This is a genomic window from Umezakia ovalisporum Ak1311 (assembly GCF_029891685.1).
Classification (GTDB): Bacteria; Cyanobacteriota; Cyanobacteriia; order Cyanobacteriales; family Nostocaceae; genus Umezakia; species Umezakia ovalisporum.
Window position 1 is genome coordinate 1 of record NZ_JANQDJ010000014.1, and the last position, 49,234, is coordinate 49,234.

Sequence of the window (49,234 nt, forward strand, 5' to 3'; positions counted from 1 at the left end):
GCTACCTTCAAGCTTGTATGTGTCAACAAATCAGTTATGTTCATTGGATGGAAGATATTATGAGATGTTGACATTTTCACCTTTGATAGGACTACTATATCTAACTATGTAAAGTTTTGTAACGACATTCAACATTTCTGCTGCAAATGCAATTGTTGATGATTTATTTAAGTATCTGATAAATCAACCATGAAATTTGTGAGAAAATATTTAATTATGACAGTTAATCATAAAATATTTGATGATTTCTTAAAATACTTAGTGAGGTAAATTTGAATATGTCAATTAACAAACCTCAAAATAATTGCCGTTTTTGTTCAGAAATTTCTCAAGCTAACGGTGAAGACCCAATTGGAACAGCCATCGCTGTGGAACAATATTTAATTATTGAAGCTGCACAACCCTGGCCTGTGAAAATTTGGATCGAACCTGATCCTATGTCACAAGGAGTAATAGACGCTTTAAACTTTGTTTGGGAAGGTGGGGGGACAATTCGACAGCTGGCGATCGCACCAGATAAAGACTATTCTATTCCTGGTCATAAACACGTATTTTACTATCACCGCCCAGTTGGGTTATTTGCTGAGTATCAAAAACAACAATTTATCGTACCTAATGCGGAAATTGGCGATTTAGCACTTGCTTTAGTCATGCAACCAGAAAAACTGCAAAATTTTGCACAATATCGCCAACATAGTCATCATATTAGAGAATTACTTGTCTGCACACATGGTAATGTTGATGCCGCCTGTAGCAGATTTGGTTATCCCATCTACAAAAAATTGCGTGTTGAATATGCGACAACTCACCCAAATCTACGTGTTTGGCGATGCAGTCATTTTGGTGGACATCAGTTTGCACCTACCCTAGTTGATTTACCACTAGGACAATACTGGGGTCATTTAAAGCCGGAAATTTTAGATGTATTGGTATGGCGTAAAGGTTCTGTGAAAGGACTGTATCCTTACTATCGGGGTTGGGGTGGTTTATCTAAGTTTGAGCAAATTGTGGAACGAGAAATATTGATGCAAGAGGGTTGGAATTGGCTGCAATATCAAAAATCAGGGCAAATCTTAGCTGAAGATAAAATTAATCAAGAATGGGCTGATGTTCAGATTAATTTTACTGGGATTGATGGTAAAAAAAGTGGTACTTATAAAGCTAAAGTAGAAGCAAGGGGTCATCTGATGACTGCTTTTTCTTCAAGAGAAAATGAACCCTTGGAAAAAATTAAACAGTATAAAGTTAGGCATCTAGTGACAATGTGATATTCTGTAGGCTACAGAAATATAGATACAACAGGCAATTTTGCCATATTTACCCTGTTAAATTTCAGATCTTTTCATGAAACTGGAACATAACACGTTAACGAGCATTGCAGCTAATAACAAGGTATTGGTTAACAAAAACAGTGGGTAACTATTCACAGTTGATAGTATCTGCTAAAACAGCTGCTCGTTGTCTCATAAGTGGCGTATCGTCTTTAGCAATAATCTTTTTGGCAATCTCGGTTTGAGTTCCCATCGCATCAATGGTAATGAACTCAAATACCCTTGTGAATGTGTCATCGGAGGGAATTCCATTTGGTAATTCCAAAAACTCTTCTAACCACTGTTCCTTGCTGATACCGTAGTTTTCCATGTCTTCCCACCCTTGCGCTCTGGCTATGACTGCTAGAATTACAATCACTAAGACATCTGTAAGTTGATATTTCTTTGTTCGCTCTACTCTTGGGTCTTTGATGTCTCCAAAATTCTCGACTAAACTTTGTTGAATTGCTTCTGTGGATGCCAGCTGTACTGGCTTTGACTGACGACGATTTCTCTTGTTGGAATCACTTGATTTAGTTTCAAATCCTGCCGACATAAAGTTTTTTTTCCCAGTGTTTTCAGAGCGATTGCATTGCTTTCATCCCATTTCTTTTGCTCTGCTGTCAGGTATATTTTTTATCCCTTTCCTTATGCTTATCTTAGCTATTTTGTCAAGTTGATACCATACCAAATTAGATGAGCTTACCCTGGGTTTTAACGTATCGGCTTGTATCACTTTGTACTTATTCCACCCCTTGAAAACAAAAACTCTCCTTCAAACCATTCATCCAAGAGCGATCTATTAGATGATCATGTTGCAAGCGACCTACCACAATCCCGGAATGAATACCAATACGCGCTGCAAAATCAACAACATCAGCTTTAGATTTAAGTTGCGCTAATTCTCTTTCATACTCAGAAGGTATCAAAAGTTCCCGCGACCATTGATCAGCTTCCCGTTCTTGTTCAGATTCCAAAGTTTCCCCACTATCCCATTCATCAAGAAAAATATTTTCCTTATTATGTAATAGGATATGTGCTGCTTCATGGAAGAAATTAAACCAGAAACGATCATTGGTTTTACCGTAAAGTGAAAGTTGAATCAGTGCCTTATGGGAGTTTAACCATCGCGCTACACCACTGACGTGCGCTCCTTTAATTGCAGGTACTAAAACCAGCACCACCCCAGATTCTCGGCATAATTGTTGCATCTTTGGTTCAAATTCCTCTGGTGGTAACACCGTCAAAGAGCGAATTTCCCGCACTGCTTTTTGAAACTTGGGTTTACTGTACTTAGGACAATCTAATTTTTCTGCTTCTATTTCACCGATTTTTTTGGGGTTTTATGAAGACTTTATCCCCTCGTTAACATCTATCTTTCATTTAGCTTTGGCTGATTACACCCAAGCTATTAAACTTAATCCTAAGAGGATGTTTTAAAAGTTTCTCATGATGTATCAAATGTTTTCATATCCCCCTAAATCACCCTTTTGTTAAAAATTTAGCCTTCCTTTTTAAGGGGGTTTGGGAGGATCAATCAGTGTCATTAGTAGTAAACTATCATGAACGAGCCACAACCAATTGAGTATGCAACTGCTTATCAAGCACAAAAATCACTAACATCATGGGAGTTAGAATATACCCTCACCGAAGATTCAGGGTCGGTTAGTTCAGTAGCCTTCAGCCCAAATGGTTGCACTTTAGCTTCTGGGAGTGAGGATAGAACCATCAAACTGTGGGATGTCGCCACCCAAGAGGAAATCGCTACACTCAAAGGACATTCAGCGTGGGTTTATTCAGTAGCCTTCAGCCCGGATGGTCGCACCTTAGCCTCTGGGAGTTGGGACACCATCAAGATTTGGCAAAGGCATTTATCTGACAACAATGATGGTGATGAAGAGGATGATGAAAAACCACCAGTTTTGTCACCTGAAGAAAGAAGAAGGATTAAAGAAGAAAATATTAACGATCTGCATATAACAGTAGATCAAAATCCTGAATTATCTAAGCTAAAAAATGCATCAGATGATGATGCTTGGGAATCTTTAACAGAATGGATTGCTGAATCTACTTGTGATATTAATTTCCACGCAGCTAGTAAATCTGTCAAAAGATTAACCAAAAGAGTCCGACATAAAACTCCCCATGAAATAGCACACAAACTAATTATTGATAAATCCTTACAGGCAGCAGGATTAGAATTAATTGGAGATATGGTAGCAACGGTTAATAATATTTTAGAGGGATTAGGAGCAAAGGGGATTGATCTGCCAGAAATAGCCAAATTAGGGGCAGAGATGATTTATCAAATCGCAGAGATTTATGGATTTGATATAGATGCTCCTGAAAGAAAACAAGAAGCTTTATTTATATTTTGCTTTATTTTCTCAGGAGAAAAAGTAATAGATATAGGAATAGATTGGTTAAAGTTAGGTTACCTTGAGAATAAACTCCTAAAAGTCGGCACTAAAGCCTTAATGATTTATGGTACAGGTCATGCGGCTTGTTTCTATTATGAATATAAAGATAAATTTGAATTTAGTCTCATTCCTCCAGATGATTTACTCAATAAATTGAGTCAAGAAAGAGATAATTACTTCCCAGATGATGTATCAGAAGCAACTGTCAAACAAAAATTAATAGTAGAAATTTCCATTGATTCGTATAACGATCCTGACCCCAAGGTTAGGATAAATGCCATATCCCAAGCCCTGAACTATGGGGACGATGGGGTTAACTTACTTCTCCAAGCTTTAACCACAGATGAATCAACTGATGTCAAGGATGCGGCTTATAATCTCCTGTACTCTAAGTATGGCAAGTTAATTGAGTCTGTAATTGCTTATCAAGCAGAAAAATCACTAACATGATGGGAGTTAGAATATACCCTCACCGGACATTCAGGGTCGGTTTGGTCACTAGCTTTCAGCCCGGATGGTAAAACCTTAGCTTCGAGTTCCTGTATTCTGGTGGTTTACTCAGCTATTTACAGCAACCGCCAAGGTAATTTAACCATAAACTATAAGTAATCCCTTTTCATGTGAAGCCATCGCTTGTTACAGGTATATGCCCAAGCCGTACAGTTACGACCTTCGTCAAAAGGTCATCCAAGGGATGGAACTCCATGGCTTGAAGAAAACTGAAGCCAGTCAAATGTTTAATATTAGTCGCAACACCATCACCCTATGGTTGAAGGGAAAAACCGAAACGGGGGACTTCCAAGCCTTGCCTAGTCAGCGTCCTGGGAATGGTCACAAAATTACCGAGGCCTGAAGAAATTAGCGATCGCACAATCTCAAGAGCTTTAAAAAAAAATTGGTTTTACGGGAAAAAAAAGACCTATGGCTACCGTGAGGGCCATGAGGTCAAAGGACAGGCTTTCGTAACACAGTTGTCTAAGTTACCTGTGGAGAAGATTGTATACCTCCGTGAGTCAGGAATGGACAACCGACACCAGTATGATTACGGTTGGAACTCAAAAGGACAGCCCTTCCATGCACTTAAATCAGGTCATCGTGAAGGTCAGGTGAACATAATTGCCGCCCTGTGTAATCATCAGCTGATAGCTCCTTTCACTGTTGAGGGTGCGTGTAATCCAATAGTATTTGAGGCTTGGCTTGAAGCTTGTTTGCTTCCCAATTCTCCACACCTGAATCAGATTGAAAAATGTTGGTCTTGGTTAAAAAGTCGAATCCGCAAAAAACTTGACCAGTTCGATTTTTTATGAGAGCCATTGAGGATGTCTTGCTTTTTGCCTCCTAACCTCCTTGGCGGTTGCTATAATTTCTTCTGTCTGTGTAACTATAGGATGAGAAAAAACTAACTGAAGCCTACCATTGGAGTTTTTAAGTTGGACAGCACCTTTGGAAGCTTTACCTTGGGAGTTTTGAGAATACATAGTTGCTTCTTGGGATAAACACCTTTACCTTTACCCCAATAGTTATCCCAAACTAGCCAAAAATACCCCAAACTCACTCCAAAAAATCAGGGAGTAGTGCAATGCTCGTCCCTTTATTGTTTGCCAAAAGGCTTGAATTGCTTGGTTTTAGTTTTTTTTTTTCCAAAGGCGACACCCGGATTTGAACCGGGGGATAAAGGTTTTGCAGACCTCTGCCTTACCACTTGGCTATGTCGCCCCACGCTCGCTCATTTAGAATAGCATATCTGAGGAGGATGTGTACCCTACTCATGAGGAAATTTTGCCGTACTTCGGGAGATTATGGGGTTAACGGAATTTTAACATTTCCAGGGATGGTAACGCTACATAAAGATTTTTAGGTATGGTGTGAGGACTTGATGAATTTTTGGCAAAGATGCGTGACGTAAAATACAAAAAAAAATACAATTTCACTCTTAAGATGGATGGAAATTCAGATTTTTAAGAAAATTAGATGTTTATTGATGGTTTTTAGCTTTATCATCACCAATAGTTAACTAATGGTATAATCTCCCAGATTTATCCGTTGAACCAATCCATAGTTGTTTGAGCTTGGTCGGCTAGCTTCCACAACAAGAATCACATGTTAAGTTGCACACATAGCAATCATTTAAAATGGATCAAGTCTCTCCCTTGTCAATTGCTCAGGTAACAGATACACATCTGTTTGCTTCGGAAAATGAAAAAATGCTGGGAATGACTACTATAGAGTCGTTTCAGGCAGTTGTAGAACGATTAAAGCAGCTAAAGAGTGAACTTGACTTAATACTGCTAACGGGAGATTTGTCTGGGGATGGTAAGCCAGAATCTTATGATATTCTCCAAAGTATCTTGAATTCACTACAAATACCTGTTTATTGGTTACCAGGAAATCATGACTGTGCCATCGCTATGTCTGATACCTTAAATGTGGGGATGGTTTCCCGACGCAAGTCTTTCAAACGTGGTGGCTGGAACTTTATCTTACTTAATTCTTGTGTAGCTGGTTGTTTGCATGGTTACCTGTCAGGGAAAACTCTGGATTGGCTAAACTCTGAATTAAAAACTCTGGGTGATGCTCCCACTTTAGTGGCGTTACATCATCCCCCTTTTGCTGTGAATTCTGCATGGTTGGATAGTACGATCCTGAAAAATCCACGGGAATTTTTTGCTGTTCTCGACCACTATCCCCAAGTTAAGTTAGTTTTGTTTGGTCACATCCATCAAGAATTTCAACACCGGCGCTATGAAGTTAGTTATCTCGGTACTCCGTCAACTGGGCTTCAGTTTCGCTCTCAAACTCCAACTTTGACTATTGACAAACAAGATCCCGGATTTCGGTTGTTGAAACTATACCCCAGTGGGATGTGGGAAACTGTGGTCGAACGAGTTCCTTATGTCAATCCATATGTCAATCCATTGGGGTTAGCAGCTAAAGCTGGGGAATTAGCTATACTTCCCTAAATGGGATTACTTCATCAGCAAAACTGTTTCGACGCAGAAAGTGAAATGGTCCAGCGACAGACCCCCAAATATGTTCATTGGTTTCTAAATCACGTCCTCGGTCAAGGCTGATAAATTTTTCTGCGTTAATTTCAAATTCACTGTCTAAATAAGTTTTTTGCCCTTTACGAAAGACAATACAACCTTTACCGGGTTCTACCTGACCTTTGAAGCTGTTACCACACCACTTTACATTCATGTTACATCCTGGTAATTCTTCTAAATAATCCTTTGTTAAAGTTGTGAGGCGTTGGAACTCACGGGATGCGCCATAAAAATTTTCTTCTTGTTTGACAGTGTAGTTGATAATTTGGATTTGATTGCCTGCATTGACTAATTTCAAAACCCGCACGCGATAAGGGTCATTGAGCATATAATCATAAGCCTGTTCCACAAACAAACTGATTCCTGATAACAACTCTAGAGGTAGAGGACGCATACACACCCGAATATGAGCAAAAAAAGGTGGGTTTTCAAAAGCTTGTGCTTGATTACTAAAATCAGCTGCCATCCAGCGAGCTAAGGTTGTAATATCCATAGTAATGAGTTTTAAAGCTGGTAATGGGAAATGAGAAATGGGGACAAATATTGACCTTCACCAGGTCAACCAACTTGGCAGTTAAAATCTTTGGGTGTGATGTTCACCTGCGGTCTTTATTGGTATTAACTTGCCAGATTCCTCCCATTTTAAGAGATCCCAGCGACAAACTCCCAATATCTCACAAGTCTCAGTGGTTGTTAATAACTTGTCTTGCAGCATCGGGAGAAAGTAAACTAAACCAGTATTCGTATTTGTTAAACGCCAATTTTAACACAAATGTTTCAATTTAAAAAAACTTTATCCAATTTTCTATAATTTAAAGGAACTGCTCGTAACTCTACCCTTTATCCTCATTTCAGGTAAACTATCTATGCCTAGGTCCTTATCTATTGCTATTAGTGTTGCTATTGTTTGTCAGCTTAACAGTTCGTTAACCCTAGCAGAGAGTAAAAAACCGAAACAGCTGGATAAATTTCCACCTAACCCCTTAGAAATTACCACACCTGATCCTCTGCTACCGCCTTTGACTGATAAACAGCAGTTAACTCTGTTGGAATTGCAAAGCCTAGAAAAAGCTTTGGATGAGTTGAATCAGGAAGCTCAAGCAAAATTCCAAGGGGGAGATCAGCAAGGAGCATTTGCTCTTTGGAACCGGGAAGCACGTTTGCGGCGCTATTTGGGTTCATTGGCAGAATTGGAAGCATTATCCCGCTTTGCTGAAGTTGCCTTTCGTCAAAATGCTATGGAACAGGTAAGATATATTACACAGCGATTGCAAACTATTCAGAAACAAGCACAAAAGCAAAAGAATTTGGATTTAAAATTAATGCAATCCCTTGGTGAGGCATACCAAAAAGTGCGATCGCCTCAACTAGCGTTAGAAGTTTATAATCAAGTTTTGACAGTTGTGCAACAGCGAGAAGATGCGGTAGCCATTTTAAAAACCCTGACAATAATTGGCGAACTGCATTTGAGTTGGTTTGATTATCCTCAAGCAGCCGCCACCTATGAGAGATTATTGAATTTAACTGCTACCCAAAGCAATCCCACTAATCAGTTAGCATACTTGCAACAACTCGGTTATATATACCAACAAGCAAAACAACCCCAGCCAGCAATAGATGTTCTCAAGAGGACAGTGGAAATTTACCAACAGGAAAATAATTTAACTCAAATACCAGGATTAAAACTAGCCATTGGCTCAAATTATGAATTTTTGGCACAGAAAAATCCTGGTTTACTCAGAGAAGCATTTAACCACTATGAAGAAGCTTATGTCATGGCTATGCGATCGCGCCAGTATGTTCGTGCTGGTGAGGCTTTGCAAAAGTTAATTACTCTATATCGTACCCAAGGACAAATAGATGAAGCTTTACAAACAAGCCAAGTTATGATAGAGACACAAGAGCAAGCTGTGAATTATTATGGCATGATGGAAGCCTATGACCAAATGGGGCAATTGTATTTAGAGCGTCAAGAATATCCGCAAGCGCTCACAGCCTTTCAAAAAGGATTAGAACTTGCTCAACAACTTAAACATCAAGAAAAATACTTTACTGAGCAGATTGAGAAAGCATCAAAGTAATTCGTAATTATACTGAGTAGGGCTTTTGGACTCTTAATTAAGGCTTGCTTAAAAAGTTATTTGTGAGGATAGGGAACAGGGTTTTGAGGATTTATCTTGGTAAAAATATCTGCCCATATCATTAATCAGTGCATAAGTTTTCATCTTCACCAGTCTTATTCCCTGCACCTTTTTTTACAGGACTTGCAGCGGCGTAACAGACGGTGAAGATGCTTCTTACCGTTGGCGCAGGTAAATTCATTGGAATCCTTTTGAAGTAAGAATCCCCCGGCTTCTAGCTGTGGGGAGTGTCAAGACTTAGTAATTCATAAAGCTTGGCTTCAAATTTTTCTGTGCACGCTGACCAATCATATTTGAGTATGGAAGGACGAGCTTGTTCAGCCATTGCTGCTTTCAGTTGAGGATTTTCGAGAATAGTCACTACCTTTTGTGCAAAATCTTTGGGGTTATTAGGTTCAGCTAAAAACCCATTGTAACCAGGAAAAACTTGCTCAGAAGTTGAAGGTGCAACTACCGCTACTACAGGAGTACCAGAAGCCAGGGCTTCGTTATTGGTAGTGCAGAAGTTTTCAGTTTCAGAGGGGTTAACAAATACATCTGCACGAGCAAACCAACCTAAAAGTTCTGTACCGTGAGATTCACCCCAGATAGTAATACCTGATGGAAACTTTTGGGAGCGCCGATACACTTCTTGGTCCAGTGGACCGCTACCAATGATTACCAGATGAACATCAGGAATTTTGGCAGCGATAAAGGGAAATATATCTATGAGTTGGATGACATTTTTTTCGGCTGTAATGCGTCCCACAAACAAAATTGTTGGTCTATTGTCATTAGGAATTGGGTTGTAGATGATATTACGGGGATGAAATTTTTGACAATCAATTCCTTGATAAGGAACATATTCAGCGCTTTGACAATTCAGCTTTTTGTACTTTAAAAGTTGTTCTTGAGAGGGAAATAAATTCACATCATATACTTTAGTAAACTGCTTGATTAAAAAGGGAATAATCGGACGAATTAAATTCAAAACATGAGCACCCAGGTAGTATTCTATGTAGGCAATAATATCAGTATGAAAAATAGTAATAATTGGAGTCTTTGTTTTTTTACAGTATTCAACTCCAATGGGACGACCATAACCTTGCAAGAGCAGAGAATAAAAGCCTCGCATTTGCGGCGCTTCTTCCACTACCACAATATCGGGTTGGAACTTTTCTAATAATTTAGTATCACTCCAATGTCGATAGTGCAATGGTTGTGGTAGAGACTTATAAAAAATTAGTGGCTTCGTGGGGAAAGCATAAGCAGAGAAGTTAGGAAAATATTTTAATTCCTCTAGTCCTGGCATGGGACGTTTACCAACATTTTCTGGATACTGGTGGTTGATTTCTGGGTGGATGAGAAATACTTCATGCCCCTGTTCTAGTAACCACTGCACCCGTTGGTGTACTGCAATTGAAACTCCAGTTAAAAAAGGAGCATATAATCCTGTAAACAGCGCAATGCGAAGCGGTTGCTTGTTCATGATTTTAATGAATTGATGTATTTTGTTGCAATTTGCTGATGGGCAAATTAGAGGGTTAATGCACAGAAATGTTTTTTGAAGCTGATGTATCTGAGGATTGATAAGGACGATATTCAACTAAGCGAATATTCCAGGGACCTTTGAACTGATAGGTGATACCCCGCCATGTAACTTTTGACATCCAAAGAGAAGAGAGGAATGCTGACCCGTACACCGATTGTGTTAAGGGAATTGCCATTAACATTTTGAAAATTGTGGCGATAGATAGTTGGGTGCTGGGTTGATGATGAGAACGAATGAGTTGTACTGCTTGCTCTAAAAAAAGTACGATGAACATTAATGCCACCACATAGCTGCCATAGCAACTAAAAGATAAGATAGCAGCATACCATTGTCCCGTGAGCAAAGCTGCCAAAAACAATACAGTTAAAAGGGTAGGAAATAGTATTGTTAAAATTGCGTTACCTACTACGGCTAACCAATGGGGGTGATAAAGTCGGCAAAACAGTATTTGACGCTGTATCCAGGATTTTAGTTCAGATAAATTGCATTCTTCTTGGTTGAGCATGATCAAAGAAGGCACAAATTTGACTTGCATGTGATGTTTAGCCAAGATGTCACTGATCATGGTGTCTTCACAGAAAGCTTTTCCCCACCTATCTAGCAATTTTGTTTGATGAAGAACTTCTGTTTTCACTGCCAAAGTCCCACCCCAAGGAATATTATATAAATACATCTGCACCACCGCAGATACATTCCACATATACCTGACTATAGATCCCCAATGGCTACCTGTGGGCACATACCAACGGTTTCCGGTGGTGGCGCCCACCTGGGGATGAGCTAAAGGAGTGACTAATTCGCGTAGCCAATGAGTGTGAACAATTGTATCAGCATCTACTAAAGCGATCGCTTGGTAGGAATCGTCCAAGTCTGTAATAGCTTGGATAATAGAACTACATTTGAGACTGCAATTTTCGCGTATAGTCCTTAAAGGGCTTATTTCTACATTAGTTGCTTGATGTTTTTGCACAGTATCAGTAGCAATTGCCCATGCTGGATCTTCCATGCGATCAATGACTAGTTTTAAGTCATATTGTGAGTAGTTCTGATTTAGAAGTGCTTGCAAACAATTACGCAAAAACGGATCAGCACCACGTAAGCAAAGAATCACTGCCGTTTTAGGTAATTTTTCATCTGGTAAGAGATTTTTTTTGTATGAGCATATACGCCATAAAAACACCAAGGTAAAACATACTTGAACAACCAAGGCAACAGTTAAACATCTACATAGAAATATTACCAAGTCGTTCATTTTTAATTCCTGCTGTGTGATTGACCTTGAGAGATGAATTATGGCAAGTCACTTGGATTTTTTTCTCACCGAGAAAGGGAGCACTTTGTACTTAGCTCAGAGAGAAATTTTACTATCAATAGGTTGATCCAAAAAATCATAGGGATGGTATTCGAGTAAACGGATATTCCACGGATTTTGCACACGATAAACAATACCGCGCCATTGAACCGTTGATATCCAGAGGGAAGCTATAAAAGCTAACCCATATACCCATTGTGTGAGGGGAATAGCAATTAAAATTTTGCCTATGATATCCATTGATAACTTTGGAATTAGCTGACCATGGGAGCGAATCACTTGACTAACTCCTAACTCTAAAATTAGTGTTAATAAGAGTAATCCTACAGTATAGATACAATAGGTAGCAAACAATAAAATTGTTAAATCCCATTGTGCATCTAATAACGACAACAAAAACAAAACTATTGCCACACAAGGAAAGAGAATACTAGAAATTGCATCACCAACTATGGCTAACCAATTGGGATGGTAAAATCGAGAATACAATAAGAGTCTCTTGAGAGATTCTATTAAGCCTAGTAAATCGCACTCTTCGCGATTGAGCATAATCAAAGAAGGTACAAACTTAACCCGCATTCCATGTTTTTTGATAATCTTGTGGATCATAAAATCTTCGCCAAGGGCTTGTCCCCACTTGTCCAGTAGACCTGTGTGACGCAGCAGGTCTGTTTTAATAGCCAAGGTCCCGCCCCAAGGAACTTGGAAGAGGTACATTTGGACGACAGTAGACATATTACCTATGTACCGTACCAAAGAACCCCAATATTTATCTCTAGGTGCAAACCAACGGTTACCTGTTACCACCCCTACTTGGGGATGAGCTAGAGGACTAACTAGTTCACGTAACCAATTAGCATGAACGATTGTATCACTATCAACTAAAGCGATGGCCTTATAGGAATCATCCAAGTCGGAAACAGCTTGCAACAGCGAGCTGCATTTAAGACTACAGTTGTGTCGTATAGCCCGCAAAGGGCTGACTTGGACATTGTTGGCTTTTTGTTCCTTGATGGTGTCATGGACAATTTGCCAAGCTGGATCTTCTTGACTATCAACAATCAGCTTTAAATCGTACTCTGGATAATTCTGATTGAACAAGGCTTCCAGACAGTTAGGCAAATACGGATCGGCTCCACGTAAGCAAAGAATCACCGCCGTTTTAGGTAGTTGGTCATCGGCTAATAAATTTTGTTGACGCGATGACCGCACATAGAATAGAAAAACCAGCGCTAAACACATTTGAATAGTCAGCCAACCCAGCAGAGACTGAGTTATGAATATCGTTAACTCTTTCATGTATAGTCTCCGGCTAGTTTTTGCCTTGTGTAATGGCCAGTCCCGAGCAATCCCCAATCCCTAATTTCTAATCCCTAGGTTTAGGAATCAAGGGAGTATTTCATCAAAATATTGATTTTGGTATTTTGATTAGATAACAATAAAAAACTAGCATCATGAAACTTTGGTGTACCAGTTGCTATGGAGACAGTGGGATTTTTGGAGATACCGAAACCTTCTTTGGGTATACCGAGAAAGTTTTTATTGAGTGTGCGATCGCCATTTTGATCATCTACTACCGCCACTGCATAGTTTCCCGACTTCAAACCGGAAAAAGTATGAGTTAAAGTACTACCTGTAGGCTTAACACAAGCGCTGGTGATGACATTATTAGTATTCATAGGAAATCCCTGAGCACGAGAGTAAACTCCCATGCAAATCAGTCCTTTTTGGTTAGTGATGCCATTAATTACAACCGTAAGTGTTGCAGTTTGCTCGGCTTTCACCGTTCTGGCAAAGCTAATGCTCAATAAACTAGCCAGCAGTACAGGAATAAAATGAGAAATTTTGAACATATTTTGGTAAATTGAAAAAGTGATTTTACGTGAAAAGTATCTACCACAGCAATTCCTTTAAGGGATGATTTGCTGTTTTTTATTACGGGAAGGTTGCCAACGTTGCCAGATAGTTTGAGCAGACTTGAGTAAATCTTGAAGCAACAAATATTCTGTTCCTCGCAGATGGAGATAAATACTGATGTGACAACGTAGACGCTGATACAAAGTCAGTTTAAACAGCCAGATAGAAACCATATATTCCCAAAGTATTCTCCAATGTGGGAATAATAGTTTTCCTGTTTTAGCTGAGTCAAACCAAACTGTATAAGCATAAAAATCAGGTAAAACTATCGTAGTATTTTGACCTTGGTTATTCGCCCACAAATGATAATTCGGAAAGAACATAGTCAATGATTGTTGGGAATGGCTTCTAGCAAAGAATAGGTATTCAGGAATTTCATAAAATTCACCAAGTAAACCAATTCTTAACAATAAGATGGCATCGGCACTACCATAACTACCCATAGGTGGTATTTTTTTCAGAACCCTGGCACGAATTACTCCATACATTTGATAGCAGAGGTGTTTGGACATCAACTCGTGAAACCGCTTGTAGGGTTCTTCTGCATCTGTGTTGAGTTTAATATTGTAGTTGTGGAGAAAATCACCGTTTTCATCAATGTAATATACATGAGAATGGCACAACACTACTGTGGGATTATTGTCAAGTACCGTAACACATTTGATGAGAAAATCTGAAGCGTGTAAATCATCATAAGCTGCCCATTTAAAGTATTCGCCCACAGATAATTCAAAGACACGATTGAAGTTACGTGAGCAACCGAGATTAGTATCATTGCGGTAGTAACGAATACGTTGGTCTTGAGCAGCGTATTCTCGACAAATTGCTTCAGTATTATCTGTGGAAGCATTATCTGAGATGATTAACTCGAAATCTGTAAAGGTCTGAGCTAGAAGTGAATCAAGGGCTAACTTGATAAATTTTTCACCATTGTATACAGGTAATCCAATACTCAACTTAGGAGGATTTTTGTGCATATAATACAATGTCATGTAAAAGTGAAAACTAGCTTTTAAATATCATTGTTTTGCAGCCATTCTTGGGTGATTCGTAAACCATGTTCTAAGTCAATTTTTGGTTTATAATCTAACAAGTTTTGTGCTTTAACAATGGAATAAGCATGAGGACGACTCATGAAATCTACAGACTCTGGGAGGATATCAGCTTTTTTGCGAAAAAGTTTTTGTCCCTGGGCGCGAAGTTTGAGAAATAACTTCATTTCATCTTTGGGTAAAGACATGGGCGCAGCTAAACCTGCCATTGCTGCCAAACGGATAAAATACTCTTTCCAAGAGGTTTTTTCACCGTCAGTAATGTTAAAAATTTCGCCGTATCTTTCTTTTTCTATGGCGAGAAAAACAGCATCAATCAAGTTATCGACATACACATGATTCATGACTCCTTGACCATCATTAGCATAAGCAAATAATTTTTGGCGCATCATCAAAATAGGTCTTACCACCCAAGGAATACTTCCCGGCCCATAAACATCTCCAGCACGAATAATGATGACACCAAAATCTGGGGGGGAATTTAAGGGTAAAAGTTCAGTTTCGGCTTCTATTTTTGTCTGACAGTAAGGGTTATTCTCACCAGAGAGAGTTCCAGCCTCTGTAATACCATCTGCATAATTAAAGCCGTAAACCAAGACACTAGAAAGATGAACAAAAGTTTTTACACCAGCATTTTTAGCAGCTTTAGCCATATTGACAGTACCGCCAACATTTACGGTATGAAACTCTTTAATTGTGCCAGTTTCTTGAGCAATTTGGGCTGTATGTAAAACAACATTTACACCCTGACAAGCTTTTTGGGCAATGTTAGCATCAATAATGTTACCAACAATTATTTCAATGCCCAAATTTTGTGCTGTTTTATTCACTTCAGTAGAAGTTTGTAGTCCCCGAACCTTCATTCCTTGGGCCACAGCTAATTCAGCTGCACGCAAACCGATAAATTCATCAATACCAGTGATTAAGAGAGTTTTGTCTTGCAGGTTCATGGAGGTATAGGTGATGTACAAATTAGGTGATTTGACTTGAATAACTAGTCTTAGGTGACAATGCTGTGATTTAGAGAAGGCAAAACTGGCCGATAAGTTAAATAACTAGAAAATATCAGCCGGGTCTGCGGAACGAAGTTTATTAATAGCCAATGACCCGGAAGTGATGCACATCAAAACTGCTGAAACTAAAACAATGATGGCATTATTACTAGTCATCATGATGGGTAACTTAGTGGCCTCCATGGCAAAACTATATAAGCCTATGGAAAAGATAAATCCGGGGATATAACCTAACAAAGCTAGGATTAATGCTTGTTGAAAAACTACATTTAATAGATATCCATTGGCATATCCGATAGCTTTTAAAGTTGCGTAGGCAATTAATTGATTAGCAATATTGCTGTAAAGAATTTGATAAACAATTACTACACCAACCACAGAAGCCATTGTCAGCATCAGGTTAAGTATAAAACCAATGGGTGTTCTCACTGACCAATAGCGTTTCTCAAAATCAATAAAGCCTTGACGGGTAAAAATTTGCACATCATTAGGTAAAGTAGCCGTCAATTTTTGTAAAACTTGTTCTGGGTTGGCATCAGGATTGATAGTGATAACACCGATATCAATCATGTCTGCCGGACGAGTGTTGGGATTGATTCTGAGAAAAGTTGAATCACTGACAATTAAATTACCATCTACACCAAAAGAAGGGCCTAAGGTGAATAAGCCACCTACTCTGACTCTATAACCAATGGGAGCATCAAAGGCAAATATTTCAATTGTTTGCTCAATATTTCCAGCATCAAAATTTTTAGCGATGGGGCCGAACTCCGGGCGGGAAATTCTATCAAAAAGGACAATATCAGGAATTTTGAGTTTGTCTAAGTTTTCGGCAACTTCTGGTATATTAAGTACGGATTTCCCTGGGTCGAAACCAATCACATAGATGGAATATTTTTCGCCAGTGGCGGGATTTTTTAATTTGGCAAATTGCAAATATATGGGGCTAACTGACTGTACACCATCAAAACCTAAGGTTTGGTATAAACGACTGCGGGAAAAACTTTGAGTTGCAGTCAAAGATTTATATTGTGAACTAACTAAGAATAAATCGCCTCGGAGATTTTGATGCAGTGCAGTAGCACTAGAATAAAGTGCATCTTGAAACCCAAGTTGGATAAATGTCAATAGCACAATAAAAGTAATGCCAGCTACAGCCACGAGAAACCGAACTTTTTGCTGGGCTAGCTGTAGCCATGCTAAAGGAATTTTAAAATTCATGGTTGAATACCATTTTGGATGTTGTTTTCAAGAATTCCAGAGTCCTTGGGATTGCTGGGTTCTACTTGTAATGACCTATTATGGGTAATTTCCGGGATTTGATATAAAATCAAAACTAAGCCCAAAAGATACAGAGGAATCTTGTTAGATGTGAATGGCAACATCTACTTGTAAGTTAGTTAAACGCGCTACTCGTTGGCTATCTGCATGGTCATTAATGCTAATTTTTACCTCAACTATTCTGCGGTCTGTATCTGCTGCGGGATTAAGACTGAAAATGCTTTGTCTGTCAACTTGCCAACCAATTTTAGTGACGGTTCCCTCAATTTTTCCGGGAAAGGCATTGCTCGTAATGGTAGCTTTCTGTCCTACATTGACCTTTTGAATATCAGTTTGATAAACTTCTGCCACTACATACATTCGAGATATTTTACCGATCTCAGCAAATCCATTAGTATTAATTACTTCTCCAGTTTTGGCGTGAATTTTTAAAATTTGACCATTGATAGGAGATTTGAGGTAAGTTAATTCTTTGTCTGCTTGTGCTTGTTTGATGGCAGTTAAAGCACTTTTAACTTCAGTTTCTGCTAGTTCCACATCAACAGTACGTACTTGGCTAATACTGTTCAGTTTGGCTTGGGCTTCTTGAAGTTGGTTTTGTAAGGTGTTTTGAGTTCTGTTGAGGCTGGCTTTAGCTTCTTGGAGTTGCTGTTGTGCAGTTTTGAGTTGCAAAGCTTTACTATCTGCTACGGAGGCGGAAACAGCACCTTGTTTGTATAGTTGCTGATATCGGTTGTTCTCCGTTTGGGCGTTTTCTAGTTCAGCTTGGATGCGATTGATTGTGGCTTGTTGAGCAGCTACCTCTCCTTTTAATTGTGACTGTAAACGAGCGATGGCGGCTTTTTGGGCGGCAATATCTCCGGGTTTAGCTCCAGATTTGACTTGTGCTAGTTTAGCTTTAGCAATTTCTAGTTGATCTAACCTTTGTTCCAAGGCTGTTGTGGATCGATGATAATTTTCTAAATATGCCAATACTTGCCCTGCTTTAACTTCTTGTCCTTCCTTCACTAAAGTTTTTTCTACGCGCACACCGTTGATTGAATTGGGCGCAGACAAATTAGTTACTTCGCCTTCCGGTTGCAAACGTCCCAAAGCTGTAACCGCAAGTTTGGCAAGGGTACTGTTGGTTAACACCTCTGGGGCTGTTGTGAGTTGATAGCTCAAGGGATTTTGTGAAAAGCTATAAAAAGTTACTAATCCAGTGAGTAAACTGATAGAAGTTGCCACAATTACCCGCCACCGACCTAGGGGTTGTGGGATTAACAGGCGTTTTTTGTGTGCTGCCATATTTTTATTCCAATTGTACTATGCCAGGGGAGAGCCTAAATGGCTATATCATTTGAATACAATAGTGAATGCAATAAACTGATGTGGAAATTAACCAGGAGGATTTTTATCTCTGTGGTTTTACCTTCAGTGATTTGAAAGGTGTAATTAGTTCTATATAAGGTTGTACGCTTGTACAGCTGCTTTAAATTACTAGATTAACCGGAAACCTAATGGTGGCGTTACTCCAAGTCTTTCTTAGTTTTATCCTACTTTGACAGCGAATCAAGTAGTGTAAAGTACAATATGGCTAATCAAAAGGACTAAATCTTTAAGTGAAGGAGGGGCTGGGAAAAATTAAGTAGGAAAAGTTGACTAAACTTGTTCCTAAGTATTGCAAAATCTTCTGATATTGTCAATCGGTTGTTGGGTATTGGGGATGATAAAAATTTGGTGGTAAAGAAGATAGAATGGTTGTATGTAAACTTTCTGCTAGAAGCGCCAAAGCTGAAAATTTCTTCACTTGCCATTAAACATTTGTGTCGAACCATTGTAGAGACTTGCTAGGGAAAGTGCCTACATTTTTTGTCGAGTATACTAATGCAATGACTGATTGCACTGAAGAATAGTAATTATGCCTATAGTGCCTATAGACGAAATTCGCATTGGTAGTAACCGCCGTCCAGTCAAGGGGGATAAGGTTAACGAGTTGAAGGAGTCGATTAAAACTAATGGTTTATTAAACCCGATTACGGTAGATGAAAAACTGAATTTGATTGCTGGACTGCATCGCTTGACAGCTTGTAAACTGTTGGGGCTAAAAACAGTTGAGTGTCATATTGTTAACTATAACAATGCTGATCAATCCCGGTTGGCGGAGATTGATGAAAATTTGATTCGCAATGAGTTAGAACCACTAGAGCGTTCGGAACTCTGGTTTGAGCGAGACCAAATTTTAGAGCGCATGGGTTTAAGAGCCAAAGTTGGAGATAATCAATACACAGCCAAAGGTAGTGAAACCGTTTCACCACCTTTAAAGCGAACTGTGGAGTTAGCTAAAGAAGTTGGCTACTCTGAACGCACCTTTCAACACGGTAAGCAGATTGCTAAAAGTATTCACTCAGAAGTTAAAGAAATAATTAAAAGTTCTCCCATTGCCGATAGTCCTACAGCACTGCTGAACATAGCTAGGGCTGGTAGTCAAGAACGTTTATTAGCCGAAGCATCTCAAAAGGCTTGGGAGTTAGCGGAGGCTAAGGGAGATGCAGCAGAATCAGCAAAGCAGGCTAAATTAATCGTGGAAGCTAGGGGGAAGCAAAAAGAGTTACAGCTTCTCGCATACAAAAGTGCTATGGCGCAACGAGAAGCTAAATTGACGCTGAAAAAAGGTGAACGCCAACCACAATTAGACATTGCTAATGATGAACTTGGGGTGAAAGTTGGTGAAGAATGGATGTTAGGAAGGCATTTAGTTTATTGTGATCATACTGCTAGTTCAAAATTTAGAAACTTGTTACCATCAGATGCAGCTTTAGCCATCGCCACTCTGTCCCATACTTGGGAGCACAATTATTTGGTAGACGAGGCGCGGGTTGTGGCGGTGCTCCGTTCTCAGGGTCAGATTTATCATTTTTATCGCCATAGCCAAATGCCCTTTCAATATGAATTAGTTCTAGGTAATCTTTATGTGGGAATTTTTTCTCATCAATCCATATCTCAACCACAGACACCAATTAATATTGACGGTGTAGAGGGTATTGTTAACTACTTAATTAATTTGTATACCAATCACAACAATTTTGTCATTGCTCCGTTTATGGGAAACGGAGAAATTCTCATTGCTTGCGAAAGAATGGGGCGGATCTGTTTTATTGGCGATGAAAATCTTCAACTGGTGCATCGGGGAATGATGCGCTGGCAAAGATGGACTGGTAAACTACCGCAGAAAATTGGTTCAATTGATTTATAGTTGACTCACAAACTTATTGCTAAATGTGTAACTGCTTTGTCAGATATTAAAACAGGGAACAGTGAACAGGGAACCTAGATGGTGTCAAAGTTTAGGGAATTCATAACAAATCAATTTTGTTTATTATGCACTGTCCTATAAATTGATATTTGCTTTATTCATTACCATTATCTTATATAGGTATTTTTATGTTTAAACATTACCGAATTTTGACATTCAATTGTGATGTTATGCCAACAAAATTGAGATTAGTCCGGTTGTGAACTATGTAATAATTTGAGTTTAGCTTCATGTATTGGACATACATACTAATTGTCAATCAATGCTTTTACAGGAATTTATGCAAATTCTGAGTCTGATATTTTAGTTATTAAATATACTTGGATATAGTTTATTTTTCAAAAACCCTACTAGCAAGAATCTAGCTTTTTTATAAAAATACTTTAAACAAATGATTTAGTTTCTGTGAATCATGCTATTCTTTTTATTAATTCAAACCTTTGAGAGCGGCAAAGGAAATTAGTTATTTTGTGTAAATTTGAAAAAGCAAAACTAAACCTAACCGCCTTGGCATCACCCTATAAGTGTGTGAGTTTTGCTTGCTGAAAAGTGCATTAATTCGCAATTCAGGGTAATGTTTTTTCTGTAACGAAGTTGTCAACTTTTCTGAGTCAAATTGCTTAAAATAAATTATCCTGGACGCTGACACTGGCTATGGCATTTATCAAGATACAGAACGTTGTCATTAACACCAGCTACGTAGCTGCGGTTAGGCTAGATACTCAAACTAGTTTGGGAGAAAAAAGCGTTTCTGTCCTAGTAGCTACTCCTCAGTTTACCTTGATTCAGTGGGATACAATTGCTCAAAATCTCTGTGATTACGAATGGATAGAATTCACTGGTCAAGCAGCTAATGTACTCCGAGACTATTTTACCAGTTTCAACAACGTTATTGACCTCTTGCCTCAACATCAAGAATCCATTGTTGGATAACATTATTTCACAAATGCTGTATGCCGAAATGCCTGAAAATCCTGAAAGCATGAATTAATTGGGGCAAAACAGCAGTTATCGTGTTGTGTTGATTGACAAACAAGCAGTTACAGGATATTTCATCGAGAGTGAAGTACACAAAGGTAGGATGTCCACGGCATCAGATTAATAATGTGCAAATATGTTGAAAATGTGTACTTCCTATAGTTGCCAATTGCGATAGATTATACCAATTTTTAACAGTCAGATAAAATCTGAATTCTTAATTAAAAATTAGGAATTGGTATTGGGCAACGGAAATTACTGTAGCTATGGTGTCGCCACACAAGCCATCACACTCCACAGTACTTAAGAACAATATATGCCTTATGTCTGCTTATTCCATAGATACGGCTTTGTCAGAATTGGAGAGCCTTGTCAACAGTGTTGAGAAAACTTTGATTAGGTCAATAGAAGAAAAAAAATTGCACAAGGAAAAACCAATGTCAGTTAACAAAATTAATAGAAAATTAGCGCAAAATCCCATCGCTATTGTGGGTATGGCTTCTTTGTTACCTCAAGCCAGAAATTTACGGGAATACTGGCAAAATATAGTTGACAAAATTGATTGTATTACCGATGTTCCGGCTACACATTGGAGCGTAGAAGATTATTATGACCCTAACCCCAGAACCCCTGAAGATAAAACCTATTGTAAACGAGGCGGGTTTATTCCAGAAGTTGATTTTAACCCTATGGAGTTTGGTATTCCTCCCAGCATCTTGGAAGTTACAGATATTTCTCAGCTATTAGGTTTAGTTATAGCTAAAGAAGCAATGGAAGATGCTGGTTATGGTGAATCTCGAGAGTTTTGCCGGGAGAAAGTCGGGGTAATCTTGGGGGTAGCTATGGCCAAGCAATTAGGAATGCCACTTTCGGCTCGATTAGAGTATCCTGTTTGGGAAAAGGTACTCAAAAGCAGTGGTATTTCCCATCAAGATACCCAAAAAATTATCGAAAAAATCAAAAGCGCCTATATCAAGTGGGATGAAAATGCTTTTCCTGGGATGTTGGCTAATGTAGTGGCTGGACGAATCGCGAATCGCTTGAACTTTGGCGGTACAAATTGTGTAGTTGATGCGGCTTGTGCTAGTTCCTTTGGTGCTTTGAAAATGGCCATTAGCGAACTGGTGGAATATCGTGCTGATATGATGCTGACTGGTGGTGTTGACACTGACAACACCATCATGGCTTACATATCCTTCAGTAAAACACCAGCTGTTTCTCCCAGTGAAAACGTCAAAGCTTTTGATGCTAAATCCGATGGGATGTTACTGGGTGAAGGCGTGGGTATGGTGGTTCTCAAACGCCTAGAAGATGCAGAACGGGACAATGATAAAATTTATGCAGTTATTAAAGGCATCGGTACTTCTAGCGATGGTCGCTACAAGAGTATTTATGCTCCCCGGAAGGAAGGTCAAGTTAAAGCTTTAGAACGTGCTTATGATGATGCTGGCTTTTCTCCCGCAACTGTGGGCTTGGTGGAAGCTCACGGTACTGGTACAATGGCTGGCGACCCTACAGAATTCGGTTCTTTAAAGGAATACTTTAGTAAACATGATTCCCAAAGACAGCATATCGCATTGGGTAGTGTTAAGTCCCAAATTGGACATACTAAAGCGGCGGCTGGAGCAGCAAGTTTGATTAAAACAGCTTTGGCACTGCATCACAAGGTTTTACCGCCTACCATTAATATTACTGAGCCGAACCCTAAATTGGACATTAAAAATTCATCATTCTATTTAAATACTGAAACTAGACCGTGGATTCGGGCGGAAGGAGATGCGCCAAGACGTGCTGGTGTCAGTTCTTTCGGCTTTGGTGGTACAAATTATCATGTGGTTTTGGAAGAATACGAAACTCCAGAAAACCTTCCCTACCGTTTACACGGTTCTGCTCGTGAGGTGCTGTTGTATGCTAGCAATCCAGCACATTTGTTGACTAAATGTGAAGAAACCCTGGGTAAGTTGCAATCAAATGATGGTAGTACACATTTTGCTTCCTTAGTTAAAGAATGCCAATCAATGGAGATTCCCGCTGTCGCAGCTAGGGTTGGATTTGTGGCGGAAAATCTGCAAGAGGCTTGTAAGTTGATGCAAGTTACTATTGACTGGCTCAAACAAAAGGCTTCTGTAACTTCTTGGGAGCATCCCCAAGGTATTTACTACCGTTCCTCTGGGATAGACTTGGGGGGAAAGGTGGTTTCTCTATTTTCTGGACAAGGTTCCCAATATTTGGAAATGGGGCGGGAAGTGGTTATGAACTTTCCGATTATGCGCCGTCTGCATGGCTGTATGGATAGTTTGTTGCTTAAGGATAATTTGCAACCACTTTCTGAAATTGTGTTTCCTCGTCCGGTGTTTGATGAGGCAGAAAAAAATGCCCAAATTGCTGCTCTGCAACGGACAGAATATGCTCAAAGCGCCATTGGGGTGTTTAGTGCTGGTCTTTATTCCATATTGCAACAAGCTGGATTTAAATCAGATTTTGTGGCGGGACACAGCTTTGGGGAGTTAACAGCTTTGTGGGCTGCGGGTGTTTTGAATGAACAAGATTACTTGTTTCTTGTGAAATCTAGAGGTCAAGCCATGGCCGCGCCAGAAGACCCAGACCATGATGCTGGGAGTATGTTGGCGGTGAAGGAAGACATGAGTAAAGTTGCAATGGTATTGCGGAGTTTTCCCCAGGTGACTATTGCTAATTTTAATTCTCCCACGCAAATTGTTTTGGCAGGACCGACGGGAGAAATTGATAAGGTGAAACAAGCTTTACATAACCAAGGTTGTACGGCTGTGTTGTTACCTGTGTCCGCAGCTTTCCACACTCCGCTTATTGCTTTTGCTCAAAAGTCTTTTGCTATCGCTATTAAGTCTGTTAAGTTTAATAGTCCCAAAATCTCTGTGTTTACCAATGTTACGGGTAAACCCTACCCCCAAGAACCCCAAGTTATTCAAAAAATCCTGGAAACTCACCTCTCTAGCTCGGTGATGTTTAAACAAGAAATTGAAAATATCTATGGGGCGGGTGGCTATTGCTTTGTAGATTTTGGGCCGCGCCGCATTTTAACTAACTTAGTTAAAGATATTTTGGGCGATCGCCCACATTTTACTATTTCTTTGAACCCTAGCACCCACAAGGATAGCGATCGCTCCCTACGGGAAGGGGCTGTACAGTTGCGTGTACTAGGGGTGGCTTTGAAAAACCTCGACCCTTATCAAGTTGAACTTGCACCACCCCCAGGGTCGAAGAATGCCTTAAATGTGCGTTTAAAGGGCATTAACTATGTGTCGGAAAAAACTAAGAACGCCTTTACTCAAGCTTTACAAAACGGACATAAAGTTAGTTTACCTGTCACCCCTACTGTTGAATTCTCTGAAGTTGCGGTAACTACTCCACCAGTGAAAGAACTCAGTACCAATGGACTTGTTACCCGTACTACAGATAGTTTCCCTGAATTTTCACATAACTCTAATGACTTTGCACCCCAGCCGCAAATGAATCCCGTGATTCCTACTGCAATAGCCCAGGAAGTAAAGATGCAACCAACCCCAGAAAAACCTGTGAATTTTGACCGGGCCTTAGAAAGTTTAGAATATTTGCTGACACAGTTCCAGCAAAATCAAACTGACAACTTACAGGTCCACGGAACTTATCTGCAACATCAGATGGAATACACCAAGGCCTTTTTCCAATTGATGCAGCAACAAAACGCTCTATTTGCCAACAACAAATCTTATCCTGAAGGATCACAACTTCAGCTGGTTGTCCACCAAAGTCTAGAACGGGGGATGATGCAGTTTCACAGCCAACAAGGTGAAACTCTACGGATTCATGAGCAATATCTTCTCGAACAGTTAGAATACGCTAAAAACTTTTTCCAACTCATACAACAAGAATATTCTCAAATCATTTCCAGTCAAGTTACTACTCAGCCTAGGGAGACAGTTGTGATTAAAACAGCACCTGATCCCGTGGTAGCAGCACCCAGCAACCCATGTGCTCCTCACATTGACTTAACCGACTTGGGTAAAAACTTATTAGCCATCACCAGTGATAAAACTGGCTACCCAATTGAGATGCTGGAAATGGATATGGACATGGAGGCTGATTTAGGAATTGATTCTATCAAACGAGTTGAAATCTTAGGGGCGTTACAGGATATTTATCCTGACCTACCCAAGCCAAATTTAGAAGAGTTATCAGAAAAACGCACCATCGGTGAAGTTGTTGAATATCTGCAATCTTGTGTCTCTGGCAGTACTTCTATGACTACTCAAGAAGTCATGCTAGAATCCATTCAGTCCCCCTTGCCCCTTATTCTCCCAGGGGGTAACGATATCCCCAACCCCGTAGAGACCACCAACTTGGTTGTCTCTACCCCCCCTGTCACAGAAGAGGAAATAGCAACTGCTGATAATTATGCAGACTTAGGTCAAACTTTGTTAAGCATCACCAGTGATAAGACTGGCTACCCAGTGGAGATGCTAGAAATGGATATGGACATGGAGGCTGATTTAGGAATTGATTCCATCAAACGGGTAGAAATATTGGGAGCAATACAAGATAAATACCCCCATTTACCTCAGCCCAATCTAGAAGAACTGGGAGATCTCCGCACCATCGGTCAAATAGTTGATTATCTCCAGAAGCTGGGGGGCGGCGAAAAAAAAAAGTCACAATCAAAGTTTAGCCATCAGCCAGTCCAGGTAATTGACGGTGTTGCACGCCGTCCGGCTAAACTTCAATTCTTACCACCACCGGATAGTTTAGATTTCGCCTTACCACAGGGACACGTTACTTTGATCACCGATGATGGTTCCCTCACCACTTCGCAATTAGCTGAAGCTTTAAGGGATGGCGGTGCGAAAGTGGTGGTTTTAAGTTTCCCCCCATCCCTGGTTCCCCAACAATCACCTTTACCAGCCAAAGTGAATCGTGTAGTCCTGGCGGATATGACTGAAGAATTACTCCAACATAAATTGTCCGCCATCGCGACTCACTTCGGCACTATTGGGGCTTTCATCCATATTCATCCTGTATTTTCCACCCACCAAATACCTGCTTACATACCACAAGAAAAAGAAATTGTCAAGCACCTATTTTTCATGGCTAAACATCTTAAGCAATCTCTAAATCAAGTGGCGCGTTATCAACGCAGTTGTTTCTTAACTGTAAATCGTTTAGATGGTGCTTTTGGGTTAGAGCATAATATTAACTTCGGAGCCATCGGCCCTGGGTTATTGGGATTAACCAAGTCTCTGAAGTGGGAATGGCCAAAAGTGTTTACTCGTGCAATTGATTTGAGTCCGGCTTTAAATGCTCAACAATCAGCAGAATATATTATCGCTGAATTGTATGATCCAAATCTTTATATCAGTGAAGTTGCTTATGGTTCCCAGGGACGTGTGACTTTAGTTGGTGATTTCCAAAACTAACCTTAAGAAGGGAGGTATGACCATATCTCCCTCTGGGTGACAACAATAATTAGTGCATAACGCGTTCACTGTTAACCGAAAAATAAACTCACCCATCAACTGTCAACCCCCAGTTGTTTAATTATAAATTCCCAATCATATGACTATACAGACTCAGGTTCGTCCTTCATCGGTTTTTGTTGTAAGTGGTGGCGCAAAAGGAATTACGGCTGAATGTGCAATTAAAATGGCGCAGCACCAACCTTGTAAGTTCATTTTGCTGGGTCGTTCTGAACTTTTAGAAGTTGAGCCGGAGTTTGCTCAAGATTGTTTCGAGGAAGCAGCGTTGAAGAAACGCATTATGGATAATCTTCTGGCTCAAGGGGAAAAGCCTACTCCTATGAGTGTATTGAAGACATATAACAAAATTGTTTCTAGTCGAGAAATTAAGAAAACCATTACCAGGATCAGACAAACAGGCGCTGAGGCAGAATATATTAGTGTTGATGTCACAGATATTGCAGCTTTACAGCAAAAGTTGGCTGGTGTGGGTGCAATTACTGGGATTATTCACGGGGCGGGAAATTTAGCTGATAAGTTAATTGAAAAGAAAACAGATCACGATTTTGAAAAAGTTTATACCGCTAAGGTGCAGGGATTAGAAAATCTGTTGGCTTGCGTAAATCTTCAGCAACTAGAGCATTTAGTATTGTTCTCCTCCGTGACCGGATTTTACGGCAATATAGGACAATCTGATTATGCCATCGCTAACGAAATTCTCAATAAATCAGCCCATCTCATCAAGCAAAATTATCCTCAGTGTCACGTGGTGGCCATTAACTGGGGTGCTTGGGATAGTGGTATGGTGTCCCCAGAATTAAAAAAAGCCTTTGCAGATAGGGGTATTGATGTTATTCCTGTGGATGTGGGTACACAAATGCTCGTCAACGAATTGCACCCTGCTCATAGTGACACTGCACAAGTTGTCATTGGTAGTCCACTTGTTCCCCAAGCTAGAGAATTAGATTCTCAACTGCGAACTCACTGTATCCGTCGCCACATGAAACTGGAAATCAATCCTTTTTTATATGATCATGTGATTGCAGGTTCCCCAGTATTACCCGCCACCTGTGCAATGTCATGGATTATCAATTCCTGTGAAGAAATTTATCCAGGTTATCAATTAGTAAATTATACAGATTTCAAGGTTTTGAAAGGAATTACCTTCAATGATACTTTAGCTAAGGAACACATTTTAGAAATAGAAGAAGTTGAAAAGGTCAACCCACAAAGAATTAAAGTTAAAGCTAAAATATTGAGTCAAAATAGCGCCGGAAAAATTCATTACCATTTTAGCGCTCAACTGAACCTGCATCGAGAAATTCCCCCTGCTCCTACCTATGAATTCATCAATCTGAATCCAGATTACATCATTACCACCACGGGCAAAGATTTCTATCAAAATGGAGGCTCTACCTTATTTCATGGCTCTTCGTTTCAGGAAGTGCAAAGAGTTTTAAATATTACTTCTGATAAAATCACTACAGAATGTTTGTGGACAGAAATCAGCGCCAAAAAACAAGGACAATTCCCGTTTCGTTGGGTCAACCCCTATACAACAGACCTGAGTATGCACGCCTTATGGATATGGACACAGCACTTTTATCAAGAAGGTTGTTTACCGGGAAAAGTAGAGAAATTTGAACAATTTTCCCCCACACCACACAACGAACCATTTTATGTATCTTGCGAAATAAAAAATAAAACATCAAGCAGTGCGATGGCAGATTTCATTATCCACGATAATCAGGGAAAAGTATACTCGCGAATGCTAGGAGCTCATGCAATTATTTGGTCAATGAAACAACTCAAAAGTTAATCTCAGCTAGAGGTTAGGGAAGGGGGTTTCAGAATTTCTCAGGGGTGAAAGTATCTACCTATTTCATTAATTGTGTTTCCTATTTTTTCACCATTGACAACTCTGAGAGGATGTCTAGAAACTTTTTATTACCCGATATAACAGGGTTTCATCTTGATTCAGTAAACCCTAAATAAACCTCTGTCTAGAGTACACAGAAAAATACATCTTGGGTTTTTATTTGCACCTGTCTACTAACAAAATAATTCTCAATTTTGGGGAAGAGCGTAAATCCTGAATTCTTTTTAATACCCCACATCTGTTGAGGATATAACAATGGCAAAAATAGCTATCATCGCATTATCATGTTTATTTCCTGATGCTAAGAATCCTGAAGAATTTTGGCAAAATCTTGTTTCTCAAAAAGATGCCAGAACATCAGCTAATATTGCAGAAATTGGCGTAGATCCCAGCATTTTTTACCATCCAGTTAAAGGCACACCAGATAAAACCTATTCCCTCAAAGGTGGATATATCCGGGACTTTAAATTTGATGCTTCTGAATATAATTTACCACCAGAATTACTTGCAGGTTTAGATGACACTTTTCAATGGTCATTATATGCTGCAAAACAAGCGATAACTAATGGCGGTTACTGGGGAAATCACAACATCCTCGCTAAATGTGGGGTAATTCTGGGTAATCTTTCTTTTCCAACCAAGCTTTCCTATCAATTATTTTCTCCTATTTATCAGCAAGCGATCGCCCCTGCTGTTCAAGAACTTTTGCAAAATGAAAATTTCAATTTAGCCACTTTACCAACAGGAACTCAAGCATCTGTTTACAACGCCATGATTTCTGGCTTACCAGCATCAATAGTTGCTCAAGCCTTATCGTTATCTAGAATAAATTTATGTCTAGATGCTGCTTGCTCATCATCATTTTATGCTATTAAGTTAGCGTCTCATTATCTATCATCTCACAAAGCTGACATGATGTTAGCGGGAGCTATCAGTTGTGCAGATGCGCTGTTTGTGCGGATGCTATTTTCTGGTGTCCAAGGCTTTGCGGAGGATGGTACAAGTCGCCCTCTAGATAAAACATCCAGAGGTTTGATTCCCGGCGATGGTGTGGGTATGGTACTCCTAAAAAGATATGCCGATGCTGTCAGAGATGGGGACAATATTCTCGCCACAATTTGCGGTAATGGACTCTCTAATGATGGCAGAGGTAAGCACTTACTTAGCCCCAACACCAGAGGACAAGTCCTCGCCTTTGAACGAGCCTATCACGAAGCCAAAATCAGCCCCCAAAGCATTGATTATCTAGAATGTCATGCTACTGGGACATTACTAGGAGATACCACTGAACTGAACTCCATAGCTACCTTTTTTGGTGAACATCAAGCATCACCTTTAGTGGGTTCTGCTAAAGCCAATGTCGGCCATTTATTAACTGCGGCTGGCATGGTGGGCTTAACTAAGGTAATTATGAGTATGTCTGAGGGGGTAATTCCAGCCACTATTGATATTGATGCACCTTTAGCCTCGGACAATAATATCATTTCCAGTGACAATATTGTTAGAAAAACAATACCATGGCCTAACAACAATACACCAATTAAACGAGCAGCCATCAGTGCCTTTGGATTTGGCGGTACTAATTCCCATTTAGTGATTGAACAAGGTACCACAAATTTAGATATTAACTTAGATGTACCTGTACCACAGGCAAAAATAGCTATTGTCGGTATGGATGCCTTTTTTGGGGGCTGTAACGGATTAGATGCTTTTGAACGCAGCATTTATGAAGGAATCCAGCATTTTATACCTCTTCCGCCATGTAGATGGCAAGGTATAGACCAGCAAACAAACTTATTAAAAGAGTGTGGTTTAACCGATGGTAAACCACCAATAGGAGCATACATTCAAGACTTTGAAATTGATACTTTAGCCTGCAAAATTCCTCCCAACGAAGTTGAGAAAATCAATCCCCAACAACTATTAATGTTAAAGGTTGCTAACCGTGCTGTTCAAGATGCAGGACTGAAAGAAGGGGGAAATGTAGCAGTCATTGTAGCTGCGGAAACTGAGTTTTCTGTACATCAATTACAGCAACGATGGAATTTACCTTGGCAAGTAAAAGCAGGCTTACTCACAGATAATATCGTCCTACCAGATCAAGACCTTGCCCAATTAGAAAGGGTTGTTAAAGATAGCATTCATCATCCAGTAGAAACCGGCGAGTACGTCAGTCACATCGCCAATATCATGGCCAGTCGAATTTCCGCCTTGTGGAATTTTACTGGACCCGCCTTTACCATGACTGCTGGTGAAAACTCTGCTCTCAAAGCCTTGGAAGTGGCACAAATGCTATTAGCCACTGGGGAAGTCGAAGCTGTGGTTTTAGGTGCAATAGATTTGGCTGGTGGTGTAGAAAATGTCTTATTACGAAGTCGATTAGCCAAGGTAAATCAAGGTATCAATACCTTGAGTTTTGACGAAAACGCTGATGGTTGGATGGTTGGTGAAGGTGCTGGTGCAATTGTCCTCAAGGGTTATGATACAGCCCAAAAAGAGCACCAACGGATTTATGCTGTACTGGATGCTGTTACTTTTGCACAATCCACAAATGATGCTTGTCAACAAGCTTTTGACCTAGCAAAAATTCAACCTCAAGAAATTAACTATGTAGAAGTAAATGGTAGCGGTATTCCTGAACAAGACCAAGGCGAAATCATGGGCTTATTACAAGCCTATCCCAAAACTGGTAATGGTCTACAATGTGCCATTGGTAGCATTAAAGCTAACATCGGTCATACTTATACAGCCTCAGGAATTGCCAGTTTAATTAAAACTGCACTTTGTCTTTATTACAGATATATTCCCGCTACTCCTCAATGGTCTGGTGCAAAAACACCAGAATTATGGGAAGGTAGCCCGTTTTATGTAGCTACAGAATCTCGACCTTGGTTTGTTGATAAAGGTGCTACCCGTCGTATAGCCGCCATTAATAGCATAGGTATAGATGAGACTTGTGCCCATATCATCTTGTCAGAAGACCCAGAGCAAAAAGAGCGTGAAAGTAAATATTTAGAGCAAATGCCTTTTCATCTGCTCCCCATAGCAGGTGAAAATCAAAACAACTTACAAGAGGTTTTGAACCAACTCCAAAAAAGTATAGAAGATAGTTCTTGCTTACCAAGTACTGCAAGTCAGACCTTCACAACTTTTAAAGAACATTCCCAACCTAAATATGCTCTAGCAATTACCGGACGTAACAAAAAAGAACTACTTAAACAAATTGATGCTGCTCGTAAAGGTGTAAACATAGCTTTTGCACAAGGTACAGATTGGCAAACACCAGTGGGTAGTTATTTTACCGCCAAACCCCTGGGTCAAACTGCAAGCATTGCTTATGTTTATCCAGCCGCCGTTAATTCCTACATCGGTATTGGTCGCACTGTATTCCGCTTATTCCCCAAAGTCTTCGAGGACTTGAAGATTAATAATCTTTATAACCGTGCAGCTGATGTCGAGAAATTAGTTTATCCCCGTAATTTTTCTAAACTCTCCACCAGACAACTAGAAACCCTAGAAAAAGAACTCTTAAATGATTCCCTGGCGATGTTTGAAAGTGAAATCGCCTTCGCCAGATACATGACAGCAATTTTCCGAGATGATTTTCAAGTCAAACCTCAATGTGTCTTTGGCTATAGCTTAGGTGAAACCAGCATGATGGTAGCCCAAGGAGTTTGGAGTGATTTTGAAGGCGGTAGTAACACCTTGAATTCATCACCTTTGTTTGGGGATAAATTATCTGGGGCTAAAAATGCTGTCCGTCAGTATTGGGGGTTAAAAGATACCAGAGAATTACAAGGAGATAACTTCTGGGCTACTTATGTACTCATGGCTACTCCCTCTCAGGTGCAAGAATGTCTCAAACATGAGCAGCGAGTTTATTTAACTCAAATCAATACATCAGAAGAAGTCTTAATTGCTGGTGAAAAAACAGCCTGTGAGAGAGTGATTAAAACCCTTGGTTGTAACGCTTTCCCCGCACCCTTTGACCATGTAATTCATTGCGAAGCCATGGTGTCAGAGTACGAAGAAATCGCCAAAGTTAATAGCCTACCAACACAAAACCTACCAGGAATAACTTTTTACTCTGCTGCTGACTACCAGCCTATTCTACTTGAGAGAAATGTCATCGCTAGCAGCATAGCCACCGGATTATGCCAACAACTTGATTTTCCACGATTAGTCAACCGTATCTATGACGATGGCGTAAAAATATTTGTGGAAGCTGGGGCTGGTGGAGTTTGTTCTCGATGGATTAGTAAAATCTTAGAGAATAAAGAACACATCACCGTATCCCTCAATCGTAGAGGTATGGATGACCATACTTTAATAGTTAAAGCTTTAGCAAAACTTGTCAGCCATGGAGTCAATTTAGATTTATCTCCCCTGTACAATCTCACCACTGCACCAAGGAAGCAAAACAAACTAACCCTGAGAAAAGTTACCTTGGGTGGTAAATCAGTTACTCAAACTATATTGAGTGAAGAAAATCGCCAAGCCTTCCAAAATATCGCCAGCAACCTCAACAATTATCGTGTTAAGGAACTGCATCAAAATATACAATTATCTAGAAAATCAGAAAATCTTGATTCTCCTCAAAACCTGAACAAAAATATTGCCCCATTGCCAACTCCACCAGGAGAAGATTCAACAAAAAATATCATGGAACACGGTTTTGAATCTCCAGAAGAATTACAATCTTCTGAGTCAGTCGGCTCTTGGGAACTCACAACCCTACCACCAATTGTGTCATCTCCAGCTATAAACAATCAACTTGATAACACAATTAGAATGCTTGAATTAAACAAAACTCAGTACCAACAACTAAACGATAACAATTACCGCCTCATTAAAAATCACACAGCTTTTCTACAAGCTAGAAACAGTTTTAGTAAACAAATGAGTGAAATCATTCAATTACAATTAACCTGTGCCGAAAACTTACTGAATGAACACACTTGATTGGGAGTATGAATTAGGTTAAAGCAAAGGCGCAAAGGTATAAAGAAACTTCCTGTAATTCAGGAACCCCAACTATTCTAATCCCGGAAGATAATTTCTATTTTCCCCACCTTTGCGTCGTTTGCAATTCCTTAAAAAAACTAGCTGTGACAACAAAAATACCACTGTAAAAGAACCAAAACCAATACTTAATAAACCACCATTAAAAACTTGAGGTATAACTACAGTGACACCCCTAGACACACTACCGGATAAGTATAATAACTTAAAATTTTCTATTTCTTTCCATAGTCAAAACCTCACTTGGAAAGGTTGTTTGAATAGTATATCTTTTCACAAGTCAGGGATAAAAGATAAATTACTAGCATTAGATAAACCTTGTTACATTGTCAAAAGTGCGGGAAAAATTGGTGTAACTAACGAAGGCTACTTATGTTCTCCTGAAAATAACACAACTTCACAAACAGAATTTCTCACCTTTATTCCCCCGGCCACAGTGCAACAATTAGGAGACCCAAATTTCCTAGCTGTTCATGGGGTGAAATATGCCTATGTTACTGGCGCCATGGCTGGTGGTATAGCCTCGGAAGAAATGGTGATTGCTCTGGGAAAAGCCAAGATTTTGAGTTCTTTTGGTGCAGGTGGTTTACCTCCAGAACGTTTAGAAACAGCCATTAAACGCATTCAAGCAGCTCTACCTTATGGGCCCTACGCCTTTAATTTAATTCACAGCCCTAACGACATGGCAATTGAACGCCGTGCTGTGAACTTATACCTTAAATATCAGGTAAGAACAGTAGAAGCTTCGGCATTTTTAGATTTAACCCCCAACATAGTTTATTACCGAGTTGCAGGATTAAGTTTAAATGATGCTAATCAAATTGAAATCAAAAATAAAGTTATCGCCAAAGTTTCTCGTCGAGAAGTAGCCAGCAAATTTCTCCAACCACCACCAGCCAAAATTCTCCAAGAACTACTAGAACAAGGATTAATCACTGAGTTACAAGCTAAACTCGCAGCTAAAATTCCCATGGCTGATGATATTACCGTCGAAGGGGATTCTGGCGGACATACAGATAATCGTCCTTTAGTGTGTTTATTACCTTCTATTATTGCTTTGCGGAATGAAATCCAAGAACAATTTCATTACAACCAAGTGATTAGAATTGGAGTAGCTGGGGGAATTGGTACACCACAATCAGCTTTAGCAGCTTTTATGATGGGTGCTGCTTACATCATGACTGGCTCCATTAATCAATCTTGTGTTGAATCAGGAGCTTGTCAACATACCAAAAAATTATTAGCTCAAGCAGAAATGGCGGATATGATTATGGCCCCAGCCGCCGATATGTTTGAAATGGGGGTGAAGCTACAAGTCCTCAAACGTGGGACAATGTTCCCTATGCGAGCGCAAAAATTGTACGAACTATACCGCAATTATAACTCAATTGAAGATATTCCTTTGGCGGAAAGAGAAAAATTAGAAAAGCAAATTTTTCGCAAAACTATTGCTGAAGTCTGGGAAGGAACCGCAACTTATTTATCCCAGAAAAATCCTCAAAAACTAGGTAAGGCAGTTAATAATCCTAAGCTGAAAATGGCGTTGATTTTTCGCTGGTATTTAGGCTTATCTTCCCGTTGGTCTACCACTGGGGAAAAAGGTAGAGAAGTGGATTATCAAATTTGGTGTGGCCCAGCCATGGGTAGTTTTAATGATTGGGTTCGCGGTTCATATTTAGCTGAACCAAATAATCGCCGGGTAGTTGATGTTGCTGATCATATTATGACTGGAGCAGCGTTTTTATATCGCATTCAAAGCTTAAAAATTCAGGGGATGGAAATTCCTGATGATTACAGTCACTATTGCCCGACTCATTCTCATTTATTGGAGATATAAAAATGACTCTAAAAAAAACTGATACTTCCGCAGATATTCAAGCATGGTTGGTGGCTAATTTGGCTGAGTTAATTGGGGTAGAAACTGATGAAATAGATATTAGTGAAAATTTAGAAACCTATGGTTTAAATTCAGCCCAAGCTATGACTTTGGTTAGCAAATTAGAAAAAATGTTGGGATTTCAACCATCTCCTGTTCTTCTGTGGCATTATCCCAATATTAAATCTCTTTCACAACGTTTAGCTGAAGAATTACAAGATAGCCAAGTTAATTCTTTAGTTCTCAATTTAGCTGCTGAAGTTGTCCTTGACTCCGCTATCAATCCTGACAATGCAGTGAGTGTGTTTGAGGGTGAACCCAAGGATATTTTTTTAACAGGGGGAACAGGCTTTTTAGGTGCTTTTATTATCCGGGAGCTACTACAGGAAACTGATGCAGATATATATTGCTTAGTACGTGCTGCTAATGCTGAAGAAGGCAAAAGCAAACTCCAACATAATTTGACAACTTATGCACTTTGGGATGATAAGTTTAATTCTCGCATTATTCCCGTTGTTGGTGATTTAGCTCAACCACTTTTGGGTATTCCCTCTCAGGAGTTCCACATCTTAGCTGGCAATATTGATACTATTTATCACAGTGCGGCTTTGCTAAATTATGTTTATCCTTATTCAGCACTGAAAACAGCCAACGTTTTGGGCACTCAAGAAGTTTTGAGATTAGCTTGTCAGACTAAAGTCAAACCTGTACATTATGTTTCTAGTGTAGCAGTTTTTGAATCAACTGCTTATGCTGGTCATTTGGTGGAAGAACAGGATGAATTTAATCATTGGGAAGGTATTTATCTTGGTTATTCTCAGACTAAATGGGTTGCAGAAAAGTTAGTTAAGGTCGCTCGTGACCGAGGTTTACCTGTAACTATTTACAGACCACCATTAATTTCTGGAGATAGCAAAACAGGTATTTGCAATACCCATGATTTTATCAATTTGATGACTAAGGGCTGTCTACAAATGGGAAGCTTTCCCGATGTGGATTATATGTTAGATATGTCTCCTGTGGACTATGTAAGTAAAGCCATTGTTTATCTATCAAGACAGAAAGAATCCATTGGTAAAGCATTCCATTTACAACATCCTCAACCCATTTCTTTAAAAGATTTAGTAGAATGGGTGCGGAGTTTTGGTTATCCTGTTAAGATGATTTCCTACGAAGAATGGCAAGCAGAGTTAATCAATAATGTCTCTTCTGTAGATAATCCTTTATACACCCTGCGTCCTTTCTTGTTAGAACGTTGGTCTGATGAACAACTAACTATTCCCGATTTGTATCTGCAAGCAAGAAGACCAATTATTAGCTGTCAGGAAACTCTCAAAGCCCTTGCAGGTAGTTCCATTGTTTGTCCGCCTATTGATTCGCAATTACTAATGACTTACACATCCTACTTGATTCAAAGTGGCTTTTTGACACTTGCCTAGTTTGTTTTTAGGTAAATTATATCTTGCACTGGGTGATGATCAGTGACGGAATCATGCCAGTATAAACCATGATTTTCTGAGGGGCTGAAAATTAGTAATATAACTTGAATTTGTGGTGGTGATATTAATCAACACCCTCCCTCAAGGTTCATAGAACAACTTCCTCCTCGTCATCAGCCCCCAAACCCTCTTTTATCCGGGAAAGTGGCCGTCAAATTTGTTGTTTTCTCCAAGGATTACTCACCATTGTCGCTGATTTAAATGGCAAAGGCATTTGAAAAAATGCCTTATTTCCATTCCCACCTCCTTCTTCTCCATCAATTGCTTTTAATAGCTCTTAAAGGGGTATTTTTTCTTAAGGGGCATAACTTCCTTGTTTTTCCCCCACGACAATGTAAAAAACCTACCCTTGTGAGGGAGGGGGAGTAAAATCTTGATTTTTTCCCATATGGTAAAAGATAAATAATACAGTGGTTAATATTGCCAACACTTCAAATCACAATGATTACTGGCGACAACTACAGCAGCACAATAATTTTTACCGGGGGTTAACTCAAACAAACTCCAATTTTTAGATGTCTGCAATTGTGCAGGTTCGTTGGGATTGAGTAATATTTCAATTTGTTCTAACTGAGCTAGTCCTTCTCCAGTGGCTTTTAAATATGCTTCTTTACAAGTCCAATAACGGAAAAATATTTCTTGCTGTTGCTCTTGAGATAGCGATCGCATGACGGCGTATTCTCTAGGTAAAAAGAATCTTTTGGTGAGGGCTTCTACATCAGACATGGAGCGAATATATTCTAAATCTACACCGATTTCACTGTGATGATTCACTGCACATAAAGCTAACCCTTGGGAATGAGACAAGTTAAAGCATAAGCCACTTTGAGCTAAAGCATTGCCTAATATCGGTTTACCACGCTCTTGATAAGAAAACACCACTTGTTGCGGTTCTATACCTAAGTACCTAGCTAATATCCTCCGTAGGATACCACGACCAGCGATAAAACGCTGCCGATGTTCTTGAAAGTGGAATCGATTAGCACGAGCAACTTCGTCACTGGAGAGAGTTGCTAGCAAATTTTCTTGCTCTGCTGGTGATACATCAAGGTTAATTCGCCATATATGAACATCATTTGGTAATAAAGTCAAATTTGCCGATACAGGTAGCCACAAATGATTAAAATCCGTCATTGATTCCATGAGTCACATTAACTTGGCATTTTGGCACACCTAATTTTAAAACCATAGATACACTATTTATGTGGGATACATTTCATGTGCAAAGTACCAAAAATGAAAATCTTTGGATTAGTTACTTCGGTAACTAATCCACTGATTTTTTATTGAAGAAATGGCAAAGTCAAAGCCATAGCCAACAACCCCAATTTCTCAAGGAAAGTGGAGTAACAAAATGTTTTTATATTGCAATTTAACTCTGACAAACTTTTTAAATTGAATAATATAGGGGAAAAGACTTAGTATCTTTGGGCTTGACATATACCCGTTCTTGTGGCTCTAAGTGTAACTCGTTAAAGCGATCGCGTGTTAAATGTGCTGCTACTACTTGCCCATCATCTAAAGTTAACTCTATCTGAATTTCCCAACCCAAGTGTATCAATCGAGTAACTGTAGCTGGTGCTGTACTACCATTAGCTTGTCTTTGAATTATCACATCTTGGGGACGTAAAAATACTTGGCTATGTGAAAAATTAAAGTCACCGCTTGGGAAAATATTTGAGGTATTAGATAAGACATTTACAGGGCCAATGAAACTCATGACAAATGCTGTAGCTGGATTGTCGTAAATTTCTGTTGGTGTTCCTATCTGTTCCACACGCCCTTTATTCATCACTACAACTTGATCGGAAACTTCCATCGCTTCTTCTTGGTCGTGAGTGACGAAAACAGTGGTAACATGAACTTCATCATGGAGGCGGCGTAACCATGCCCGCAAATCTTTACGCACTTTGGCATCCAGTGCCCCAAATGGTTCATCTAGCAATAGTACTTTCGGTTCCACAGCTAGTGCTCTAGCTAATGCTACCCGTTGTCTTTGACCACCTGAAAGCTGTGATGGGTAGCGATGACCTAATCCATTTAATTGGACTAACTCTAGTAATTGGTCTACCCGGGCTTTAATTTTTTTAGCTGGTATTTTGCGAATTTCTAACCCAAAGCCAATATTTTGTCGCACGGTGAGATGTTTAAACAAAGCATAGTGCTGAAAGACAAATCCAATATTTCGCTCTTGGACACTTTGATATGTAGCATCCTTTCCAGTTAACAAGATTTTGCCCTTATCTGGCATTTCTAAGCCGGCAATTAACCGCAACAAAGTGGATTTACCTGATCCTGAAGGCCCTAATAAAGCCACCAGTGAACCACTCTTGATTTCCAGGTTGACCTCATTAACCGCTTGAAAGCTCCCGAAATTTTTAGATACATTCTCAACTACTATGCCCACTGCTGCCCTACCTTTAGAACTAATCTACGGCTTATCTCTCGGATTACCGTGCTTTACATATACCACACATAATATTGTTTCGGTTAATTTGAACTAGAGATTTTACCTACAAGTGTGAGAATCGAGAAACTTACCATGAGCAACAGTATTTTGTGAACAAGTTGGGGTGTTTTGCCCTCCTTCTCCTTTCTGGGACGGCCATTGGTCTCAGCCCTGGGCTGGAACCAATGGCAAAATATAATTTAATTTTTAATTTAGTTTTTAATTTAATTTTGCCGATCCTCGTTATTTATATCGAAGTTTTTGTATCGAAATATAAAGGAATATTGCGTTTAAGTCAAAACCTCAAACAAGAGGGGGAAATAAGGCAAAACTCCGTGATAGGATGCTGAGGATAATTGTTTTTATAAACTATTGGGAGAAGACCTTTGACACTACGGGTTGCTGTTGTTGGGTCAGGCCCTGCTGGTTCGTCCGCAGCTGAAACCCTGGCGAAAGCTGGGATTGAAACTTATTTGTTTGAGCGGAAACTAGACAATGCCAAGCCCTGTGGGGGTGCTATTCCCCTATGTATGGTGGGTGAGTTTGACCTACCACCAGAGATTATTGACCGCCGTGTCCGGAAGATGAAAATGATTTCACCTTCCAATCGTGAGGTTGATATCAATCTAGTCAAAGAAGAAGAATATATAGGAATGTGCCGCCGTGAGGTGCTGGATGGCTTCCTGCGCGATCGCGCGGCAAAACTAGGGGCAAATTTAATTAATGCCACAGTTCATAAACTCGATATACCCACAAATAACACGGACCCTTACACAATTCACTACGTTGATCACACAGAAAGTGGATCACAGGGTATTACTAAAACCCTAAAAGTAGATGTAATAATCGGGGCGGATGGGGCTAATTCTCGCATTGCTAAAGAAATGGATGCTGGGGATTATAACTATGCTATCGCTTTCCAAGAGCGGATTCGCTTACCCCAAGACAAAATGGAGTATTATAACGACTTAGCCGAAATGTATGTCGGCAATGACGTTTCTACGGACTTCTACGCTTGGGTGTTCCCCAAATACGACCACGTAGCCGTTGGTACTGGCACAATGCACGTAAATAAGGCCAGCATCAAGCAGTTACAAGCTGGTATCCGTGCCCGGGCTGCGGAAAAGCTGGCAGGTGGTAAAATCATCAAAATAGAAGCTCACCCCATTCCTGAACATCCCCGTCCCCGTCGTGTGGTGGGTCGCATTGCTTTGGTGGGAGATGCGGCTGGTTACGTTACCAAATCTTCTGGTGAAGGTATTTACTTTGCAGCTAAGTCTGGGCGGATGTGTGCAGAAACCATTGTGGAAATGTCCAACAGTGGTGCCAAAATTCCCACAGAAAAAGACCTCAAGGTTTACATAAAACGTTGGGATAAAAAATATGGACTGACCTACAAGGTATTAGACATACTGCAAACAGTGTTCTACCGTTCCGACGCTACCCGCGAAGCATTTGTGGAAATGTGCGATGACATTGATGTGCAGAAGCTCACATTCGACAGCTATCTGTATAAAACAGTTGTTCCCGCCAACCCCATCACTCAACTGAAAATTACTGCCAAAACTATTGGTAGCTTGATTCGGGGTAACGCTTTAGCTCCCTAACAACAGGTGAGAGTAAAAAAAAGACTTATCCAGGAGATGAAGAGTAATTCACAAATTTGCTGTTCATCTCCTTTGTTTTTCCGTGAATTAAATGACAGTAGCCATAACACCAGGTTTAGACCTTTGTAGAGCCTTTAAAAATCCCCTAGCTAAAAGCCAGGGTAAGTATCAAAAATAAAGTATCAAAAATAACTTATCTTCCCAAGCTCCGGGGATCCAGAGCATCCCTCAAGCCATCACCCAACAAGTTAAAAGATAGAACCGTCAAAATAATTAATACGGCAGGAGGCCAAATTAACCAAGGTTGCAGCACCACAATTGAAGCATTAGAAGCTAAGGATAGCATATTGCCCCAAGAAGGATCTGGTTGTTGAATTCCCAAACCAATCAGACTCAATACAGCTTCCGCACTAATAAAACCCGGAACCGCCAATGTGGCAGAAATAATTACATAGGTAGCAGTTTGGGGCAAAATGTGGCGAATAATAATGTAAATTGGCTTGCCACCCATTGCCTGTGCTGCTTGCACAAATTCTCGCTCCTTAATTGATAGCACCTGTCCCCTAATTACCCGCGCTAACCCCGCCCAACTAATCACCGAAGTAATGACGATAATCAACAAAAAGCGTTGGGTACTGGTTAAGCCCGGTGGTAACACTGCACCCAAAGTAACTAATAGATAAATCCCAGGGAAAGTCATGAGCACTTCAGCGACACGCATAACCACACTATCAATCCAACCGCCGAAATAGCCAGAAATTCCGCCAATGATTAGACCCAGGGGAAAGGTAATCAACACGCCGATAATGCCAATAAACAAACTAATGCGACCCCCATGGACTAAACGACTGAATTGGTCGCGTCCTTGCTCGTCGGTGCCCAAAATATTTAACTTGCCTTGACCTGTTGTGCCAAATAAATGCCAACTTATAGGAATACCAGGGAAAATTCTCACTTCTTCCCAGTTAGGGGGTAGTGGTAACTTCAACTCTAACAACCGATACTCACTCCCAAGAATAAACAAACCTATAGGTGTAGGTTTTTCAAAGTCCACAATCAGCTGGCGATCGCCTGTTTCCAGGTCAGTATCTCCTTGGGTGGTAGGATATATGTGAGGCCCCAGGAATTGCTTGTTTCCTAATTGAGAAAACCAATAAATCTGCGTTGGTGGCAGTAGTGAACCGTTTGGCTGTGAAGCGAGAGGATTATAGGGAGCGACAAAATCAGCCCCCATTACCGCCACATAAAAAATTAACAGCACAACTGCCCCAAATCGCGCCAAAGGATTTTTCTGAAGTCTTTGCCACCAATTCATATTATTTATCCTTTGTCACAAATGTTTTCTGATTAATTTATTACATCAATATAACAATTCTATGTACTTTGCCAACACCAACAGCCTCATATCCTCCACTCCTTGGAGAAATCAGGGATTGTTTTAGTTGTCAATTTTCCAGTAAAAGTTAATTCTCTTCTTAGCTCTTTTCATGTTCCACAACAAAAACATTCGAGTAAAGATTAGCCACAATTTGTTTACCCCGCTGTGTGAGAGACAAATAACTTAGTCCATCTTTAATGTAAGGATAAACCCCATTCCAGTAAAACTTAGGGTAGTTTTTACGTAAATCCGCCGGTGTTTTGTAACCCAAAACTTCATTCATTCCAGTTTCTTGGAACTCGTAAAACAAAGAAGTAATTTTTTTTAAGTAACGTGGATCACTTAATTGTCCAATCAAATCAGCCGCCCGCACCAAACCAGCATAGCTAACTGTATCTTGATGATCTTCTGCCACTGGTACAGGAAACCGAGTTAGCTCAATATTAATTTTAATTGCTTCAGCATCAATTAACTTGTGACCACCAAAACGTTCATCAATAAACAGTTTAGCTCTATCAACATGATAGGGAGTAAGAGCAGCATCAGAAGCCCCAGGATGGAGAGAGATCATTTTGCCATTTTGGGCTGTGGTATATAAACCTATTGATTCTCTATCGTCTCGGCAAACTCCTTTAACATAGCCAATATCATGACACACCAAGGAAATGATAAAATGCAGCCAGTCTTCACTAGAAACACGACCCTCCCGGATGTGTTTACCCCGTAAAATCTCCTGACCAACAATAGCAACTAAAATAGAATGTTCAACGTTGTGATAAAGAGCATCGCTATTGGCAATATTTTCCAAAGCCATATTGCCAGCCCAACCGATAATATCTTGATATTCATTTTTTAAGCAACCGTATGTGCGACGATACCCTTCTCGAATTTGTTTAACAAATGCATCAATTAAAATTTCGGTAGCATTGAACATATTAGTTAGTAAAAGAAATAAACTTTTTGCTGTTATGTTGTTATAATTACCCAAAAAAATTGCACATTAAATTTGCTATAATTGCAATTGGCAGCCATGCAGATTTATCAATTGTGGTTTTGGCATCAGCGTCGTTCCTAGGGACGTTTCTACTTACAGCAGTTTTCAAGGAAATAAAGTACAAACCTTAATGTCATAAATCTTGTGGGGTGGTCATCCTGGTTGCCCTTTTGTACCTAATCAGATAAAGTGCGCTGTTAAAGTGCGCTGTAAATCACAATCAAAAGTGATACTTTCTTTGTTGAGAATAGTAGCCACTGTTTTCGGATTCCATCAAATCCCTCAACCGTGAAAATAAACGGTTATCAGCCCTATGTGAGGCATTTAAACCCCTAGGTAACGGCTAATTTTTCCCCTAGGTTTTAGTAGTTAACTAAAAACTGGTTTGTGAGTTACAATTTAAACAGCATAGTGCTATTATAGTAGACAGCCTAACTAAGCATATTCGCGGGTGTAATTCAGTGGTAGAATGTCATCTTCCCATGGTGAACGTCGTGGGTTCGAGTCCCATCGCCCGCTTTTAATAAGAAAATGGTGGAAACAAAGAAAAACCATCGCCCAAGTCCTTGTCCCTCCTGATGGTAGGGGAGAGCGTCTTCCTTCTTACAGGGGTAGGTTTTTTACATTGTCCTTAGGGCTAGACTTGGAACACAAGGAGGTATACACAAGGAAGTTATGCCTCTTATGAAAAAATACCTCTTTAAGAGCTATTAAAAGCAATTGATGGAGAAAAGGAGGCGGGAATGGGAATAAGCCATTTAAACAAATGCCTTTGCCATTGAGTAAATCAGCGATAATGGTGAGTAATCTTTGCAGAAAACAAGAAATCTCACGGCCACTTTCCCGGACAAAAGAGGGTTTAGGGGGCTGATGGCGAAATTTCCGCTGTGGAGGAATGGGAAGAATTAAAATCAAGGCGCAATTGTTTTTTTCCAGGACTTGAAATCTGTCTTAAGAGGTATTTTTGAAAAAATACCAAAGATGCTAGTCTCTTGGGATACTGCAATTAATAAAGCTATGTGATGAAAATAACAATTAAAAAATTAGCTAAAGTGATGTTAGGTGAATACCATAATTTACCTGATTCACCAGGTATTTACTTTATATGCGATGATGCTTATAGGGTTTGGTATGTTGGTATTTCTACGAGTAGCTTAAGACAAAGACACCAAAACCATGAGCGTACTGCGGATTTTAAAAGTAATTGCTGTCAGTGGATATGTTACTTAAATTGGGATAGTGTGGAGGATTTGCATGACTGGGAATACCAGAATATTCAAAAGTTCCAACCACCACTAAACAAAAATTTGACTGAGCCTGAGTTACCCCTCATTGATTTAGGGTATGACGAGTCTGAATATTTCAAGAGATATCAGGAAATTAAGCAGATACAGGCGAATCTAGACCAGGAGTTGGAGGAGTTAAAGCCTAATCTGGTGACGCTGATTGAGAAGCATGGGGGAAAAATCAAAACTAGTAATTTAAGCGCATTTTTAGTGAAAAGGAATACATGGGACTACTCAGAGGAAGTGGAAGCCCTCAACTCCCAGCTGAAGCTAAAGAAGAAAGAAGAGGAAAACACAGGTATAGCTACGGTGAAGTCCGTGACAATTTATCCTGTAGTGCGAAGTGTGGGTTAGTGTAGAGGAAAAATAATATACATAGATGGGGCGATGGCCCCCTGGCTCCTGTTTTGGATTCATCAACGGTCTACAAAACAGCCATCCCGGCTGTTGTTTACCAAAAGCAATAACTCTGCAAATAAAGGTTCTCCCACATTCATTAACCTCAAAGAAGGCATTTTATCAAACATATCTGGGTGAAAAGTAACCATATATTCCTTGCTTTGATAGGTAAGTAACCAAACTTTTTCTTCTTGGGGCTCAAACATCACCCCAGCAGATTTGAGAATTGCTGAAGAGGTAAATAAATCCTCAATAGTTTCTAAACTCAAAGGAGTAGGTGGAATAGGTTCTTTAATTTCTGCTAAATCAGCATCAAGATCCATGATAATCATTGTTTCCATATCTGAAGGAATAGGTGTATCTAATGTCAAATCAAATTCCGACATCAAAACGTCTTCCTCTTCTGGGTCAGCACTCATTACAGCTTGTTCAATGAAGGTGGGAACCTGAGCTAAAATTGGTTGTAGATTACCCACCACATTAGCAAAAGCGTTAATTCTATCCCGCAGTTTTTTATAAACTTTCGCTTCCACAGTGCCGTCATAGTAAAAATTGTGGATTCTTACAGTGGGATACCTCTGTCCAATGCGGTCAATTCTACCAATACGCTGTTCCACCCGCATGGGGTTCCAAGGCATATCATAATTAATCAACACACCACAATTTTGTAAATTTAAACCTTCCGACGCAGATTCAGTACACAGAAGAATCTTAATTTCATCTTGGCAAAATCGGCTTTTAATTTTTTCCTTGGGAACTAAACACCAGGTTGGTTGACTGTTGACCCTTGACTGGGAACTGTTGGTAATTAAGACTTCTCCACCGCGACCGGAGTAACAAGCTACTTGGCTACCATATAACTCCTGTAGAGTGTTTCGCAGATAATCCATGGTGTCAGTATACTGGGTAAACACTATTACACTTTCTCGCTCCGTTAATTCTTGACGTAAAACTTCGATAAACCGAGAAAGTTTAGTATCTTCACCAGTATTTTCACACCGAGTTAATAAATCTTCCAGGTATTGAATTTCCTGGGGGTCTACGGGTTCAAAGAAAGATTCCAACCCAGCAATTACTGCATCATCTGCATTATCCACATCTAATAAATCATCATCAGTTAAAATGCTTCCTTGTTGAGTTAACAAATAATCTAAACGGCGCTGTAAAGATGATTTGACCGCATAAAATGAACTGGTGAGGCGCTTGCGGTAAAGGGTCATTAAAAAACCTAAACAGGAACGCTGGTCTTTTTGTGCTAGTCGATAAAAATGACGGACATAATCGCTCACACCAACATAAAGGGGTACTTCCCGTTGTGCTTCTAGGGTAATGGCGTTATCTTGCACAACTCTAGTGGGAATATCCTTTTTTAGTAATCCCCTTTGATAGTATTGTCTGAGAGTTTCCCGGGTGTGGCGAAACATTAAATCTTTTAAAGGAGTATTCACCGTTAAGTATTGACGGGAGGTATTGATAAACTCTTCATCCCCCAACAGTTGTTTGTGATTAGAGATTTTTTTACCCCTTTGCCAAATATCCTGTAACTTATAAGCCAGGATGCGATTAACTCCATTACCTCCAGAGCGATCGCTTTTAGTGAAAAACTGTTCTAATCTAGAGCAGGGTTGACCACCACCCCGAAAATAATCTGTAGACATTAATTGCCAAAAATTCATTACTTCCCCACTAACAGCACCTTGTAAAGAGGCGAAATAATCGCAAAAGTTATGGCCATAACTCCAATGTCCCCTTAGTCCTAGCAAGTTTAATAAATCAAAAACCTCTATAGCGTCAATTTGCATAGGAGTTGCTGACAGCAGAATCAGAGACTTAGTTTTCTCCTTGAGCTGTACCATTAATTCCAACAAGCGATTAGGAGTTTCCTTACGGTCTTGAGGACTTTTGCGCCGGGCGTGGTGAGCTTCATCTAATATCACTAAATCCCATGGTTCAGCTTCTAGTAGCTGGTACATTCTTTCACTCCTCCGCACTAAATGGGAAGAAGCAAGAATTAAATCTTGGGTGTTCCAGGGATTGTTTGACGGTGGTCGGTTGACGGTTGACTGGTGACGGTTGACTGTTGACTGTTGACTGTTGACTGTTGACGGGTGACGGGTGACGGGTGAGGGGTGAGGGGTGAGGGATGAGGGGTGAGTGTATTTTTCGGTTAACAGTGAACTGTCAACGGTGAACGCATTTTGTGTATAACTCCAAAAATGCAGATTAAATTTTTCCCGTAGTTCCTCTTGCCATTGGGGTTGAACGCTAGCAGGTGCTAAAATTAGTACTCGCTTCACTTGTTTAGACAACAGCAAATAACGCAAAATTAAACCCGTCTCAATTGTTTTACCTAAACCCACTTCGTCAGCAATGAGAAAACTTTGGGGAAAATTTTTAGCAACACGACGCAAAATTTTAATTTGGTGCGGCCACGGTTCAATAGGAATTGACTTTAAACAAAAATCCAAACAGCCAGGGTGTTCATGAATGTTGGTAAGTTGAGCAAATGCTAACTTTTCTTGTTCACCGTTGACTGTTGACGGGGGACTGTCAACATTATTAATTGGTGGAGTATCAAATTCAGTATGGATATTCCAATTAGGTTTAGTACCAGGTGTGTAACGTAACAGCTTCTGTTGTACCGCCTCAGTAACTTCAAAAACTCTCACATTAGGGGATATATCATACCAAATTTGCTCAAACCTACTTACCTCCTCTTCCACCCTATCTAATTCCCTTCCTTCCTCCCAAGAACAATAAACATGAAAAGATTCTATATTCTTTTCCCACCCGGCTATAGATTCATTATTGGAGCCATTAAACACTAACTTGTCGCCTTTGCTGTCAGTAAAAATACCCACTTTTTCGTGAAACATATGCTGTGGGTCTAGTTGCTGTATAGTATCTTCTGGTAATCCATTTTCTTGAAGAGGAATGGCAATTTTAATATCAAGATATTGATTTTGAATTAACCAACTAAGAATTTCTAGATGTTTAAGTTCAACAAAACTTCCTGGTGGTTTTAAATCAGCATCTAAACGATGGAGTAAAGCATCTCGTAGTTCATATCCCCGTTGAATGGCTTGTAAATCTTGGGGACTGAACTGACAACCCATAATTAAACGAATCTTCCCCTCATTATCGAGCATCGCACCCAAACCCCGGGCTACTTTACTTAAAATAGCACTGCTGAAAAAACCTGCTTTGCGGTCATATTGGATAGTACACTCTAAGGCAGGAATGTAAAAATCAGTAATAGTATTGTGGGTATTGCTGGTATAGCTAATCTTCCAGGGATAGTCACGCAGGTATTTCATGACGGTTGACGGTTGACGGTTGACGGTTGACGGTTGACTGGTGACTGTTGACTGGTGACTGTTGACGGTTGACTGTTAACTGTTGACTGATTTATTTTTAAGTGAATTTAGGTATGCGTTTAATTTTGGTGATAATTCATCAATAATTGGTTTTATTTTATCTACATCTTCTTGACTTAAAAGGTTTCGTTGGTAAGCAAGTCTTAACCAATGTCTTGTCTCATTTAAAGACCCTCTGGCAATTTTCACAAAACGTTGATTGTCTTGTATGTTGTAACGTCCATTCCCCTCAGCAATATTAGCACCAATACTATCTGTAGATTTTACAATTTGTTTACCAACTGTCTCTTTAGCAAAATAGTCCCATTTTTGTACAATCAACCAAATTTCGTTTGCAAGCTTTTCTGACAACTGATAAACTTGCAAATTTTGAAAATTTTCCATGGTTGTTGACTGTTAACTGTTGACTGTTGACGGTTGACTGTTGGTGGTTGACGGTTGACGGTTGACTGTTGACGGTTGACTGTTGACTGTTGACGGTTGACTGTTGACGGTTGACGGTTTTAAGCGCTTATCACCACAAGTGTTGAATGTTAAGAAAGAGGTGATAAAAATAGCCCAAAACATGGTAAATTCTGGGCAAAGGATTAAAAGAAAACAATTAATAATAATCATAAATTCATTTCCCAAAATTGTCAAATAAATCCTCAGACCGTTGCCAAAAAATGATTATTCAGTTTTGAACAGCCGTCTTTATGTTGAGTGT

Annotated in this window: 30 protein-coding genes, 2 tRNA genes and 4 pseudogenes; 16 read left to right on the forward strand and 20 right to left on the reverse strand. The window is 39.8% G+C overall.

Annotated elements, in window-relative coordinates; translation table 11 throughout:
- Positions 1-278 precede the first annotated feature (278 nt).
- On the forward strand, positions 279-1,268 hold the full coding sequence (locus NWP25_RS02245) for a sucrase ferredoxin (RefSeq protein WP_280698816.1): 990 nt from the start codon (positions 279-281) through the stop codon (positions 1,266-1,268).
- Between the two features lie 253 nt (positions 1,269-1,521).
- Here NWP25_RS02245 and NWP25_RS02250 read toward each other — a convergent pair.
- Both NWP25_RS02250 and NWP25_RS02255 read right to left on the reverse strand, forming a co-directional pair.
- A pseudogene (locus NWP25_RS02250) lies at positions 1,522-1,866 on the reverse strand (transposase family protein); the annotation flags it as partial.
- Between the two features lie 187 nt (positions 1,867-2,053).
- Positions 2,054-2,575 (reverse strand): ImmA/IrrE family metallo-endopeptidase, encoded by a 522-nt coding sequence (locus NWP25_RS02255; RefSeq protein ID WP_280698817.1) that lies wholly within the window; start codon positions 2,573-2,575, stop codon positions 2,054-2,056.
- Between the two features lie 375 nt (positions 2,576-2,950).
- Between NWP25_RS02255 and NWP25_RS18615 the strand changes: the two are divergent.
- From NWP25_RS18615 to NWP25_RS02270, 3 pseudogenes are all read left to right on the forward strand, one after another.
- Positions 2,951-3,172 (forward strand): annotated as a pseudogene (locus NWP25_RS18615) (WD40 repeat domain-containing protein); the annotation flags it as partial.
- A 1,023-nt stretch (positions 3,173-4,195) separates the two neighbouring features.
- Positions 4,196-4,339: pseudogene (locus tag NWP25_RS02265) on the forward strand (hypothetical protein); the annotation flags it as partial.
- A 37-nt stretch (positions 4,340-4,376) separates the two neighbouring features.
- A pseudogene (locus tag NWP25_RS02270) lies at positions 4,377-5,037 on the forward strand (transposase).
- On the opposite strand, the gene NWP25_RS02275 reads toward NWP25_RS02270, so the two are convergent.
- Together NWP25_RS02275 and NWP25_RS02280 are read right to left on the reverse strand one after the other, a co-directional pair.
- A complete protein-coding gene (locus NWP25_RS02275) occupies positions 5,032-5,208 on the reverse strand; it encodes a hypothetical protein (protein WP_280649663.1) in 177 nt (58 codons plus the stop codon). The pseudogene NWP25_RS02270 and the gene NWP25_RS02275 sit on opposite strands and share 6 nt — an antisense overlap.
- A gap of 166 nt (positions 5,209-5,374) precedes the next feature.
- Positions 5,375-5,446 (reverse strand) — tRNA-Cys (locus NWP25_RS02280).
- A gap of 416 nt (positions 5,447-5,862) precedes the next feature.
- Between NWP25_RS02280 and cpdA the strand changes: the two genes are divergently transcribed.
- Complete coding sequence (gene cpdA / locus NWP25_RS02285) at positions 5,863-6,690, forward strand: 3',5'-cyclic-AMP phosphodiesterase (protein WP_280649662.1); 828 nt, start codon at positions 5,863-5,865, stop codon at positions 6,688-6,690.
- Here the strand turns inward: cpdA and NWP25_RS02290 are convergent.
- Entirely contained in the window at positions 6,677-7,267 is a 591-nt protein-coding gene (locus NWP25_RS02290; protein ID WP_280649661.1) for a chromophore lyase CpcT/CpeT, read from the reverse strand. The genes cpdA and NWP25_RS02290 overlap by 14 nt on opposite strands.
- Positions 7,268-7,640: 373 nt before the next feature.
- On the opposite strand from NWP25_RS02290, the gene NWP25_RS02295 reads away from it, so the two are divergent.
- Positions 7,641-8,855, forward strand: coding sequence for a tetratricopeptide repeat protein (locus NWP25_RS02295; protein ID WP_280698818.1), 1,215 nt, complete (start codon positions 7,641-7,643; stop codon positions 8,853-8,855).
- 274 nt (positions 8,856-9,129) lie between these two features.
- Here NWP25_RS02295 and NWP25_RS02300 read toward each other — a convergent pair whose 3' ends face one another.
- The 8 genes from NWP25_RS02300 to NWP25_RS02335 all read right to left on the reverse strand — a co-directional run bounded on the left by NWP25_RS02300 (position 9,130) and on the right by NWP25_RS02335 (position 18,308).
- Positions 9,130-10,383: a glycosyltransferase gene (locus NWP25_RS02300; RefSeq protein WP_280649659.1), complete on the reverse strand. Its 1,254-nt coding sequence runs from the start codon at positions 10,381-10,383 to the stop codon at positions 9,130-9,132.
- A 55-nt stretch (positions 10,384-10,438) separates the two neighbouring features.
- Entirely contained in the window at positions 10,439-11,698 is a 1,260-nt protein-coding gene (locus NWP25_RS02305; protein WP_280698819.1) for a glycosyltransferase, read from the reverse strand.
- Between the two features lie 96 nt (positions 11,699-11,794).
- Positions 11,795-13,057, reverse strand: coding sequence for a glycosyltransferase (locus NWP25_RS02310; RefSeq protein WP_280649657.1), 1,263 nt, complete (start codon positions 13,055-13,057; stop codon positions 11,795-11,797).
- 80 nt (positions 13,058-13,137) lie between these two features.
- The gene (locus NWP25_RS02315) at positions 13,138-13,611 is read right to left on the reverse strand and encodes a DUF2141 domain-containing protein (protein WP_280656867.1); all 474 of its coding nucleotides are present in this window, start codon (positions 13,609-13,611) and stop codon (positions 13,138-13,140) included.
- 57 nt (positions 13,612-13,668) lie between these two features.
- The gene (locus NWP25_RS02320; RefSeq protein WP_280698820.1) at positions 13,669-14,652 is read right to left on the reverse strand and encodes a glycosyltransferase family 2 protein; all 984 of its coding nucleotides are present in this window, start codon (positions 14,650-14,652) and stop codon (positions 13,669-13,671) included.
- A 35-nt stretch (positions 14,653-14,687) separates the two neighbouring features.
- Complete coding sequence (locus NWP25_RS02325) at positions 14,688-15,677, reverse strand: NAD-dependent epimerase/dehydratase family protein (RefSeq protein ID WP_280649654.1); 990 nt, start codon at positions 15,675-15,677, stop codon at positions 14,688-14,690.
- A gap of 105 nt (positions 15,678-15,782) precedes the next feature.
- Entirely contained in the window at positions 15,783-16,961 is a 1,179-nt protein-coding gene (gene devC / locus NWP25_RS02330) for an ABC transporter permease DevC (RefSeq protein WP_280649653.1), read from the reverse strand.
- 144 nt (positions 16,962-17,105) lie between these two features.
- Positions 17,106-18,308 carry an ABC exporter membrane fusion protein gene (locus NWP25_RS02335; RefSeq protein WP_280649652.1) on the reverse strand — a complete coding sequence of 401 codons (1,203 nt, stop codon included), beginning with the start codon at positions 18,306-18,308 and terminating at the stop codon, positions 17,106-17,108.
- A gap of 613 nt (positions 18,309-18,921) precedes the next feature.
- On the opposite strand from NWP25_RS02335, the gene NWP25_RS02340 reads away from it, so the two are divergent.
- The 7 genes from NWP25_RS02340 (at position 18,922) to NWP25_RS02370 (ending at position 36,978) form a co-directional block, all read left to right on the forward strand.
- Positions 18,922-20,256, forward strand: a complete 1,335-nt coding sequence (locus NWP25_RS02340; RefSeq protein WP_280649651.1) for a ParB/RepB/Spo0J family partition protein — start codon at positions 18,922-18,924, stop codon at positions 20,254-20,256.
- A gap of 714 nt (positions 20,257-20,970) precedes the next feature.
- Positions 20,971-21,249 (forward strand): hypothetical protein, encoded by a 279-nt coding sequence (locus tag NWP25_RS02345; RefSeq protein ID WP_280649650.1) that lies wholly within the window; start codon positions 20,971-20,973, stop codon positions 21,247-21,249.
- Positions 21,250-21,617: 368 nt separating this feature from the next.
- Positions 21,618-26,723 carry a type I polyketide synthase gene (locus NWP25_RS02350; protein WP_280698822.1) on the forward strand — a complete coding sequence of 1,702 codons (5,106 nt, stop codon included), beginning with the start codon at positions 21,618-21,620 and terminating at the stop codon, positions 26,721-26,723.
- A 139-nt stretch (positions 26,724-26,862) separates the two neighbouring features.
- Complete coding sequence (locus NWP25_RS02355) at positions 26,863-28,581, forward strand: SDR family NAD(P)-dependent oxidoreductase (protein ID WP_280649648.1); 1,719 nt, start codon at positions 26,863-26,865, stop codon at positions 28,579-28,581.
- A 315-nt stretch (positions 28,582-28,896) separates the two neighbouring features.
- Positions 28,897-33,603: a PfaB family protein gene (locus tag NWP25_RS02360; RefSeq protein ID WP_280692602.1), complete on the forward strand. Its 4,707-nt coding sequence runs from the start codon at positions 28,897-28,899 to the stop codon at positions 33,601-33,603.
- A 226-nt stretch (positions 33,604-33,829) separates the two neighbouring features.
- A complete protein-coding gene (locus NWP25_RS02365; protein ID WP_280649646.1) occupies positions 33,830-35,500 on the forward strand; it encodes a PfaD family polyunsaturated fatty acid/polyketide biosynthesis protein in 1,671 nt (556 codons plus the stop codon).
- 2 nt (positions 35,501-35,502) lie between these two features.
- Entirely contained in the window at positions 35,503-36,978 is a 1,476-nt protein-coding gene (locus tag NWP25_RS02370; RefSeq protein ID WP_280649645.1) for a thioester reductase domain-containing protein, read from the forward strand.
- A gap of 474 nt (positions 36,979-37,452) precedes the next feature.
- Here the strand turns inward: NWP25_RS02370 and hetI are convergent, their stop codons facing one another.
- Together hetI and NWP25_RS02380 are read right to left on the reverse strand one after the other, a co-directional pair.
- Entirely contained in the window at positions 37,453-38,172 is a 720-nt protein-coding gene (gene hetI, locus NWP25_RS02375) for a 4'-phosphopantetheinyl transferase HetI (protein ID WP_374913864.1), read from the reverse strand.
- A gap of 256 nt (positions 38,173-38,428) precedes the next feature.
- Positions 38,429-39,445, reverse strand: a complete 1,017-nt coding sequence (locus NWP25_RS02380; protein WP_280649643.1) for a sulfate/molybdate ABC transporter ATP-binding protein — start codon at positions 39,443-39,445, stop codon at positions 38,429-38,431.
- Between the two features lie 428 nt (positions 39,446-39,873).
- On the opposite strand from NWP25_RS02380, the gene chlP reads away from it, so the two are divergent.
- Positions 39,874-41,094 (forward strand): geranylgeranyl reductase, encoded by a 1,221-nt coding sequence (gene chlP / locus NWP25_RS02385; protein ID WP_280649642.1) that lies wholly within the window; start codon positions 39,874-39,876, stop codon positions 41,092-41,094.
- Between the two features lie 193 nt (positions 41,095-41,287).
- On the opposite strand, the gene NWP25_RS02390 is transcribed toward chlP, so the two are convergent.
- Both NWP25_RS02390 and NWP25_RS02395 read right to left on the reverse strand, forming a co-directional pair.
- Positions 41,288-42,409 (reverse strand): ABC transporter permease, encoded by a 1,122-nt coding sequence (locus NWP25_RS02390; protein WP_280649641.1) that lies wholly within the window; start codon positions 42,407-42,409, stop codon positions 41,288-41,290.
- A gap of 160 nt (positions 42,410-42,569) precedes the next feature.
- Entirely contained in the window at positions 42,570-43,406 is an 837-nt protein-coding gene (locus tag NWP25_RS02395) for an Npun_R2479 family HD domain-containing metalloprotein (RefSeq protein WP_280698823.1), read from the reverse strand.
- 507 nt (positions 43,407-43,913) lie between these two features.
- On the opposite strand from NWP25_RS02395, the gene NWP25_RS02400 reads away from it, so the two are divergent.
- Both NWP25_RS02400 and NWP25_RS02405 read left to right on the forward strand, forming a co-directional pair.
- A tRNA-Gly gene (locus NWP25_RS02400) sits at positions 43,914-43,985 on the forward strand.
- A gap of 500 nt (positions 43,986-44,485) precedes the next feature.
- Positions 44,486-45,106, forward strand: coding sequence for a GIY-YIG nuclease family protein (locus NWP25_RS02405; RefSeq protein ID WP_280688189.1), 621 nt, complete (start codon positions 44,486-44,488; stop codon positions 45,104-45,106).
- Between the two features lie 62 nt (positions 45,107-45,168).
- Here NWP25_RS02405 and NWP25_RS02410 read toward each other — a convergent pair whose 3' ends face one another.
- The 3 genes from NWP25_RS02410 to NWP25_RS02420 form a co-directional block, all read right to left on the reverse strand.
- The gene (locus tag NWP25_RS02410) at positions 45,169-48,468 is read right to left on the reverse strand and encodes a DEAD/DEAH box helicase (protein WP_280698825.1); all 3,300 of its coding nucleotides are present in this window, start codon (positions 48,466-48,468) and stop codon (positions 45,169-45,171) included.
- Positions 48,469-48,543: 75 nt separating this feature from the next.
- A complete protein-coding gene (locus NWP25_RS02415; RefSeq protein ID WP_271760768.1) occupies positions 48,544-48,912 on the reverse strand; it encodes a four helix bundle protein in 369 nt (122 codons plus the stop codon).
- 12 nt (positions 48,913-48,924) lie between these two features.
- The gene (locus NWP25_RS02420) at positions 48,925-49,143 is read right to left on the reverse strand and encodes a hypothetical protein (RefSeq protein ID WP_280698827.1); all 219 of its coding nucleotides are present in this window, start codon (positions 49,141-49,143) and stop codon (positions 48,925-48,927) included.
- Between the last annotated feature and the right edge of the window lie 91 nt (positions 49,144-49,234).

Bases quoted from the DNA above. Each gene is read 5' to 3' on its own strand.
- hetI (WP_374913864.1), bottom strand. From the start codon at position 38,172: ATGACGGATTTTAATCATTTGTGGCTACCTGTATCGGCAAATTTGACT.
- NWP25_RS02340 (WP_280649651.1), top strand. From the start codon at position 18,922: ATGCCTATAGTGCCTATAGACGAAATTCGCATTGGTAGTAACCGCCGT.
- NWP25_RS02370 (WP_280649645.1), top strand. From the start codon at position 35,503: ATGACTCTAAAAAAAACTGATACTTCCGCAGATATTCAAGCATGGTTG.
- NWP25_RS02305 (WP_280698819.1), bottom strand. From the start codon at position 11,698: ATGAACGACTTGGTAATATTTCTATGTAGATGTTTAACTGTTGCCTTG.
- NWP25_RS02395 (WP_280698823.1), bottom strand. From the start codon at position 43,406: ATGTTCAATGCTACCGAAATTTTAATTGATGCATTTGTTAAACAAATT.
- NWP25_RS02295 (WP_280698818.1), top strand. From the start codon at position 7,641: ATGCCTAGGTCCTTATCTATTGCTATTAGTGTTGCTATTGTTTGTCAG.
- NWP25_RS02290 (WP_280649661.1), bottom strand. From the start codon at position 7,267: ATGGATATTACAACCTTAGCTCGCTGGATGGCAGCTGATTTTAGTAAT.
- NWP25_RS02350 (WP_280698822.1), top strand. From the start codon at position 21,618: ATGTCTGCTTATTCCATAGATACGGCTTTGTCAGAATTGGAGAGCCTT.
- cpdA (WP_280649662.1), top strand. From the start codon at position 5,863: ATGGATCAAGTCTCTCCCTTGTCAATTGCTCAGGTAACAGATACACAT.
- NWP25_RS02345 (WP_280649650.1), top strand. From the start codon at position 20,971: ATGGCATTTATCAAGATACAGAACGTTGTCATTAACACCAGCTACGTA.
- NWP25_RS02275 (WP_280649663.1), bottom strand. From the start codon at position 5,208: ATGTATTCTCAAAACTCCCAAGGTAAAGCTTCCAAAGGTGCTGTCCAA.
- NWP25_RS02360 (WP_280692602.1), top strand. From the start codon at position 28,897: ATGGCAAAAATAGCTATCATCGCATTATCATGTTTATTTCCTGATGCT.
- NWP25_RS02415 (WP_271760768.1), bottom strand. From the start codon at position 48,912: ATGGAAAATTTTCAAAATTTGCAAGTTTATCAGTTGTCAGAAAAGCTT.
- NWP25_RS02335 (WP_280649652.1), bottom strand. From the start codon at position 18,308: ATGGCAGCACACAAAAAACGCCTGTTAATCCCACAACCCCTAGGTCGG.
- NWP25_RS02355 (WP_280649648.1), top strand. From the start codon at position 26,863: ATGACTATACAGACTCAGGTTCGTCCTTCATCGGTTTTTGTTGTAAGT.
- NWP25_RS02325 (WP_280649654.1), bottom strand. From the start codon at position 15,677: ATGAACCTGCAAGACAAAACTCTCTTAATCACTGGTATTGATGAATTT.
- NWP25_RS02410 (WP_280698825.1), bottom strand. From the start codon at position 48,468: ATGAAATACCTGCGTGACTATCCCTGGAAGATTAGCTATACCAGCAAT.
- NWP25_RS02310 (WP_280649657.1), bottom strand. From the start codon at position 13,057: ATGAAAGAGTTAACGATATTCATAACTCAGTCTCTGCTGGGTTGGCTG.
- NWP25_RS02320 (WP_280698820.1), bottom strand. From the start codon at position 14,652: ATGCACAAAAATCCTCCTAAGTTGAGTATTGGATTACCTGTATACAAT.
- NWP25_RS02315 (WP_280656867.1), bottom strand. From the start codon at position 13,611: ATGTTCAAAATTTCTCATTTTATTCCTGTACTGCTGGCTAGTTTATTG.
- NWP25_RS02390 (WP_280649641.1), bottom strand. From the start codon at position 42,409: ATGAATTGGTGGCAAAGACTTCAGAAAAATCCTTTGGCGCGATTTGGG.
- NWP25_RS02420 (WP_280698827.1), bottom strand. From the start codon at position 49,143: ATGATTATTATTAATTGTTTTCTTTTAATCCTTTGCCCAGAATTTACC.
- NWP25_RS02245 (WP_280698816.1), top strand. From the start codon at position 279: ATGTCAATTAACAAACCTCAAAATAATTGCCGTTTTTGTTCAGAAATT.
- NWP25_RS02300 (WP_280649659.1), bottom strand. From the start codon at position 10,383: ATGAACAAGCAACCGCTTCGCATTGCGCTGTTTACAGGATTATATGCT.
- devC (WP_280649653.1), bottom strand. From the start codon at position 16,961: ATGAATTTTAAAATTCCTTTAGCATGGCTACAGCTAGCCCAGCAAAAA.